This window comes from Silvanigrella aquatica (assembly GCF_001907975.1).
GTDB classification, from domain to species: domain Bacteria; phylum Bdellovibrionota_B; class Oligoflexia; order Silvanigrellales; family Silvanigrellaceae; genus Silvanigrella; species Silvanigrella aquatica.
Window position 1 is genome coordinate 1 of the sequence record NZ_CP017835.1, and the last position, 42,228, is coordinate 42,228.

At 29.5% G+C, this 42,228-nt stretch carries 46 protein-coding genes and 1 pseudogene; 20 read left to right on the forward strand and 27 right to left on the reverse strand.

Translation table 11 applies throughout. The annotated features are described in order from the left end of the window. The 7 genes from AXG55_RS14325 to AXG55_RS14355 all read right to left on the reverse strand — a co-directional run. Positions 1–2,105: leucine-rich repeat domain-containing protein (locus tag AXG55_RS14325; protein ID WP_148698875.1), on the reverse strand; the 2,105-nt coding region annotated here is incomplete at its 3' end. Between the two features lie 42 nt (positions 2,106–2,147). After that, complete coding sequence (locus AXG55_RS14330) at positions 2,148–4,280, reverse strand: type IV secretion system DNA-binding domain-containing protein (protein WP_148698876.1); 2,133 nt, start codon at positions 4,278–4,280, stop codon at positions 2,148–2,150. Between the two features lie 425 nt (positions 4,281–4,705). Continuing rightward, positions 4,706–7,222 (reverse strand): VirB4 family type IV secretion/conjugal transfer ATPase, encoded by a 2,517-nt coding sequence (locus AXG55_RS14335; RefSeq protein ID WP_148698877.1) that lies wholly within the window; start codon positions 7,220–7,222, stop codon positions 4,706–4,708. Between the two features lie 48 nt (positions 7,223–7,270). After that, complete coding sequence (locus AXG55_RS14340; RefSeq protein ID WP_148698878.1) at positions 7,271–7,582, reverse strand: VirB3 family type IV secretion system protein; 312 nt, start codon at positions 7,580–7,582, stop codon at positions 7,271–7,273. 14 nt (positions 7,583–7,596) lie between these two features. Continuing rightward, positions 7,597–7,908 carry a TrbC/VirB2 family protein gene (locus AXG55_RS14345; RefSeq protein WP_148698879.1) on the reverse strand — a complete coding sequence of 104 codons (312 nt, stop codon included), beginning with the start codon at positions 7,906–7,908 and terminating at the stop codon, positions 7,597–7,599. An 18-nt stretch (positions 7,909–7,926) separates the two neighbouring features. Continuing rightward, the gene (gene trbB / locus AXG55_RS14350; RefSeq protein ID WP_148698880.1) at positions 7,927–8,865 is read right to left on the reverse strand and encodes a P-type conjugative transfer ATPase TrbB; all 939 of its coding nucleotides are present in this window, start codon (positions 8,863–8,865) and stop codon (positions 7,927–7,929) included. Between the two features lie 24 nt (positions 8,866–8,889). After that, a complete protein-coding gene (locus tag AXG55_RS14355) occupies positions 8,890–9,390 on the reverse strand; it encodes a hypothetical protein (RefSeq protein WP_148698881.1) in 501 nt (166 codons plus the stop codon). A gap of 75 nt (positions 9,391–9,465) precedes the next feature. Between AXG55_RS14355 and AXG55_RS14360 the strand changes: the two genes are divergently transcribed. After that, positions 9,466–9,939, forward strand: coding sequence for a lytic transglycosylase domain-containing protein (locus tag AXG55_RS14360; RefSeq protein ID WP_233231448.1), 474 nt, complete (start codon positions 9,466–9,468; stop codon positions 9,937–9,939). An 8-nt stretch (positions 9,940–9,947) separates the two neighbouring features. On the opposite strand, the gene AXG55_RS14365 is transcribed toward AXG55_RS14360, so the two are convergent. From AXG55_RS14365 to AXG55_RS14400, 8 genes are read right to left on the reverse strand one after another with little or no spacing between them, the layout of a single operon-like run. Continuing rightward, the gene (locus tag AXG55_RS14365; protein WP_233231449.1) at positions 9,948–11,045 is read right to left on the reverse strand and encodes a TraB/TrbI/VirB10 family type IV secretion system protein; all 1,098 of its coding nucleotides are present in this window, start codon (positions 11,043–11,045) and stop codon (positions 9,948–9,950) included. Between the two features lie 10 nt (positions 11,046–11,055). After that, positions 11,056–12,072: a TrbG/VirB9 family P-type conjugative transfer protein gene (locus tag AXG55_RS14370; protein WP_148698884.1), complete on the reverse strand. Its 1,017-nt coding sequence runs from the start codon at positions 12,070–12,072 to the stop codon at positions 11,056–11,058. A 16-nt stretch (positions 12,073–12,088) separates the two neighbouring features. Continuing rightward, the gene (locus AXG55_RS14375; RefSeq protein ID WP_148698885.1) at positions 12,089–12,763 is read right to left on the reverse strand and encodes a VirB8/TrbF family protein; all 675 of its coding nucleotides are present in this window, start codon (positions 12,761–12,763) and stop codon (positions 12,089–12,091) included. A 23-nt stretch (positions 12,764–12,786) separates the two neighbouring features. Continuing rightward, positions 12,787–14,220, reverse strand: coding sequence for a P-type conjugative transfer protein TrbL (gene trbL, locus AXG55_RS14380; RefSeq protein ID WP_233231450.1), 1,434 nt, complete (start codon positions 14,218–14,220; stop codon positions 12,787–12,789). A gap of 2 nt (positions 14,221–14,222) precedes the next feature. Next, the gene (gene traF, locus AXG55_RS14385) at positions 14,223–14,756 is read right to left on the reverse strand and encodes a conjugative transfer signal peptidase TraF (RefSeq protein ID WP_148698887.1); all 534 of its coding nucleotides are present in this window, start codon (positions 14,754–14,756) and stop codon (positions 14,223–14,225) included. A gap of 7 nt (positions 14,757–14,763) precedes the next feature. Next, on the reverse strand, positions 14,764–15,900 hold the full coding sequence (locus AXG55_RS14390) for an RCC1 domain-containing protein (RefSeq protein ID WP_148698888.1): 1,137 nt from the start codon (positions 15,898–15,900) through the stop codon (positions 14,764–14,766). A gap of 3 nt (positions 15,901–15,903) precedes the next feature. After that, a complete protein-coding gene (locus AXG55_RS14395) occupies positions 15,904–16,104 on the reverse strand; it encodes a hypothetical protein (RefSeq protein WP_148698889.1) in 201 nt (66 codons plus the stop codon). A 21-nt stretch (positions 16,105–16,125) separates the two neighbouring features. Then, positions 16,126–16,797 carry a hypothetical protein gene (locus tag AXG55_RS14400; RefSeq protein ID WP_148698890.1) on the reverse strand — a complete coding sequence of 224 codons (672 nt, stop codon included), beginning with the start codon at positions 16,795–16,797 and terminating at the stop codon, positions 16,126–16,128. Between the two features lie 425 nt (positions 16,798–17,222). On the opposite strand from AXG55_RS14400, the gene AXG55_RS14405 reads away from it, so the two are divergent. Further along, positions 17,223–17,855: a helix-turn-helix domain-containing protein gene (locus AXG55_RS14405; protein ID WP_148698891.1), complete on the forward strand. Its 633-nt coding sequence runs from the start codon at positions 17,223–17,225 to the stop codon at positions 17,853–17,855. Beyond that, positions 17,842–18,279: an acyl-CoA thioesterase gene (locus tag AXG55_RS14410; RefSeq protein WP_148698892.1), complete on the forward strand. Its 438-nt coding sequence runs from the start codon at positions 17,842–17,844 to the stop codon at positions 18,277–18,279. Before AXG55_RS14405 ends, AXG55_RS14410 begins: the two co-directional genes overlap by 14 nt. Here AXG55_RS14410 and AXG55_RS14415 read toward each other — a convergent pair. After that, complete coding sequence (locus AXG55_RS14415; RefSeq protein ID WP_148698893.1) at positions 18,272–18,853, reverse strand: hypothetical protein; 582 nt, start codon at positions 18,851–18,853, stop codon at positions 18,272–18,274. The two genes, AXG55_RS14410 and AXG55_RS14415, sit on opposite strands and share 8 nt — an antisense overlap. A 12-nt stretch (positions 18,854–18,865) precedes the next feature. Continuing rightward, positions 18,866–19,630, reverse strand: a complete 765-nt coding sequence (locus AXG55_RS14420) for an SDR family oxidoreductase (protein WP_148698894.1) — start codon at positions 19,628–19,630, stop codon at positions 18,866–18,868. 323 nt (positions 19,631–19,953) lie between these two features. On the opposite strand from AXG55_RS14420, the gene AXG55_RS14425 reads away from it, so the two are divergent. The 3 genes from AXG55_RS14425 to repC are packed head-to-tail and all read left to right on the forward strand — an operon-like array spanning position 19,954 to position 23,098. Next, positions 19,954–20,148: an AbrB/MazE/SpoVT family DNA-binding domain-containing protein gene (locus AXG55_RS14425; protein WP_148698895.1), complete on the forward strand. Its 195-nt coding sequence runs from the start codon at positions 19,954–19,956 to the stop codon at positions 20,146–20,148. A 12-nt stretch (positions 20,149–20,160) separates the two neighbouring features. Next, the gene (locus AXG55_RS14430; RefSeq protein WP_233231451.1) at positions 20,161–22,206 is read left to right on the forward strand and encodes an AAA family ATPase; all 2,046 of its coding nucleotides are present in this window, start codon (positions 20,161–20,163) and stop codon (positions 22,204–22,206) included. Beyond that, entirely contained in the window at positions 22,196–23,098 is a 903-nt protein-coding gene (gene repC, locus AXG55_RS14435; protein WP_148698897.1) for a replication protein C, IncQ-type, read from the forward strand. The genes AXG55_RS14430 and repC overlap by 11 nt, the downstream gene beginning before the upstream one ends. Positions 23,099–23,691: 593 nt before the next feature. On the opposite strand, the gene AXG55_RS14440 is transcribed toward repC, so the two are convergent. Together AXG55_RS14440 and AXG55_RS14445 are read right to left on the reverse strand one after the other, a co-directional pair. Continuing rightward, entirely contained in the window at positions 23,692–25,539 is a 1,848-nt protein-coding gene (locus tag AXG55_RS14440) for a DNA topoisomerase 3 (RefSeq protein ID WP_148698898.1), read from the reverse strand. A gap of 30 nt (positions 25,540–25,569) precedes the next feature. Beyond that, on the reverse strand, positions 25,570–25,854 hold the full coding sequence (locus tag AXG55_RS14445; protein WP_148698899.1) for a hypothetical protein: 285 nt from the start codon (positions 25,852–25,854) through the stop codon (positions 25,570–25,572). An 87-nt stretch (positions 25,855–25,941) separates the two neighbouring features. Between AXG55_RS14445 and AXG55_RS14450 the strand changes: the two genes are divergently transcribed. The 11 genes from AXG55_RS14450 to AXG55_RS14500 all read left to right on the forward strand — a co-directional run bounded on the left by AXG55_RS14450 (position 25,942) and on the right by AXG55_RS14500 (position 33,681). Further along, positions 25,942–26,136, forward strand: a complete 195-nt coding sequence (locus AXG55_RS14450) for a hypothetical protein (RefSeq protein WP_148698900.1) — start codon at positions 25,942–25,944, stop codon at positions 26,134–26,136. 135 nt (positions 26,137–26,271) lie between these two features. Continuing rightward, positions 26,272–26,682: a hypothetical protein gene (locus AXG55_RS14455; RefSeq protein WP_148698901.1), complete on the forward strand. Its 411-nt coding sequence runs from the start codon at positions 26,272–26,274 to the stop codon at positions 26,680–26,682. Between the two features lie 28 nt (positions 26,683–26,710). Next, positions 26,711–28,054, forward strand: a complete 1,344-nt coding sequence (gene mobF, locus AXG55_RS14460; protein WP_148698902.1) for a MobF family relaxase — start codon at positions 26,711–26,713, stop codon at positions 28,052–28,054. Between the two features lie 71 nt (positions 28,055–28,125). Then, positions 28,126–30,081 carry an AAA family ATPase gene (locus AXG55_RS14465; RefSeq protein ID WP_148698903.1) on the forward strand — a complete coding sequence of 652 codons (1,956 nt, stop codon included), beginning with the start codon at positions 28,126–28,128 and terminating at the stop codon, positions 30,079–30,081. A gap of 189 nt (positions 30,082–30,270) precedes the next feature. Then, positions 30,271–31,284, forward strand: coding sequence for an acetate and sugar kinases/Hsc70/actin family protein (locus AXG55_RS14470; protein ID WP_148698904.1), 1,014 nt, complete (start codon positions 30,271–30,273; stop codon positions 31,282–31,284). A gap of 12 nt (positions 31,285–31,296) precedes the next feature. After that, positions 31,297–31,596: a hypothetical protein gene (locus tag AXG55_RS14475; protein WP_148698905.1), complete on the forward strand. Its 300-nt coding sequence runs from the start codon at positions 31,297–31,299 to the stop codon at positions 31,594–31,596. Between the two features lie 47 nt (positions 31,597–31,643). Next, complete coding sequence (locus AXG55_RS14480; RefSeq protein ID WP_148698906.1) at positions 31,644–31,883, forward strand: hypothetical protein; 240 nt, start codon at positions 31,644–31,646, stop codon at positions 31,881–31,883. A 442-nt stretch (positions 31,884–32,325) separates the two neighbouring features. Continuing rightward, on the forward strand, positions 32,326–32,616 hold the full coding sequence (locus AXG55_RS14485) for a hypothetical protein (RefSeq protein ID WP_148698907.1): 291 nt from the start codon (positions 32,326–32,328) through the stop codon (positions 32,614–32,616). Positions 32,617–32,645: 29 nt separating this feature from the next. Then, positions 32,646–32,993, forward strand: a complete 348-nt coding sequence (locus tag AXG55_RS14490; protein ID WP_148698908.1) for a hypothetical protein — start codon at positions 32,646–32,648, stop codon at positions 32,991–32,993. Positions 32,994–33,068: 75 nt separating this feature from the next. Further along, positions 33,069–33,413, forward strand: a complete 345-nt coding sequence (locus AXG55_RS14495) for a hypothetical protein (protein WP_148698909.1) — start codon at positions 33,069–33,071, stop codon at positions 33,411–33,413. 10 nt (positions 33,414–33,423) lie between these two features. After that, positions 33,424–33,681, forward strand: a complete 258-nt coding sequence (locus tag AXG55_RS14500) for a hypothetical protein (protein WP_148698910.1) — start codon at positions 33,424–33,426, stop codon at positions 33,679–33,681. A 135-nt stretch (positions 33,682–33,816) separates the two neighbouring features. Here AXG55_RS14500 and AXG55_RS14505 read toward each other — a convergent pair whose 3' ends face one another. The 4 genes from AXG55_RS14505 to AXG55_RS14520 form a co-directional block, all read right to left on the reverse strand. Continuing rightward, the gene (locus AXG55_RS14505) at positions 33,817–34,425 is read right to left on the reverse strand and encodes a hypothetical protein (protein WP_148698911.1); all 609 of its coding nucleotides are present in this window, start codon (positions 34,423–34,425) and stop codon (positions 33,817–33,819) included. A gap of 21 nt (positions 34,426–34,446) precedes the next feature. Beyond that, on the reverse strand, positions 34,447–35,595 hold the full coding sequence (locus AXG55_RS14510; protein ID WP_148698912.1) for a hypothetical protein: 1,149 nt from the start codon (positions 35,593–35,595) through the stop codon (positions 34,447–34,449). Then, entirely contained in the window at positions 35,592–36,113 is a 522-nt protein-coding gene (locus AXG55_RS14515; RefSeq protein WP_148698913.1) for a DUF4365 domain-containing protein, read from the reverse strand. The genes AXG55_RS14510 and AXG55_RS14515 overlap by 4 nt, the downstream gene beginning before the upstream one ends. Positions 36,114–36,205: 92 nt before the next feature. Further along, a complete protein-coding gene (locus AXG55_RS14520) occupies positions 36,206–36,799 on the reverse strand; it encodes a hypothetical protein (protein ID WP_148698914.1) in 594 nt (197 codons plus the stop codon). A 351-nt stretch (positions 36,800–37,150) separates the two neighbouring features. Here AXG55_RS14520 and AXG55_RS14525 point away from each other — a divergent pair, with 351 nt between their 5' ends. Genes AXG55_RS14525 through AXG55_RS14535 form a run of 3 tightly spaced genes read left to right on the forward strand, consistent with a single transcriptional unit; the run spans position 37,151 to position 39,759 of the window. Next, entirely contained in the window at positions 37,151–38,173 is a 1,023-nt protein-coding gene (locus AXG55_RS14525) for a tyrosine-type recombinase/integrase (protein ID WP_148698915.1), read from the forward strand. Positions 38,174–38,176: 3 nt separating this feature from the next. Further along, the gene (locus tag AXG55_RS14530; protein ID WP_148698916.1) at positions 38,177–38,980 is read left to right on the forward strand and encodes a hypothetical protein; all 804 of its coding nucleotides are present in this window, start codon (positions 38,177–38,179) and stop codon (positions 38,978–38,980) included. Further along, entirely contained in the window at positions 38,980–39,759 is a 780-nt protein-coding gene (locus AXG55_RS14535; protein WP_148698917.1) for a hypothetical protein, read from the forward strand. The genes AXG55_RS14530 and AXG55_RS14535 overlap by 1 nt, the downstream gene beginning before the upstream one ends. 258 nt (positions 39,760–40,017) lie before the next feature. On the opposite strand, the gene AXG55_RS14540 is transcribed toward AXG55_RS14535, so the two are convergent. The 4 genes and pseudogenes from AXG55_RS14540 to AXG55_RS14915 form a co-directional block, all read right to left on the reverse strand. After that, positions 40,018–40,500, reverse strand: coding sequence for a hypothetical protein (locus tag AXG55_RS14540; RefSeq protein ID WP_148698918.1), 483 nt, complete (start codon positions 40,498–40,500; stop codon positions 40,018–40,020). Between the two features lie 24 nt (positions 40,501–40,524). After that, a complete protein-coding gene (locus AXG55_RS14545) occupies positions 40,525–41,436 on the reverse strand; it encodes a hypothetical protein (RefSeq protein WP_148698919.1) in 912 nt (303 codons plus the stop codon). Positions 41,437–41,459: 23 nt separating this feature from the next. Next, complete coding sequence (locus tag AXG55_RS14550) at positions 41,460–41,885, reverse strand: hypothetical protein (RefSeq protein ID WP_148698920.1); 426 nt, start codon at positions 41,883–41,885, stop codon at positions 41,460–41,462. A 57-nt stretch (positions 41,886–41,942) separates the two neighbouring features. Beyond that, positions 41,943–42,228: pseudogene (locus AXG55_RS14915) on the reverse strand (hypothetical protein); the annotation flags it as partial.

The following is a 42,228-nucleotide window of genomic DNA, read 5'->3' on the forward strand; positions in this document are numbered from 1 at the left end:
CCTCCTTCTCCTCCACTTCCTGATGCACCACCAAAGCACGAAAGCGAGCTATCAGAAGATGTATTTGAATTAGCTAACGAGAATATTTGTCCGCCAAATATAGTTGCGCTTCCCAGTCCACCATCAGACCCATTTTTTCCATGTTGCCAAGCATCAACATGATCGGCATTTGTGGGAACACAGCTCCAACTGTCTCCATTTTGGTAGCAAAATTGGCCAGCTCTTCCTGATTGCCCCCCTCCAGCACCAGAACCATTTACATTTCCTGAAGTGCCTCCATTGCCGCCCCAAGAACTACCGCCCCAGCTTCCACCCCATTTTGCACCAGCAGCGCCCCCTCCGCCTCCGCCAGCTCCGCCATTTGCTCCTGAGCAGCCTGTTACTTTAATACTCCAAACATTTGCAGGGACTTTCCATTGGTAATTTGATGGAACATTATAAATAAGACTTTTGCTGATACCATCAGCTAATTTATTACAGTCACTTCCTCTTTCCGAAGTACCTAAGTAATAAGAACATTGCTCTTTACTTAATGAAATTCCATTGCCCCGTTCATCAACTAAAATTAAAGTTTTCAAATTTCTTAAATAAGAATATGTAAGGTTACTCAAATCTTTTACTGGCGTGTTTGAAATATCTAGGTATTGTAGATTTTTCATGTTTGAAAAATATAAACTGCTAGTTAATCCTTTTTGGGATACATTTGTATCATTGCAGCCATTCCCATGTAGGTCTAAATACGATAAATTAGTTAACTTAGACAGGTTTGGTATATCATCGATGATATTTATTTTTTCACACCCTCCAATAACATTGCGGTTATAATTATTTCTTATAGTCAATTTTGTTAGTATATTTTGATTTGATATGGAATCAAAATACTTATTTAATATCGAATCTTTTATATTTGTATTTGATAAATCTAAAGAAGTGATTGAAGTTAAGTTGATAAGATTTTGGATATCATTTTCATCAACCATAGATAAATCATTGTTTGATAGATCAATGTTATTTATTTGAAGCAGATTCCCCATATCTTTTAAACTCGTAATTCCGATGTTCGAAGCTTTTAAGGATTTTAAATTTTTTAGATTCGCAATTTCAGATATATTTTTGATATTTTTATTATTAGAAATATCCAATTCTTCAATATTAGGAAAGTTTTTTGATATAGCTTTCAGGTCATTAATATTTAAATTACTTAATGTAATTGATTTTAAATTTTTTAGATTACTTAATACGTTTAGATCTTTATTACTAATTTTAGTTCCGGTTAAATTTAATCTTTCTAAATTTGGCATGAATAGTAGTGCCCTAAGATCATTTAAATCAGTGTATGATAAATCAAGGCTTTTGATATTCTTAGCACCAGTTAAAGCATTTAAATTAAAAATTTTATCTGTAATAATTTTTGGATCTATTTTTAAATTTGCGCTTTGCTCTGGTTTATTTAACCATTTTGCCATTAAATTCAGATCTTTTAATGAAGTAAATTTAGAAATAAAAGAATATATAGGGTCATTATTTGCTGCATAATATGCCATTGTTGGATTTAAAGTTATTGTGACTGTTTTACTGTCTTTTAGTATTTTTCCGTTAGAAAATCCTATGGCATTAATATTTATGTCGCATGATTTAAGATTATTTACATATGATGAATCAATTTTTATAAGAGAAGTTGAATTATCATAAGTAAATATTTTGTCGCAATCTGTGTCTCCTTTTGAATCAATAGAAATATTCAATGAATCCCCAGTATTCAAATCTTTTTTCTGAATATTTATAGGTATTCCTTGATATTCAATGAGATCATTATCTGAATCAAGCGCCGCTTCAAGACCACCGTTCCCTACGGCACGGTATAAATTTTTTGAGGTGTTTTCAGTTAATACCAAATTTGATTTTGAACTTGCGTTTGAAATGCTATTTCTTTTGTAAAGAAGATCATTTGGGACAACAGCAGAAACTCCAAGACTTGGGCTTATAGCTACATTTGTATCTTCTGAATTTGAAGAATCTTTCTTTTTACCTTGACCAGAACACCCACAAACCAATAATAAAATAGGTAAAGCGATAAGTGTCAAATTATTTTTACTTAAATACATAAATAACTCCATTAATATAATTAAATTTATAAATTCTTTTGACTAAAAATTTAAACTACCAAGATCTAAATTTATAGTTCCATCCGCTTCTGTGTCTTTTTTGTCTTCATTTTTTTTATTTATATTTTCATTATCTTTATTTATTTCTTCAGAATTCGCTAAAATTAAGACATTTTCATTTTGAATATTATTATTAATCTTGCTAATATCTGTTAACAAAGTTTCTAAATTTTGGTCTATTTTAGGTTGGTTAATTTCATTATTTATCGAATTAGAACCAAGTCCAATAGATAATTCCTTAGATGGCCGTTTCATCCATTCTGGTTCCACACATTTTTGATAAGGACGCTTAATTGGAATAATAGGAAATCTAAGCTTAAATATGACTGGCATTTCAGAGATTTTAAGGAAAAATATTGCCCCGTTTTTTAAAGTTGCCGGTGGAATTGATGAAAGCTCTCCTGTGGAAATTGCATCTTCAACAACTTGTTCTTCAGATAATGACAAAGAATATTTTCCAGTAGTGCCCATCGAACGTGTTCTAGTTATTTTTTTATATCTATTTTTCCCAAACATCCTCACAAAATACTCAGCGTACTCTGGTGTTTCAGCTCTACCGACCATTTTAGATGAAAAAGCATTAAGAATTACTTCTGTACCACCATCTTTTTCGTATTTTTTACGAATAACTCCAACTTCTTGGATGCCAACAAACATACAAACACCCATTCCCCTCAATAATTTTGCACCATTAGCTAATGATTTTACTCTAGGAATTGCTCCAAGCTCATCTAAAAATAGTCCTAATCTTCTTTCCCTTGATTCCGGTAAATTCAATGTTTCATTTACAAATAAATCAATTACAATTCCTGAAAAAAATCCTGAAATTTCAGGGTAAAGTTGCTTAAATGGTACGATCAAAAATAATGTTTTTTCTTCATCACCTTTCGCCCATTTTTTAATCGAAAATCCATTTACTGTTTGAGGCCAAGCACGTGCTAAAATATCGAAATTTTGTAGACTGGCTCTGATATTTTGGAATATTCCCGAACTTGTTTCTCCAACTAAGAGTTTCCCTGTTTTTGGGTCATAGCCACAATCACGGAGAGTTTGTAATCCCCCTGGATGGTATTCTTCCAAAATTCGTAAAATATTTTCGCTGCCAACTGTTTCTAGAACTTCATTCATGTTCCAATCGTATGCTTTAGTTTTTTGAAGAAATTTTATTGCTCCAAGAGCAATATCTCGTGCTGCAAGAGCAAAAAAATCACCACTTCCGCCTGTAAGAGGTATTAATTGACTTATAAACTCAATCGCTTCTAATTCTGTTGCTACATCTTCAGCAACATTCCATGAAGGAGACCTTGCATCAAATGGGGACAAAATTGTAACGCCTTCTTTTTCTCCTAAAAGTTCACAAAAATCCCCTTTGTTATCTAAAATTAGGGATCGATATTTTAATTCAAAAAACTGTAAAATTATTGGTGTTAGAAATGCAGTTTTTCCTGCTCCCATTCCACCAATAATTAATAAATTTAAAACTTCGATATGTTTGGGCAGACGAAAATTTTTAAAAAATTTATATCCAGTTGAGTTCCTAACAAGTAGTTCTGTTACAAGTCTATTTTCAGCGCTTTTGATATCTCTAATTACTTCATTTCCTTCTTCTAGCTCTCTTATAGTTCCAACTTTATTTTGCTTTGATAAATACTCAAGACCCTGCAAAATTGGAGCTAAACCAAAGGTCAAAAATGATACGGATAATTTTGACGTTAAATCATATTTTTCATATTTATTTTCTATTATTTTTGCATATTTAAAAAATTTATTGACATATCCAAACATAAATAATGATGAAATAAAAAACAAAAATATCATTATTATTTTGTAATTTGTTAAATAATGTTCTCTTAAATAAATGAAAGCCATATTATGATATGATGAAAAATTATCAAAACTTGGGAAATGATAGTTTTTCATCAAAAAATTAGACATTGAAGACATTGTTATTACAGTTGGAATTCCAATATATGCAATTAAAAAAAGAAATATTATTAAAATATTTTTTTTCTTATAGTTGTTCAATTTATAAGATGAAACTTTATAAGTTGAAAATACTAGAAAGAAAAAACATAAAATATAAATAGTAAAGAAAATATTTATCAATATATTCATAATATACTCACTTAAAGTAAATGTTTATTCAATAAATCAATGCAACTATTTTTGTAATCTGAGCTTTTCTGAAGATGCAGCAACAGAAATAGATGAATCCAAAATTTTATACTTATTTATATTATTAAAAACAGTGTTTTTAATTAACTTGAAATAAAACATAAAACAAAAAAAACATATAAAAACACCAAAATTATAATTAAAACTATAAAAATACTTACTAAAATCAATAAGTATAACTTCACTTATTTTAAATTTTTGTATTATATATATAAGAGATAAAGTAAAACTAAAAATAAATATTAGCATATAAAAAAATATTTCCATTATTTCAAGTATTGGAGAAATAAAATCTTCTAAAAAATAACAAGCCAATCTGTTAAATTTAATTATTTTACTATTCATTCACATTTACCTCGTTTTGTTTAATATGTTTTATTTACCATCTGATATTGAATTATTTCAAAATAATCAACCCAATCTTGAGTTACATTTTTAAATTTCAACCATTCTGAAATCCATTCGTTTTTATACTTCTTTATAAATTCACGAGCATTATTTATGTCTTCTTTATCTGCTACTCCGACAAATGATAATGTTAAAGAATCAAATAATATCTCAAACAATTTATTTCCTGATTCAGAACTTAAGTAATAATGTCTTTTTGGTTGTGCATTAGCTATAATATCAATTTGCTTTTCATTTAATCCAAATGATTGATAAATTTCATAGGTCATTGGATTTTTCTTAGATGCTAAATGGTTTGGTAAATATATTTTTGTTTTGCAGGACTCAAGAATTACGGAAACTATTTCTGATTTATAAATTTCACTAACACTCTGTGTTGCAAATATTACTGCACAATTTTGTCTCCTTAATTCTCTGAGCCATTTTTCAATTTTTTTAGAAAAAACTTCATGCTTAAAGTAAGTCCATGCCTCATCTAATATTAATAACGTTGGGGAACCGTCCAAACTTTTTTCAATTTTTCTGAACATATAAGTCAATGCAGGAATTAATATTTGTTCGCCTTTATCCATGAGATCATTCATCTCAAAAACACAGAAACGAGATTCAGTAATAAAATCTTCGCTTCCATCAAACATATGACCATATCTATTAACATCAACATATGGTTCTAATGCTTGTTTAACCGCATAATTTTGTACTTGACTAACAAATTTACTAAGTTTTCTTTCAGATGATTTAGTTGTTTCTTTAGACATTAATGTCAATACATCTGAAATAGATGTTTGTTCTTCTATTGAAACCGGTCTATTATGTTGTAAAGAAACAATTCCAGAAATCCATTCTTCAGCCCAACTTCTCCCATTAATATCGTCAATATCGGCTAAAGGACAAAAAGATATATTTTTACCTAAAATAATATCTTTTTCATTGTCTTTATTTGCCGAAAGTTCAAAAAATGACCCTCCTACTGCATTACAAAGTACGTATTGAGAACATAATTTATCAAAAACAAATACCTTTGAATTTTTATAACGAAACTGTTGGGCTGCAATAAAAGCGAGGAGTGCAGTTTTTCCTGAACCAGTAGAACCGATCATCAATGTGTGTCCAACATCTTTTACGTGTAAAGAACAGCGAAATGGCGTTCTTCCATATGACGCAGCGTAAAACATTGGGGGAGCTGGCTGACCTGTACTTTTATTATTATATTTGGGATTAGGATGTTCTGCTTCACCACTCCAAGCAGCAGTAAGTGGCATAATATGAGAAAGATTATGTGTCGAAATTAAAGGCTTCCTAACATTTGCATAAGCTACCGCTGGTATAGAACCTAGGTAAGCCTCAACGGCATTTACACTTTCTATAGAACAAGGAAACCTTAAATTTTCCAATATTCGGATTATTTCTTTAGAATTATTTTCAATATTTTCTTCATCTTGATCCATCAATACTATTGATGATGAATAAAACCCGAATGATATTTCATTTTTCTGATTTTCATTAACAGCTCGATCCGCATCATTCGCCATTGAAATTGCATCAGATGAAAGATAAGTTGTTGAAGAGCTTGATCCCAATTTGTCGTTCATAATTGCTTTAAACGATGTTTTCGATTCATCCCAATCTTTTCTTTTATCTTCAATAAATTTTCTTGAAGTTGCTTGATCTAAAAATATAAATCTGCTTGAGAATCTAAACTCAAAAGACATATTATTTAAAGCATCTAGAATTCCTGTATGTAGATAGCTAGGAAAAGATTTAATTGTGATAACTTTAATTCTCTTATCACCAATTTTTGGCTTAAATCCACCAATAAAATCTTTTGATGCTAATATATAATCAATATACATAGGAATGATTGGCATCGAAACTTTATGCCGTAATCCTGTTATGCAAAAATGAAGATAAGTTAACGTTTCTTCATCGTTTAACTTCCTTGTATAAATTACAGAATCAAAAATATTAAAGAATCTATTTATTGAATCTTCAAATTTTATCAGTTCTTTTTCCATTCCACTTGGATTATGTTTATTGCGTTTATCATCGGCTTCAAAAATAAAATACATTTTTTTGGTTAAAATAGACGGTGGTGTATAGGTCAATGTTAAAAAATATTTATTTTCAAAACACAAACCATTAGATTCAAATGTCTGTCTCCTTGATGTGTCAATTAATCTTGTTACTGGATCAGGGAAATAGCATTCATTTTCGCTTGGATAATAAGTGACCTGAGTTCTAATCGTATCAATATGTGACATCCATCCATCACCTAATTTCATTAGAGCTGCATTTACCATATTGCTAATTTGTCCAAGCTCGTAATCAGTGGAACTTGAAAGATCTCTTCCTCGAATTTCATATGTTGTCGAAAATCCACCGCTTTTTAAAAAAATAATTCCATTATTTACAAAACCAATATAAGGTAAATAAGAATCAAAACCTCGCTCTTTTTTAAAAAATTTAGACCACATTTATACTTTACCTCGCATTTCAATCTCTCCAATTAATAATAAATCTTTTTAAAATTTAAATTTTTCTTTCAAAATATTTACTTTAGTTGTGGCGGAAACATAACCATCTGATAAAAAGTGACGAAAATATACTGAAAATATTTTTTCATCTTTTGCAAATGCTTTTTGCAAAAGAATATGCGTCAAAGTTCCAAAAATGAGAGTTATCAAAGAAAAATAAAAATTTACACTTGCAAAAAGATATACAGCAATTAAAACCCAAAATAATAAATTTCTTACAAACCATTGTGAAGGCATGCTAGATAAAACCGATGGTCTTATTAATGATTGATGTACATAACTAAAGTGCATATCTTCCATAATATTTTCCCTTTTTAAAATTGAGCGCCTAAAACAGTGCTTACAATTCCTTTAGCTCCAAGAATAATTGCTCCACCTATTACTGTTCCTATTAATCTTCTAAAACCAGCTTCTTTATTATCTGATATTAAAAAAGCATATCCTGCCCATAAGAAACCAATTAAAATTAATGACCCTCCAACGTAGAATAAAGACTGCTGAATTTTGTCAATTGCCGATTCCCAAGGTAAACCTGCTCCTGATGCACCACTCGATGAAAATGCTTTTGAAGACAAAAGAAACACTTGTGTAGAAAAATAAATGCGAACAACTTTTTTTAATAACATTTAAAATCTCCTTAATTTTTAATTAATCTCTTTGAAAAAATACTCACCATTCAAACAAGATACTTCTAATATTTCTTTAATTTTCCTCCCTTCATTAGTTTTTTGTATATTTACTATTATATTTATGGCTTCAGCAACCATATCAGGAACAGGAATAAATTGATGAGCCATCAAAATTTGTTCTATTTTTTTGATACCAGCCTTTGCATTATTTGCATGAACAGTTGCAATACCACCGCAATGTCCAGTATTCCAAGCCATAAGTAATGTAAAAGCTTCTATTGAACGTACTTCACCAACACAAATTCTATCTGGTCTAAATCGCATAATTGATTTTAATAAATCTTGCATAAATATTTTTTTTGTTGAACGAGCTATAAGTTTATTTTTAATATCACATTGTAATTCTCTCGTATCTTCAATAATTGCCATTCTACAATTTGCATCAATTTCTGATATTTTTTTTAGTATTGCATTGGCGAATGTAGTTTTACCAGAACTCGTAGCACCAACTATTAAAATATTTTTTCTATTTTTAATAATTTCATCAATGATTTTTGATTGATTTAAAGTCATTATTCCTAAATCTACATATTCTTCTAAAGAGAATATTTTTACTGCTTTTTTACGAATTGAAAAACAAGGGGCTACAACTACAGGTGGTATCATTGCTTCAAATCGTGAGCCTTCAACTGGTATTTCACCTCCTACAATAGGATTATCTGCATTAATAATTGTATCTAATGATGATGCCATTGTATTAATAATCATACTTGCTTTTTCATATCGAATTTTTCCGACCATTTCCATATTCTCTCCATGTCTTTCGACCCATACATTTCCATCTGGATTCAACATAATTTCAACAACAGATGGATTTTCTAAATGCTGAAGTAAATCATTTCCTAAATCGAATTTTAATCTTTCCCAATTATCTTCATGTTTTTTATTAACCATAGTAGCCTCAATTATATAATTTAATCACATTATATTTACTGAAAATCCAATACTAAAATTATAATATATTGGATCATAAGCAGCTCTCCAGAATTTATTAGAGCCATATCCTGCTTCACTATCTAAATTAAAATTTAAATAATATGTTAGTGGCAACGAATACCCAAAATTAAATCCTCCACCAACTCCAAAATCATTAAAATATTGAATATGTCCTGCTAAACCAAAATAAAAACCTTCTAAATGTTGATTAAACCAATATAATGTTCTTAAGTCCGCCCATTGATAACCATTTGCCCATGTGTGACCAATGCCAAAAGAAAAACCAACATTATTCATGATGTCAGCTTTTATATTTCCGCCCCAAAATGGAGTAAAATTTCCTGTATCCATATCATTCATAGGAAAAAAAACAGCCGATGTACTAAGTGACATTTCAGAATAAGCGAAAGTTTTTTCTGAAAATATAATTAAATTAGAACTTAATGCAGATATAATTAAATATTTTTTTAAATTTTTATTCATATTTATCCTCGTTTTGTTTTTGATTTTATAGAAAAGATGTTATATATAAATATAATCAAGAAAGGATATTTGATTATGATAGATCTTATTTCTCTAGTTAAAGAATGTTCTACAAATATAGCTCCAGAAACTATGCTTACAATTATTCGTACTGAAAGCTCTGGAAACCATTTGACAGTAAATGACAATACAACAAAAACTTCATACAAACCTAAAACAAAAGAAGAAGCCGTTAATTTATCATATGTTCTAATTAAAAATGGACATAATCTTGATTTTGGATTAACACAAATTAATTTAATAAATGCTAAAAAATTTAAATTAACTCTAAATAAAATTTTCGACCCATGTGAAAATATAAGACATGGAGCAAAAATTTTTACACAAGCATTTATAAATGCTTCAAAAGTTACTAATAATGAACAATATGCTTTATTAAAGGCTTTTTCAACATACAATACAGGAAACCCACATAAAGGATTTAAAAATGGATACGTAGATAAAATCATAGAAAACGCCTCAAAAATTAATGTAACAAACATTGAATAAATTTAATCTCACTTTTTAATCGGCTCTAAAATTATGTCTTTACTAACCATAATATTGAATTCATATCCTGGTCTGATAACTATTGTAGGTTGAATATTCATGTTTTTTTGTACAACTTGCCCACTTATAGTAGCAATTTGTGTGCCCATTTGACCTGCAATTGTTTGACCAACTTGCTGTTGAGTAGAAGGGTAAGTACCATTGTTTTGATTATTAGGTTGAGATAATTGCGCTCCAGCACCAATAATTGACATCAAAATTGCACCCGACATTAAACTTGCAAAATGATTGTCTATTTGGTCTTCAAATCCCGAATATCCTTCTTTGTCTGTGCCATTCATGCCTTTTAGGGAAATACTGGAACCGTCAGTAAAAATTAATCTATCCCATTGCATTAACAATCTCTTTTGGCCATAAGCAACTTTTGATTCGTATTTTCCAAATATTTTTGTTCCTTTAGGTACTAATAGAAAATTACCGGAAACTGAGTCATAAACATTTTGCCGAACTATTGCTGTTGCGTAACCAGGAAGCTCGCTATTAAGACCAGTTTGTAAAGTAGCTGGAATAACTGAACCTGAGATAATTTCAAAAGGCGATTTAGCAGACTTTTTTTTACTTCCTAGATAAATTTCACTATCTTCAAGATTTTGTATAGATTTTTCAGCATTTAATTGCTGATTAATTTTATCAATTTCTGTATCAGACTCCCTAGCCTTTTTTTCACTTTGTTTATCAATCGTTGAAATTTCTTGATCGCCAATATTTTTTTGAACTGTAACTTGACTATCTGTTACTTCACTATTTTGATTTGAAACTTGAGTTGTTGGATACTTTGGTTCTTGGTTTTGACCAATGTAATTTGGCATATTATCCCATTGTGTAGGGGTATTTGATACAGGAGTATTCATTGCATCAGAATTAATATCCTTTTTTTTCTGCTCACTTTCCTCTAATTGTTTTGTTGCAAAATAATTAGATCCTGCTGCAATACCAAGGAAACCAATTCCACCAGCAACAATAAATGCTATTGTTATTTTTCCTCTATTTGTAACTACATTTGGTTTATGAAATATTTTATTTTTATCGTCTTGTGTATTATTCATGTATTTATCCTTATTTTTCATTGCTAAAAATGCGAGAAATAATTCCAACAGTTCCGACTTTAGTAAAAATTACTTTTTTTTGATTTAAACCAACTCCCTGAATCAATTGTCCTTTATTTAATGAAACATCAACAACAATCCAATTATTTAAAATTCTATAATTGACTTGCGCTTGTGTACCATCATTATCCAAAGAATAAACAGTTGGCATATCAGGGGAGTGGAAAAATTTTTCAGGTAATTTAATAAATGTTTTTTTACCGTCAGTTCTAATTTCTTCAGGTGTCCATGAAGTAGAATCACCTCTTATTTTATAATTTGATAATGATTTTTCAGGTATATCACTAAATACTGTTACTAATTTATTTTCTTCTTGAGGATAATTAAAAGCAATTTTTGAAAAATATTTTTTCTTTACACTTTTTAACTGAATATTATATTGACGCTTATCAGTAAAAATTATCATGTTAGATTTTAATTTATTTTCTTTTGGTTTTAATAAAATATGAGCACTTGTATCAGAAGTTGTAGAATTATTAACCTTTACAATCCAACGTTCAGAATCGCCAATCTGAATATTTGAAATGACTTCTCCTTTTTCTAATTCTATGTCACATATCTGTAAAACAGAACAAATTATAGAGGCTTCTCCAACGCCAAAAGAATAATAAACAGTACCATTTTTAATATAAGGTTTTGACTTTTCTATTTTTCTATATCTATCAAGATCATTTAAGTACATATCCTCAATATTATCTTCATTACTAGAATTATTTTTTCTATTTTTAATTTTTTTAACATTTATTGCAGGAACGATTACTGCTTTATCTTTATTAATTCCTTTTTGTATTTCTTTAGCCTCATTTTCTTTTTTATCTAACTCCTTTTTTTGGTCTTCTAATATTTTTTTCATGTAAGGAGCAATTTGTTCTGGAATATCTGTACTAACATTTTTTTGTTCTTGAGCTATTGATAATCTAGGAATGCAAAATATTACTATAATTAATATTGTATTTTTGTTTTTCACAATTCACCTCTTTTACTTAATAAACTTGAGACCAAGAAATTGATTTTATTAATAAACCTGTAGGATTTTTTAGATAATCAGGTTCAGTATTTATTGTGTTTTTTCCAATATTTAATATTGCAGTCCACTTTACAGATCCTATTTGCATACCATTTTTACTTGCAATTTCAGTCCAATTTATTTGCCATGAATCAGAACCAGTTAAAGGCAAAACTGAATCAATTTGAACTGAAATACTCATAATTTGAGCTGTCTTATCTGGAGGTGTTTTTATCCAATAATCTTGGACAGTATTAAAAGCATTTTGTGAGCAATAAACACGAACCCTTTCCATCATTATTTTTTTTAATTTTCCATCAGTCGTTATTGTTCTAATGTCTGTTATGAATTGAGATAATTGATAAATAACAATAGCATTATCAATTTTTGTATTTGCATCAACACGTTCTATTTGAATAGGTTGGCCTTGGTTTGTTACTTTAACGATGTATGGAATAAATTTTGGTTTAAAAGCTATTATTACAAGACTAATAATACATATAATATTTGCTAATACAGAAAATATAGACGTTATTTGCCATATTTTCTTATCTCTAATTAATGATCCATATCTTTCATTCCATTCAAATTTTGCTTGAACATACGGCATATAAGGGTTTTCATTATCATTTTTTTTATCAATACCAAGCATAAGTTTACCTCTAAAAATATTAATTAACTCTTATTTTTCGCATTAAAAAATCCTGTTTTTCCATTTGAAGAATTTGATGTGGAAGATTTAAAAAATCCATTGTCTGATTTTGGAGGTGCCGCTGGAGTTGGTGGAGGCGGAGGCGGTGGTGCTTTTGCAGTAAAAGGAGATGATTTTATATTCTCTTCGTGCATTTTCATTGCTTTATCTGCAATATTATTAGCTGACTTATCCATCGCATCACTGATATTTTCTGCTGCTGTTGAAACAGTGTGCATAGCGGCTTTAGCTGCTGCTCTAGGAGCATTAGGTTGAAGATTTGTAGACTTGTCAGAGGCCATATTTGCTTTAAAAGCATTACCAAATGATCTTCCAGCAGCATGAGCATGCCCAGCACCTTTTGCAGCAGCGCTACCAATCATTTTCCCAGCAGAAGAAGCAAATCCCGCTAACCCTCCGCCTAAAACCTTTCCCCCAAGACCTCCACCACCACCAGCTCCTCCTCCAACAGCAAGCTTTGTCATTCCAGCAGCTAAACCAGCAATAGCGGCTGCTGAATCTGAACCACTTGAAGCGCTCATCCCACTTATAAAACCATTCGCAATTTGTGGAATTCTTTTGACTATGGTTGAATATGTTAAAAATGTTGCGCTTATAATTAAAAGTGAATATAAATTTCCACATATATTATTTGATTTATTAATTAAATTTAATATTTCATCGCTAATATTTATACCAACTGAAATTACTAAATATGAAAAGAATAATTTTACACCAATATTAAATGAATATTTTAAATATCCAAAAGCATATTGTTTAGTGAATTGCGAGCCAGCAAATGCAAGAAAAAAACATCCCCCAAACATTAAAAGATACGCTTCAAGTTTTGTTATAAGCAATTCCCAAGCTATTGATAAAAAACAATACATTAAAACTATAATTGTGAAGGCAAGCATTAATGAAGTAAATGGAGACATGAAGGTTGCTTTATCTGAATCGCTTATTATTGCCGAAATGATAGAAAGCCCAGAATCTACAATTCCAGTTGGACTAAGACGATTTAAATTTGCAATTTTTGCTCCAGCAATTTCAAATGAAGCTAATATTCCTGTGTTCGGGTCTGTTAAATAAGGTAACCATTGCATCAAACTTACAAATCCACCTAAAAAAATAACTTTATATATAAAGCCATTTAATATTTGTTTGATATCATCCTTTTTTAGGACACAGTTAATTCCAAAAATAATTACATCAATTATGGCTAAGTATAAAAATAATGTCATTGCCATATTTTCCGCTTTTGCCTGCCATGTTCTTGCGATATTAAAAAAAGTATCATGTATACCATCAAATACTCTAAAAAAATCATTTGCGGTTGCTTGTGTAGAACTTTGAGCAAGAATATATTTAAAAGAACATAAGGCAATAACTATTACTAAATATTTTATAATTCTCATGATCAAAATCCCCATATAAATACTGCTTTTTTATTAATATTATTTAATTTTATAATGCCAATATACCTTGAATCTAATGAATATTTAACACCATCTGAAAACAAAAAAACTTCATCATCTAACAAGAATTTACTAAATCCATTTTTTAGATGATAAAGATTTCTTCCTTCTTTATCATAATCATATAAATTTGAGTCTTTAATTATATTATTATTAACTATCAATTTATTTAATCTTATTTCGATTTTGTCTCCATGAATTCCTATAACTTTTTTAATAAATTCAGAATATTTCCCATAGCATTTTCCATTTTTAATTTTTGATAAATATCCTCTTGAGTAATAAATATCATAAAATTTTTCATCTGGACAAAAAGATACTATATCTCCCTTTTTAATTATAAATGAATAATCATACATAAGATAAATACCTCTAGGCATACTTTCAGTTACATTAATTCCAATTCTAATGCCAAGTTTAAAACCAATAAAATAAAGTGTGATAATAGCAATAATTACTAAAATTAAATTTTTCATATTTAATTTACTTTATATTGTAGATAGTGGGCTTATTATTTACTTTTGAAAAATCATCTAATTGTTTTCCCCAACAATAATTATTATTATTTAAATCAATCCCACATATATAAGTTGAGTCTGTGACAGATATTGAACTGAATTTAATATCATCAATTTTGACAGGTTTATTTGAAATTAATGAACTTTCATTTCCTGTATTATTTCCCCAGCAGTACCCAGAATTATCAAGACTAATGCCGCATGATATAAATAACCCAACCGCTATCGATTTAAATTTTTGAACAGTTTGAACTTGTACTGGGGCATTTGAAAAATTACCCGATGAACCAGCATCACCAAGTTGTCCGTAATCATTTGCTCCCCAACAATAAACAGATCCATCTGAAATTAGTGCGCATGAATGAGTTGCAACTTCAACATCAATGGCGTTTGAAATTCCTTGAATTTTTAAAGGTTGCCCACTTGTTCCAGAACTCCAGCAATAAACAGAACCTGTTTTTGAAACTCCACAGGTTTGCCAATTCATAAATGGGTTAGAACTAGATCCTGTTTTAGAAGCAGATACTGTAATGAAATCTTCGCTAACTCCTGTTATTTGTCTTGGCGTATTATTATTATTTTTATTTCCAAATCCAACCCCAGTACCCCAACAATAAATTTTGTTGTCATTTGATAAAGCACATGTATATAATGTACCTGAAGAAATCTTTTTAAATTTTAATGAATTTGAATTAGATACAAGCACGGGTACATTTGAATCGTTTTCACTACTTCCAGAACCACCAAATGAATTTCCTAATTGTCCTTGATCATTAGAACCCCAACAATATGTTCCGTTATCTGCAATTCCACAAGTATGATCCATCCCAGCGTTAACTGAATTAAAATTTAAATTTCCAGATATATTAGTCCAGTTATTTTGTATATTTTTAGTACCATTTCCAAGATTTCCAAAGTCGTTTAAACCTATACATTTTGCTTGTCCAGAAGAAATTAATGCACAAGCATAACCATAACCAACACTGATTTGTTTTGCATTTGAGTTTGAATCTGCGCTTTGTTTGCTACCTGCTGAATCGGTTGATTTACCGCAACTAATAATTCCTATTACTGATAATGAAATTAGACTTTTTCTTAACATATATTACTCCTTATTATTCTCATTTTTATCTTTACTACCAACCCATGTTTTATACTCTTTGTTACTTTTTTTTCTCCAACCATCTCCTATGAAATTATTAATTTCTTCAACTTCTTTATCTTTAGTCAGGTTTGAATTTGTTTCTTTAGTGCATGAAATTAAAGATAAAGTAACAAACGCTAGAAGTAAAAATATTTTTTTCATCTTGTCTCCTAAAAATAATTTCTATTTAGAACCAACCCATGTTTTATAAGTAGAATCTTGTTGTTTATTGTATTTAGTGCCAACAAATCTGTTTATTACAGTCAACTCATCATTTTCTTTTTGAATTTGATTTGCCCTATATGAATTTGCTGCTCGCATTTCAGAAGCCATAAGAGTGTTCATTTGTGATAACGTTTCTAAGGTTGATTTTGCAATTTGACTTGCTGAGCTTAGAGAAGCAGAATTTAAATTCTGTTCCTCTTGATTTGAAATTGCTTGATTTGCGACTTGAATTTGAGATGATAACAAACTTAGTAATGCAGAACTTCTACCCATATATTCTTGTGATAAATTAACTCTATCTGAATCTCCTTTATAGTTAAATCCTGGAAAATATTTATTAAAATCATTGAGAGAGTTGTTTACATTTCTAGAAATTTCTCTCGAGCTATCAATTTGAGTAATAAGCTCTTGTAAATGCTTTCTATATGTCATCCAATTCATTTTTTTCCATGCGTCAACATCATTTGATAAATTTTGAACAAGTTGAAGCTGTGTAGTTATTTGTTGATAAATAGCTAAAAGCTGAGTAATCGATCCAATATCTATTACTGGCATTCCACTGGATTGAACTGGAAAATGAAAAAATACAGATATAGAAAGCGTTGCTATTACTAATTGTTTGTTGATCATTTTCTATCCTTAAATATCTAACACTGCAAAAAAGTATCACTTCATATCAATTTATATCATAAAAGTGGTATATGTCAATTTATATCATTTTTTTGACCTAACGAGATATTCGAGGTATGTTTTTTTGTTATTCTAATTTTGTAACCATATGATTTTACGTTGTTTAATGATTTTCTTTAGGGGGTGTTACTAAAATCAAAAGTATATGCGCATTATTTAAGCATATATTTTTATATCAATTAATTGACCTTTTTTTTATTTTATAACAATGTTTATTGATTTTTCTATTTTATAACCTCATTATATTATAGATTAATTTAATAATATTTTATTAATTACAAGTGATATATCAAAAACTTCTTATTGCACAATTTGATTATGTTATGTTTATTAGGGTTTTGATATATCAATTTTTAGGATTGCTTATGACATCTTCAATCGGTGACAGAATTACATATTTAAGAAAACAAGCGAGATTAACAAGGATTTTTATTCGAGAAAAATACAGTATTTCGGAAAATACACTTCGTAAATGGGAAGAAAATAAATTAAAAGTCCCCGAAGATAAGATAGATCTTATCTTCTATGTATTCAATAATGAAGGTGTTCAGGTAACAAAAGAGTGGATAAAATCAGGAAAAGGCGACAAACCTTTGTTTTCAATTAATTATGAAAAAATTAAACTATCTTCAATTAAAAATGATGATGTTTTAGCTTTAGAAGAAATGCAATTACTTATTTCAACTGACAAAGAAAATCTAGTTCATATGCTTTTAGAGAATGATACTATGTTTCCTTATTACCAACCAATTTCATGGATAATTGGCAGAAAAAATAATGATTTTTCATCATGTATTGGGAAAGATTGTATAATAAAAGTAAAAAATAACAATAGTTTTACTTTTAGACGTGTAGGTTACTCAGAAAAAAAGGATTGTTTTAATCTTTACATACTAAATACATATGATATAAAGTTTTCTGACCCCGTTTATTATGATGTTGAAGTTGAATTTATTGCACCTATTTCATGGATAAGAAAAATATATGAGCAAAAATAAAATTGAAATTGGAACTCAAAAAAGTCTGTTCCTTTATGAAACTAAAGTAAGAGTTGGAGATCTAAATTATGCAAATCATCTAGGTCATGATAATTTAATTAAAATCATTCATGATGTAAGAATGTCTTTCTTAGAAAAATACAATCTTGGTGAAATAAACTTAGAAATGAATATTGGTTTAATTATTGCAAATTTAAACATTAACTATTTGGGGCAATCTTATTTAAACGATTTATTAAAAATAAATGTTTTTCCAGGTGAAATATTTAACAGTTCATTTGAAATACTTTATAAAATTGAAAACCAAAAAGAACTCATATCAATATGCTCAACGACTATGGTTTGCTGTGATATAAATAAAAAAAGACCTGTTAGGATTCCAGAAATATTTTTAAAAGTATTAAAGTACGAAAACTTCATTTGATTTCATTTTTCTCTGATACAATTGATAAATCTTCTATACAATTTAATACTTGCCAAAGTGCATTTTGCATTATTTGATTTTGTTTAACAGCAAAATTAAGCTCGGAAAAATGGCGATGATTTGAAGCAAATGTAAGACAAGTACTGAAATCTTTATGATTGTTTAGGAACATCACCCCATTTTTTAATTCATATTTCTTACGCCTTAACAAAATTTCATTGTAGAATTTTGATGTATAATCAAAAGATGAATAAAGTAATGTTTTTTGAATTCCTACGTTATCTTTCCTGCATCTGCAAGCAAAACGATAAACTTCTCTCCAAATTTTATCTTCTTTTAAAAAATATTGAGATAAAAAATCATCGCTATTTAAAAATTTAAACCATCCTGTATCACAAGCAAATGTTTTTGTTATAGGACTATCATGTAGTTTAAAAGCTACCGAAAAATATTGAATTCCGCTCATATTTAATGATTTAAAATCAACCGATTTTGACATTTCACTTTGTAAGTCAACATTACTTATTAGCTTAATTTTTGAATATATTTTTGATACTTCTTTTTCACTATTCATAAACTAAATTTTTTACCTCATTACCATTCCGCCATCCACGGAAAATGTTTGCCCTGTAATATACTTTGCAGCATCTGAAACTAAAAATAGTATACAATTTGCAATTTCAATTGGGTTTCCCTGATATTTTAAAGGTATTTTTGAAAGAACTATTTTTGTTACCTCTTCACTTACTTGAGCTGTCATATCTGTTTTTATAAAGCCTGGAGCAATGCAATTTACTCTTAAATTCTTACTTGCATATTCCAAAGCAATACTTTTTGTTAACCCTAAAATAGCGGCTTTTGAAGTAGCGTACACTGAATTTCCCATATCACCTGTAATACCTAACACTGAGGATAAATTTACAATAGAAGACGAATTTGATCTTAACAATAGTGGTAAACAATATTTAATGCAATTAAAATGTCCTTTAACATTGCTATCCATGACCTCATCATATTCATCTTCTTTAAATCTTAGTGCTAGCGCTGCTTTTGCTATTCCTGCATTATTTACTAAAATATCAAGTTTTTTAAATTCTTTTGAAATATTTTCTATTGATGATTTTACATCTACACTATTTGACACATCAAATTTCATTACTTCACATTTACCATTGAATTTTTCAATTTCATATTTTAATTCAGTCGCAGATTTTTCATCTTTATTATAATTTATAAAAACATACGAACCATATCTTGCTAAGTTTAGAGCTATCTCTCTTCCAATTCCTCTTGAAGCACCAGTTACTAAGGAAACTTTACCATCTAAAAAATTTTCTTTAAATACTGTCATTTTATAACCTCAAGAAATGTATTTGCTTATGCCAAAATGAAACATGATTACTTTTATAACAATAAAGTTTTTGCTGTTTTCAATCTTATAGTCAAGTATTTCTAAATATATTTATTCTTATTACAATGTAAGAATATTAAATATATTTGATTTATACATATTTAATGTTTTTTATTAAAAATATTTTAAATTTGATATTATAAATTATTCTTTTCATTTATTTCATGATGTTAAAAAATTTACATGACCAAACTTGACTTTCAAATCCGCTCAAAATACAGTAGTACTGATATTCAGTAATTCAGTATTTTAGGAGAAAAAAAATGGAACACGTAAAACAAATTAACGACAGGGGTGTTTTAACTATTCCTTCCAATATTCGGAAGCATTTAGATCTCAAGGCTGGTGATTACGTTGCATTTAAAGTAAATGAGAATGGTGTTGTTCAAATATCAAAAGTTCAATTGGAAATTAAGCAGGTAATTAATACAAATGTACAGACATTAATAAATAAATGAGGTATGGTTGTTATGTTAATTAGCGAAAGTACAATTAAAAAAATTAAAGATACGGTTGATTGTAGAAGTCTTGTTAAATCACTAGGAATTAACTTAAATAATAGTTCAAATATTTCATGTTCTGAAATTAATCCAAATCACGAAGATAAAAACCCATCGATGGCTGTTTATCACGATCATGTACTTTGTTTTTCTTGTGGGTTTAATGCTGACGCAATTAAAATTATTCAAAATTTAAAATCAAAATCATTTACTGAATCTGTTGAATATATTTGTCATAATTATAACATAAAAGTTGAATTTGAAAATATTAAAAAACATACATATGATAATAAAAATTCTGATATTTTAGAAAAGATATGGAATATTTCAAAAGATGTTGAAGTTACAAATTCATTTATGAATTGGATGAAAAAAAGGAACATTGATATAAGATCTGCGTATCAATCAGGATGTAGAGATATTTATCCAATTAGAAGTAAAATATGTGAATTAATAAAATCTTGCCCAGAAAATGATTTAAAAAATTCTGGACTAATGAATGATAAAAATGAGCTATGGAAACCATTTACCGAAATAATTAGAGGGAACAAAGCATATTATGGGTTTATTATACCTATTTTCAATTCTGAAAATAAAATTGTAAATATGAGATATAGATTATATGAAAATATAATTATAAAAAAAACGAATAAAGAAGGAAAAATAGTAGAAAAAACTATAAAAGTATATGCACAACCTAGAGCAAATAATCATATAATTGGGTTCAATCAATTAAATTCCACAAAAAAATCATTATATATTTGTGAAGGAGAACCTGATTATTTATCATTAAAAACATATTTTAATAGAAATAATATTGAAGATTCAGATGTTTTAGGTTTTTGTGTGTTGACAAAAGATTGGAAAGACGAATTTAATAATGAGATAAGAAAATACGATAATATTAAGATTTGCTTACACGACAATCATAAAGCAATAGCTATTTCAAATATAATTCAAAAATCATTAATTTCTTATTGTGAAAAAAAGGAAGAAAAAGAACATTGGAAAAACAATTTTTATGAATGTTTTTTCCCAGAAAATAATGATATTAATGATCACTTAGTTAAAAACGCACTTAATAACGAGACTTTTAATTTTATATTAAAAAAATTTGATACTTCACAAGAAAATGTAATTGATACTTCTAATAAAAGTTCAAATTTTAACTTTTTGCCTCTAAATATTTTGGAGATTTGTTCAAACAAACCACCACAACTAGAATTTATTTTTCCAGGTTTACTAAGAGGAATTGTTGGAAGTGTTGTGGCCTCTGGAGGCACTGGAAAAACGATGTGGGCATTACAAACCTGCTCTAGTATTGCTTGCGGAAATGATATGTTAAAGTATGGACAACTTAATACAGGAAAATCAGTTTTACTTTCAGGAGAAGATCCTGAACAAATAACAGCTCTAAGATTACATTCTATGTGCAAATATCTCTCAGAGAAAGAAATTCATGAACTAAATAAAAACATGTTTATTTATTCTATATCTGGTAAAAATCCTAATATTATGGATAAAAATTGGTTTGAATGGATAAAAAATGTAACAATAAATTCAAAATTAGTTATTATAGACACACTCAGAGTTTTTCATAATTTAGAAGAAAATGATAGCGGTAAAATGTCTGAACTTATTAAAATAATGGGTTCCATTGCATCTGAAAACAATACGAGCATTTTATTTTTACATCACACAAATAAAAATAGTGCAAACAACTCAAATGGTGGAGACCAACAAGCTAGTCGAGGCAGTTCTGTTTTAACGGATAATATTAAACTTCAAATCAATCTTGTAACAATGACAAGCCCCGAAGCAAAAGATTTAGGTATAGATGAGCAAGACAGAAAATTATATGTTAAATATGTTTACTCAAAGATGAATTATGGTTCACCTATTGCTGATAGATGGTTAAAAAGAGAAGATGGTGGAATATTAAAACCAACTGATTTAACTAAAAAAGAATCAAATAATCTCTCTCAAATTTTTGGAGGACGTAAAGGTGGTATCTAAAAATTCTGATTTAAGTTCTAAATATAATTTAAAATTTGCACTTCATGATCCTGCTCATTGTTTAGCTCCAGGATTGTTTAGGAGTATTAAAAAAGGTGATCGCAAAAAATTAAAGTTAGATATCACATACGAATTTGGAGATAAAAATAAAATTGAGTTTAGTGGCCCCGAACCGCTTGGTGCGGATGATTTAAGGGTGCTTCAAGGATTAATCGCAATGGCAGGAATAAATCATCACGATCAATTTGTTACTTCAGAAACATCTTCTGAACATGGAAAAGAAGTTAGAAAACAAATGGATTTAAAATGGGACGCCACAAATGACGATGTCGTAGTAGCCAAAGGAAGTTATCGTGAGCTTGCTAAAGAAATAGGTTATGCTGATTGTGAAAACACAAAAACAATCAGAAATTGTGTTGAACGGCTTTGGAAAGTATCAATTATTTATGAATTCAACAAAAAAAGAATTGGATGCCGTTTACTTTCTAGTTATGCGAGTGATAACGAAAAGGGAAAATTATTTGTTGCATTAAATCCAATCATTACAAGTGTAATATTTGGATTTAAACCACAGCATACTAGAATTGATATGCAAGAAGTTAGGCTTTTATCAAGTGATGCAGCTAGACTATTACATCAGCGCCTCTGTGCTTGGATTAACCCTGGAACTTCACGAAATGTTAGCCTCGAATCTTTAATAGGGTACGTTTATTTTGAGGATACAGATAATAGATATACAAAAAGAACAAGAAAAATTGATATAAAAAAAGCATTAAATGAATTTGAATTATTGAAATGGCAAATAGAAGAATATAGGAAAGAGCACTATAAAATTTCTAGACCTGAAAGCGTAATTGAAAACATCTCAAAGAAATCTCCATCAAAATCATAATATTATAAAATCCATCCCCTGTATAACACCATCACTTTTCACTTCATCTAATCATCAATTTCAGCCAAAAATTTAATGGAAGCATATAATTTTTCTGTAAATTCAATTTAATGCAGTTATACCCCCCTGTATAACACCATCACTTCCCCTGTATAACACCATCACCCCCCCTGTATAACACCATCACTTCCCCTGTATAACACCATCACTTCCCCTGTATAACACCATCAGCCTAAAAACCGTCTTAAACGTTTTTTTACTTTATTATCATACATATCTAAATTGATGTTACCATAATTTTGTTGCTCTTCTATAACCTTCCTAGAATCTCCTAAGAGATTCTAGGAAGGTTTAAAAAAAGTAAAATTAGAAGTAGTTTTTAAACTACTTCTAATTTTACTTTTTGCATAAAAGAAGCTGTTGATTGCTATAAATTATAGCAATCAACAGCTTCGCTTAAAATGGCATTTGCTTATGTATAAACACGTTTAGAAAATTTTAGTTAGAAATGGGTACGTTGTCTGTTTTTAATTTAACCAAGGTCTTTAAAATTGTATTTTAATAAAGAATTGAAGTGTTCAGGATATAAAAAATTAAATTGCTTTTTTGATGTTCGATACAATATCCATAGTTAATGAATTCAAATTCTTCAAAAAAGAAGAAGCAAGTGCAGGTTCTCGTTCGATAGATTGTAAATTTTTTTCCCACTCAGCCGTCATTACTGGATTGCATAAAAATGACTGATTAAACTTTTGAAGCATCGAAAATAAATCAAATGCCTTTTGAGTTGGTATTATATTTTTTTTCTCTCGTTTTACGTATTCTTTAGATTCTAAATTTTTAATAATTGCTGCACGTGTTGCCGGAGTTCCTAAACCACAACTTTTTAAAATTTCTTTTTCATTTTTATCATCTGTTTTTGAGCTAGGATTTTGCATTGCAGCAAGTAAAGTAGCATCATTGTAGCGAGAAGGAGGTTTTGTTTTGTCTTCTTTTATATTCAATTTATTTATTTTAACTATATCACCAATTTTTACATTCGGTAGTTTTTGCTTTTCTTCTTCTTTTTCATCTTTTTTTTCTTCGTCATTTACTTCGATTAGAATTTCTTTCCATCCTAATGATTTAATTATTGTTCCACGAGAAACAAAAAGATATTTTTCATTACAAGTAGAAGCAATTATTGAAGATGTAAATTGATAATTTGGTGCAAATGCGGAAAGAAATCTTTTTACTACTAAATCGTAAACTTTTTTTTCAATTTCAGAAAGATTTTTTGGATTTGTTGACGTAGGTAAAAGTGCATGATGGTCTCCGACTTTAGAAGAATCAAATATACGTTTATTTTCATTTTTGTAAGTTTGCGTAACTTGATCTATAAATTTTTGATCATACGAACTTTTTAATGCTTCTAAAATTCCTGGAATCATTTGCCTATTGTCATCTGTTAAATGTTTAAATTCGGTTCTCGGATAAGAAAGGCATTTATGCTTTTCATATAGTGCTTGAGCAACTTCTAAAGTTTGCTCTGCGCTCAGTGAAAAACGCTTATTGCACTCTTTTTGTAGTTCTGTCAGATCTAGAAGAAAAGGTGGTGGTTCACTTTTTTCTTTCGATTCAACTTTTACAATTTTTGCATTTTTACCTTCACACTCTGAAAAAATATTTTTTGCTTCTAAGCTTGAAAATATTTGGGAACTAAATTTGCCATCTTTTTGATACTCATAGTTACCATAAAATGACTCATTTTCTTCAGTTTTAAAATTTGCTTTTATATTATAAAATGGTTGCGATTTAAATTTTTTAATTTCAATTTCTCTAGCTAATAGAAAGTACAGAGTTGGTGTTTGTACACGTCCGACAGAAAATACTCCTTTGTTACCATTTTTTTGAGCAGCTAACGTGATAGCTCTAGTTGAGTTAAGCCCTATTGTCCAATCAGCAGTAGATCGAGCACGTGCAGCTAGTCTTAAGCCATTATAGTTCTCAATAGGTTTTAATTGTGTGAATTCACGTTTGATAGCATCCGCTGTGAGGGCGGCAGAAGTCCACAAACGGTATGCAGGAATCTTTGAAGCAGAAAGCCGATAAATATAATCAAATATTAGTTCTCCCTCACGTCCAGCGTCACAGGCGTTGACGACACGATTTATATCTTTAGAATTCAAAAGTTTTTTTAAAATATTGAATTGTTTTTGAGTTTCTTTAGAAGAAACTTTTAGTTCATATTTTTCAGGAAGAATTGGCAATGATTCAAAACTCCAATTTTTCCACTCAACACAATATTCGTGTGGTTCTTTTAATGTCACTAAATGTCCAGCAGCCCACGACACCACATAGCTATCAGATTCTAAGCCACCATCAATTTTTTTTGTTGCTCCAAGGGCTTCTGCTATATCACGACCAGCAGCAGGCTTTTCAGCAATAACCAGAGTTCGCATATATACCTCAAATATATTAATTTTATATGATTATTCAGTTAATTCTTGATGTTTATCTTTTAACTTTTTGTTATTCTCTTTTTCACTTACTGTGGCTCCTTTTCTAGTTGAACTAGAAGAGAAAAATTTTAAGAATTCTTTATCTTTTGAAAACTTTTCAAGCATGCTATCAATAATGACATCTTCTGAAATAGATTTTTTATGAAGTTCTGACATATATTGTGAATAATTTTTTAATATTTCAATAGATGATTTTTTTAACTTAAGCGCAATTTTTTGTTTTTCTTCAGGTAAGTTGATTTTTAATTTAGCCATATATTGTACCCTTCCTTTTTTAATTGAGATAATAAACCATTTTTTATTCTACAGTAAAAAAGTACGCTGACAAGAGGAGAAGAAAGAGTGGGAACTCCGTTCGCTTCACTCACTCCGCCATCACTTCGTGATGTTGGCACTCAAACGCAAACGGTTTGGGCGCAAAAATGGCTATGGCTTTGCCATGCCTTTTTTGGCTCCCCACCAGTTTGCTTTTCGTCACACACTACGCCATGCCGTCGGCAAAGTTATGTAATAAAAATAAAAATATGCTTTAAATAAAAGGAAAAAATGTTAAAAAGTTATGTAATAAGTACATAATAGTTACGTAACTGTTACTTATTTGACTTCAAAATCCAATTATATTATCATAATAACGTATGTACATATTATGTAATATAATTTTGAGGTGATAATATGGCAAAAAGAGTTACAATTTCAGTAAAAGATAGTGACTACGAAAAGCTAAAACAGTCGGCAGAATCTAAAGGAAAAAAAGTAATTGATCTTATAAACAAAAAGGTAAAAGGGAAGTCAAATATTGGAAAAATTTTAAAGAGTAATGAAGAAATAATTCTTGAAAATTCTAATTTAAAAAAGTCTATTAATGATTTACAAAATCAAATTAATTACTTGCAAAAAACAATTTTTGAAGTTGGAAAATTGAATACAGAATATCTTGCTTTTACTAAGACTATACTAACTGAAATTATTAAGAATACTATGAAAGATAGAACAAAAGAAAAAGTAGAAGAAGCTATCAATAATTACTTACAAATAGCACAAACTGAATCAACAAATGAAATGAAAAAAATCTTGGTTATGTAATACAAAAATTCAACAGGAGTTTAGATTTATGTTGTCAATATATAGATTACAAAATGTATCACAAGCATTAACTTATTATAAAGAAGACAATTATTATTCTAAAGAAAATCAAGAAGAATACTCTGAATGGTATGGAATTGCAGCCGAAGATTTAGGTTTGAATGGTAAAGTTAAATTGAAAGATTTTAACTACATTTTAAATGGTTGTAATAGAGACGGAAAATCACTTGTAAATAAAAAAATAAAAGAACAAAAGTTATCTTATGAAACATATTATAATGTAAAAAATGAATATAATAAGTTAATAAATAGTTTAAATATTGAAGATAAATATAAAGATGAAATATCTATTATTATAAATAAAATAACAGATTCAAACGATAAAATTCCAGTAAAAACAATAGATAATTATGAAAAAAGAATATCATCTTTAATTAATAATTCAAATGTAATATCAATTGATAAAAAAGATAAATTTAAAGGTGAATTTAAAAAAATTAATCATAACTTTAAAAAAATAGCTGATAGAAGACCAGCTTATGATCTGACATTTTCAGCGCCAAAATCTGTTTCAATAGCCGCTTTAGTTGGAGACGATAAAAGATTAATAGATGCTCACAGAAATGCTGTAAAATATGCTTTAAGTGTTGTCGAAAAAGAGTATTCACAGACTAGAATTGTTGAAAATAATAATAGGAATATTTTAGTTACAAATAATATAGTAGCAGCTACTTTTGAACATGATATTAGCAGGAAAATAGATCCTCAATTACATACACATTGTGTTCTAATGAACCTTACAAAAAGTAATGGGGAATGGCGTTCAATTAATCAAGATGGATTTTATTATAGCTCGAAAAAATTAGGGGCAATATATCAAAATGAACTTGCAAAATGTATTAAAAAATTGGGCTATGAAATAAAACTAAATCCTAACGGTACTTTTGATATAAAAGGTTATACAAATGACCACCTTCTTCATTTTTCAAAACGATCATTACAGATGAAAGAAATGGGTTCTAAAAACCAAAGAGACGCAAGAAAATATGTATTGATAGAAAGAGATAAAAAAGTTGATGGAATACCTAAAAAATCAACCTATAATGAATGGAAAAATGAGGCTAAAATTTTAAATATTACTCATCCTATTTCTTCAAATGTAAATACTTTTAATGAGCAAAATAGTATTAATAAGATTGACATTTTAGAAAGTATAATTTCAAATTCTGTTAAGGAATTAACCGAAAATGATATTAGTTTAAAAAAAGATAAATTGCATGAAAAAATACTCACAAAATCGTTAGGAATATTTGATTATAATGAAGAAACAAAAGTAAGAACAGAAGAGTATTTAAAAAAAAAGCTCATTTAGTAGGTCAGAAAAATAAAGAAGAATACGTCACAAATGAATCTCTAAAAATTGAAACTGATACAATAAATATTATGCAAAGAGGCAAAAATATATTTGAGAGTATTGTTGAAATTGAAGAAGCAAAAAAGATTATCAATTCAATTCATAATGATTCAATTAAAGCTGGATATGATGGTTTAAATTCAGGCCAAAAAGAAGCGATAGAAGTCTATTTAACGTCACATGATAGGATCATTGCATGGCAGGGAGTAGCAGGCGCAGGCAAAACATTTTCTCTAGCTTCTGCAACAGAAATTGCTAAAAAAAATGGGTATATTGTTAAGGGTTTTGCTCCTCAAGCTGAAGCAGCTAAAGTTCTAGCTGAAGAGGCAAAGTTGAGTGAAGCACATACAGTTAAATCATTATTAGTCGATACTTCTATTGCTGGAAGAGCTGCTGGAAAGGAAATTTGGATTATCGATGAAGCTGGTACGCTTAGTGCAAAAGATGCTCATGATTTATTAAAAAAAGCTGAATTTGAAAATGCAAAAGTATTGCTAGTTGGCGATACGAAACAATTGTCTTCTGTCGGTGCTGGCAACCCCTTCAAACAGTTGCAAGAACATGGAATAAAATTTGCTGAATTATGTGAAGGAATGAGACAAAAAGATCGAACTTTGAAAGAATCAGTAGATCTTATTGCAAAAGGGAATACAAAACTGGGATTAGAAATATTAGAAAAAAATGGAAAGGTAAATGAGATAGCCGACACAGAAAAAATCATAGCAAACATGGCAAATGATTATTTAAAGCTCAGTAAAAAGGATTTAGAAGCATCACTTTTTATTTCGTCAACTAATTATGAGAAAGACCAAATCACAAATATAGTTAGAAGCGAATTAAAAAGAAAAGAAGTTTTAAAAGATTCAGTTGAAATTAAAACTCTAGAATCATTTGGATATAATGAATATACTTTAAGAAATTCAAATATTTATTCAAAAAATGATATTTTAATTTTAAATAAGAATGAAAACGGGTTATTAAAAAATGTTGAATACAAAGTTTTAGATGTTAATCATAAAAGTAATACTATTATAATTTGCTCTGATGATTTTAAAAAAGAAATTGATGTTTCAAAAATTAAAGGTAATTTATATCAAGAAAAAATTATTGAAGTATCAATAGGTGATAGGATTAAGTGGACAAAAAATCATTCAGTTAAAAAAAGTAGCACTAAAGATTCTAAGGCAAAAAGTGAAAGAAGGTTGAATGGACAATATTTAAATGTTATTGCAATTGATAAGGAAAATAACAGAGCAACTTTAGAGTATAATAATGGAAAAAAAGAATCTATTGATTTAATGAAAAGTAATTTTATAGATTATAATTATGTTTCTACCGTTTTTTCTAGTCAAGGAAAAACATGCGATAAAGTTTACGCATCAATAACAAATGTTGATAGAGAAAATTTTTATGTAGCAGTTTCACGTGCTAAATATGATTGCAAAATATACACAAATGATAAAAATATTCTTTATAAAAATGTAGAAAAAATTGGTGCGAATAAGACTGCATATGATAAAATTGTAGAAGAGAATAAAATACAAATAAATTTAAATAATGACAAATTAAAGAAAGATCATATTGTAAAAAAATTTTCTGAAAATGACTTAGAATCTATCAAAATCAGTAGAAAGATAAAGGAAAAAAGTTATGAAATTTCATATAAGATTGGATTAGATCCTATAAATAATGAACTAGGAATATTTTCAAAATATGGTAATAATAATCAAGAAATAATTGCTAATAGTATAAAATATGAAATTAATAAAGAATTTGGAATTAGTAGATCAACAGGATTACATACATTACCAGTAAATACATTAAAAGAAATATACTCATTAAAGATTCAAAACATTGCGAAAGAATGCCAATCTCAATATTTTCATAAGCTAAATCCAAATCATAAAAACCGCCCAATCGATACAATGCACAATGAAGATTTGGCTCGAAAACAAAATATTTCGAAACCCAAAATAAGAAGATAAACCCATAAAAGACCTATTATGAACTATAAAAGACCATAATAGAATACAATAGAGAGTCAAAAAAGTTCTATTTAGACCTCTTGACAATACTTATAAGTTTCTTTATAGTTCTATTTAGAACGTTTTACGCTCTAAATAGAACTATAAACGTTCTTATCCAGTTTTTATCATTCTTTATGGAGGTTCTTTATGGATTTTTTTCAATTTCCATCAATTTCTAAAGCAATACCTGAATTCTACAGTAACCGTTCAGATATGCTTCAGTTTGATTTGGAGCATGGGCGTTATGCTGTCGGAGATCTCTGTGTTGTGGAAAGACTTGAAGGTGTTCGTACAATAAATGCAGGGCCAGCAGATGCGAATTGGAGAGCTGTCTTTAACTCCAGTGTTTTGAAATCAGGATTTAACGAATGTTGTGTCGTTATGGGTGCTCCAAAAAGTAAATTACTTGAATTTAAAACTAAATTTAATGTCCCCTTTGTAGTTAAAGGAAAAGATGTGAAAGGAGAAAATAAAGAAATTACAATTAAAGATATTCGAATCATTCCAGAAGCGACAGGTCATTCTTTAGCATTTCAAAGTGCGCTTCAAGAGGAAGTTTTAGTAGTCTCTATTGGATTTGGAACAATTGAAGCAGGTGCAGCTAATGATCAGGGTATCATTTCTTCAACTCTTGTTTCATTTGATCTAGGAACCCAGGTTGTAGCGCAGGATGTAATGAGCCAAATATTAACTAACGGAGCTGTGGTTCCCGTAGGGAAGGGTCGTTTACATTATTTTGATGATGTTGTTAGGGATGTTCATGATGGGAAAAAACGTGATTTTCCACTTCGTAGTTCACAGGGAATTTTAAAATCAGATACAGTTCATGAAATGGTATTTAATGCTTTAGAAACATATGCAGAAACTATACAAGTTACTCTAAGAGCATATTTAAATAAATACCGTGATAGAAAATTTAAATTAATTTTGACTGGTGGAGGTATGCTTTATCTTCCAGTACGTAAAAAATTAGAAGAATTAGCTACAAACGATAATTATTCTTTGATTGAAATATCTGAAGAAAGCAGAGTTAAATCAGCTGCTGTTGGGTATAGAATTGTAGGCGAAAAATTATTTCCAGAGGACAATTTAATCGCATTAGATTTGGGGAATCACACCACAATTGGCTTTTATAAAGAGGCACAAATTAAGTTGAATTAATGGGAGTTTATTGTGGCAAAAAAAGTAGAAAAAAATGAAGTAAGTAAACTAAGGAAGTACGCCGATTTTTTTCCTGAAAAAAATTCAATTGATAAAGAATTATTAGAAATATTCTTTCCTGAAAATGGATTTCAACATGATTCTTTAGGCTTAATGACGTTAAATACTAATGATACAATTAAGTCCGCATTAATTTATTTTAAGAAAAATGTAATAGATGTTGAAAAACAAGCTAAAAAATTAGAACAAAATAAAGTAAAAGTTGCAGAAAAAGAAGTTAAAGAAAAAAATAGTAAAATTAATCTTGAATAAGAGTTATCAAAGATTGGATATTATTTCCAATCTTAATAAGGAGTAATATGAGAAAAATTGAGCTAGATATTTTCCAATGGACTGCAATAATAACAGAAACAAATGGAAGATATAAAAAGTATTTTATTGAATATAAAGATGGGTTTTATTTTTTATATGTACAAAGAAAAAAAGGAAAAAAATCAAGATGGAGTCAACCTCAAGTGATAGAAAAATCAAAAAATATTTTAAAAATTGATTTTGATGAGAAGTCAGAGGCAGGGCTTAGAAGTGTTATTGTCGCTTAACAGAAGCACTTAAAGCCCGTTGTTATATTTATCTATTATCAATTACAAAGTCAAAGTTTATATTGCTTTATTTATTTTTTTATACCTCATACAGTGGTTCGAGTTTATTTTTTGTCGGTTGTTAAGGGGTGGGGGTATAAGATTATTTTTTCCCTTTGATTTTATTTTTTTGTTCTTCGCCTTACGGTGATTTTGCTCCGTATGAGCATCAATGGGGCAAAGCCCCATACCCCAAGTTTTAAAAATAATATTTATTATTATTGATATACTTAATAAAAAAATATTTTAAATATATTTGTGTCAATTTTTATTCTCTTAATTAAAAAGTTAGATGAAAAAGTTAATAAAAAATATTTTGTTTCATTTGACAGATAGGGCATTTTGTCCTATGATTAAATCATACCCGACAATAATGTCTGGGTTTTTGCGGAGGTATTTTCCCGTGTTTTTATTTGAATTTTGTGTTGTAAAAGTCAATTTTCCTGAAGCAGATTTTTGGCTTATTCGTTTAGGTTCCCAAAACAAAGTTGGTATGCCTGTAAAAAAATTCTATAAAGAACATATAGGAATTAAAGTAACGAGAATAGATATTTTAATTCCTGAATATCTTTTTTATGTTTTTCTTGATTTGTTCAATAGAAAATATTTCAAAAACTTTTGTGCTCAGGGTACTTTAAATCTTGTATATATTAAAGTAAGCCAAGTTGAACGTTTAAAATTCGAGACAAGTTAACGCTTGTCTTTTTATTAAGGGGTTTTCAAATGAAAATTGTAAGAATTCCGAGTATTCAAGATCAAAAATCTTTCTTGAAAAGACAGAGTTTAAGTACATCTGATGAGTATGAAATAGAAATTCCAAATTCCTGGAAAGTATTTGAAAGAGGTTATATTTCGCCATCGCCCGAAGAAATAAGAACGACTTTTAAAGGTTTTTCAAGTACTCAGCTTGCAAAAATGTTGGGACTTTCCGATGGTAGAGTGATTCGTAGATGGAAATCTGGTGAATCTGAAATTCCTTACTCTGCTTGGCGGCTATTTCTAATAATTACTGAGAGAGTTGTAGATTTAAATGAGGATCGTTCTCTCTTTGAAGAGAAGAATAAAGAATAATAGGGGTTTAAAATGGGAAATTTTCCTTATAAGAATTGGCTTTTGCATCCTCCTTGTTCATGGATGTTGTTACATTTGAAAATGGAAAATGAAATTAAATTAATTAATATAGATAAAAGGAAAAAAGAGTATAAAGAGAAAGTGAAAGAGATAAAAGAAAATTATGATTTATTAATAATTAAAGCTCAAGAAGATTATGAAAAAGAGTGGAATTTTTTATTATCTGAGGGACTCGCTTGGGTTGATGACTCAAAATCTCCGTATAAGGTTTATTTTGAGAAGAAAAATGAAAAAAAAGTTCTTGATATTTTAAATTTTGAATACAGTTTTTCTTCAAAAGGTATTGAAGATACACTTTTATTTAGTAGTATAAAGAAACAATATGGTCTACCACACTACAATCGAATGATCAGATTTTAAAGGAGTTATAATGTCGAATAAATTTTTATTTGATTTATCAGTAGATTTTTTTAATTTTTGTGAAGTTATTTTGTCGTCTCGTATACATAACTGGCAGAATCTAGACTTTTCTCATAAATCTGCTCATTTATTTTGGGTAGGTGTTGCAGTTATATTTTATATTATTATTTATAATTTACTTTTGTTTGTTGCTATTAAAAGCTTTCCTGTAATAAAGAATGCTTGTATGAAGTCCTACCGTGAGGCCAAGAGCAAAAAAAGTAATTGAAATGTTTTGATAGTTCTTAATATCAAAAATGTAACATAAAAATAATGCAATAAATGAAGTAAAAGCAGAAAATAAAAGTGTAAAAAATAAGGAAAATAAAATAAAATTTAACTTCATTCTTATTATTCACCTTTGTTAATTTAAACAATGTCCATTTTGAATTTTATTTAGCATTAAATTAAATTCATCAAAACTAACTTTGACCGCAGTTTCATCTTTTTTAGGCCAAACTTTCATGACATATGTGATGATATTTTTTGGGGAATAGATCTCTTCTTTTCCGATAATCCAAGTCGGCACATCAATTTCTTTGATTTTTGGGTACATTAATCTGTAATAATCTTCCAATTGGGCTTGGTTCTCAGCATCATCGGCAAATATAAGATGTGCAACAGTTTTATTGCATTTTAAACATGGTAAGATTTTTGATGGAATCAACTGCTTTTGGGGTTTCATATTGTGTTTAAATTGGCTTGCATCCAAATTCACATCTTTTACTTTGGTTGCTTTTTCAACTTCTGTAATCATCGCTTTTGTGATTGGCTCTAAGATTTCTTGTCGTTTTTTTGTCAATGGGTCTAAGGGATCTCCGATAACTTCACTTGAAAAATGAGACATTCCATTCATGTCACTTATAACAAGCCTTCCAAGATCCCCCATTACCTGATGTCTTAAAATGAAGGCAACAGTTGTACCAATCTGCTCTTTCCTACATGTGATATCGCTTGGTAATTTTAAACTCATACGTACCTTTTTGATGTTAATTTAGCTATTTTCTATTAAATCGCTATAGCCTGTTAATAGCCAAGTACGCCCTGATTTTTCAAGGGTTCCTTTAATTTTGACTTGTTTTTTATCACGGTGCCAATCACACGCTTTTAAATAATCAGTTTTATTTAAGGTAACACTGATTTTTTTCGGTAGGTCATCACCATTCGTTTTAATGACAACTGTATTTTCAATTTCTTCATCATCATCAGATGTGTCATCACGAGATAAACTACAAATATTTCCTATAACAGATACTTTTCTTGATGATATTGAGCCACGAAGTACGTTACCGATTGATCTTAAGGTATCAAAAGTCCTTTCTTCAATCAGGACAGGTTTGATAGGTAAATCTTTAGATGGCAGTGATTTATCCCAATGCGCACTGATTTCAACACTCAGATCTATTCCTTCTTGTTTAAGGCTTGCTAGTGCATCGGCAAGGTTTGCATTTAAGCTTGTCTTGAAATCATTTTCTAGATCTAGGGAATCCCCGTTGATTGCAATAGCCCGTGCTTTTTGGGCACTCCTGATGATCCTTGTGATAAGCCTTCTTTGGATAGGATCAACATTTTCTGTTTCTTGTTCCGATTCTTGTTTTATTGATATTTGACTGCCATGGAAGATGTGTATGGGTTGCAAATCAAGAGGCATATCTACTGAAATCACAAAGCTTCCTACTTCTGTTTGCCCAAATCTTGATTTTTCAATGATTTTTTTTGCATCTTTCAATGCCCTATTAAACATAGACTTTGCAGTAAGTTCAGAACATGCCGAGTAAACAAGGGTATCTCTGATGCTTTCAATGGCGTTCAATGTGTATTCAAGGGGAAGACTCCCAACATCAGCCCCTGCTCCAATGAACCTAAATTTCAAGGTATCCACTGATGGGGTTGCAATGTTTTTTACAACAGAATTGATATCCCTCTCCTCAACTTGGGACAGGGTGCTTATTACATTAAAAAGGGATTGACTATAATCTTTTGAATGTGTGTTCCTTGGGACAAGGACAACAAGATCCGTATTTAAAAATTGGTATTTAAAATTTTCTTGGACATTAAAATCAACTTGTGTCCAACCAGATCTCGAAAGGTAGGATTGGACAAAGTCAGGCTTAATTGAAGATATGTTTTGCAGAAGAGTCATAACGTAACTCCTTCCTTAATTTTTTGAAAGAAACTTTTAAGTGCTTCTGAGGTGAATTTTTGGGAATTCGGTATTTTAATCCTCTTTGTTTCCTTATTTTTTACTATTTCTTTACCCCGTAATGAAATCCAATATGCACAGTGCCTGATTTCAAGCTTGGATGCGTCTTGTAAAATCCATTCCGTTTCTTCAGATGGTACTTGGAGCAGGACAAGGATTCTAGGTGTATTTACATCTGTGGATATAAGGTCATTGTAATTTTTAGTTTCTAAATCATATATGATTTCATTTTCCTTTAGCTCGACATCGTGCGAACATTTTAACTGGATATCGAGAGCAACCCCACTTTCAACATACCTTGTTGTTCCATCAGGTTTAGGTATCGTAATGACTTCTTTTAGCGTGAGATCGATTCCATAATCGTTTTCAGGTCTCGAAATATTTACACCAGCCTTTGCAGCGATTGCCCTAACATACGCATTGCTAAGATTGGCTTTATTGTTTTGTATAGTTGCCATTTGAATCTTTCAATCGTTTTATGCAGTAAAAAAATTACCACGCATTTTTGATATACTTCAAAACCTGTTTGAAACAAAGAAAAGTCTTTTCTTTAAGCCATTTTTTCGAGGAGATAATCTAAATCTTTTTCATTCTTAAAATTGATCCTGATTTCACCTGATTCTCTTGATTTTGAGTATTGGACGATGACATGGAAGCCGCACGCTTCTTTAAATTGCTGTTGGTAATAGAGAAGTTCCTCGAAATCCAATTTTAAATTTTCATTTGTCATCTTTTCTACATTTAACTGTTTTTCAATTTTTTTAAGATTTTCTTTTCTATTTCTTTGTGATAAAAGAGACCCACCAGCTCTTGCTTTAGGGTAATTGACTGCTTTCCTGGGTTTGTGCTTAGCACCATTTTGAATGAGTTTATCAATTTCAGCCTTTAAATATTGGAAATTATTCTTTGAATAATATTTTTGGCGTGATGCAAAAGTGCTGAATAGAACTCTTGCCGTAAAGATGTCAGGATAGAGAAGACAAAGATCTATGAGATTCTTTGGCCATGTCAGAAGCCAAAGGTGCTTATTAAGGTAATACTTGTCCATAACAAGTTCTTTTACTAAAAGAGCTTTTGTTTTGCCCCTTGTGAGCTGCTCATGGAGATAGTTTGCAATGCCAAATGGTGATTTTGGGTTTTCCATTTCCCCTCCCTTTCTAATTCCCACAGGGGAGCCTATCAAAACCCCCTAGTTTTCGCAACCAGTGGTGAAAGATAATCCTAAACCATCTTAAAACCCTTGCTAATTCAATTTTATTCCCATTTATAAAAATATGAAATAACGGGCTCCTATGGTTTTTTGGCGAAAATTCTGTTTTAGATGACCCATAAGATTACTTATGGGACATTTGCATACATGCGTAATACAGTTAAAATATGATATACAAATATATTACATCGATATACTTGAACTATTTTTAAAATATGATGTAATCCTACTTGTAATATATTTTTACCCCTTTGGGAATTTGGGGCTTTGCAGGGAGCAACAGACATGTATAAGGAATTAATTTGCTATAATGATGTGCATTCTTGGATTGTCGTTGAGGGGTCTCTTACCATCAACTTTGAAAAAACACCCCCGAAAATCGCCCAGGAACGAGCCGATTTTTTGCGCACTTTTACGGCAAAAAATACGAAGGAGGCCTATAATCGGGCACTTGACGGATTTTTCAGGTTTTGGGAAAGCCAAGGGCTTGAAGTTTGGTGTGCCGCTGACTTCAGGCGGGCGCATTTAGACGAATGGAAACAGAAGCTCACCGACAAACACACCCCATCCTCGGCAGGCTCTAAGCTTGCGCCCTTGTTGTCCTTTTTTCGGTTTGCTTATGATAGCAACTGGACTACTCAAGATATCGGAAAGGGGATCAGCCTTCCAAGGGTGAAAAAAGGGAAGGCAAAGACAGAGGCACTCACAGAAGACGAACTGAAAAGAATTCTCACATCGCTTCAAATGGAATTTGATGCGGCAACGGAACCAAATATTGAAACAGCGCATAGAAGAACTTGGCTCCGCTACTGTGTATTTATGACCTTATGCAGCGTTGGCATGCGTGTCTCGGAACTTGTTAACCTGAAAATCGAGGATCTGGATTTGACGGGAGAATTTCCAAGGCTCAATTTAAAGTTGAAGGGTGGCGAGTTGCACGCCCCTTTGATCCCCGATGACCTTGCCGCACTTTTAAAAAAATATGTTGTTATTTTAAGAAGAGGGGCTAACTCGAAGGAGCCTCTTTTTACTTTAAATCCCCTCTGTTGGGAACCACTCGAAAGGAAATACATAGGACGATTGATTGATGCCATTGCCAAAGAGAATAACGTAACAAAGAAAATCTCTCCACACTCTTGTCGTGCCACGGTCGCTTCACTGCTTCATAAGAATGGGGTTCCGATTGGAGAAATTCAGGATCTATTAGGCCATCGTTCCATTCTGACAACCATGATGTACATAAAGAAAATCGATGAAGAAAAACAGAGCGCCGCAAGGAAAAACCCACTTTTTAATTTAACGAGGTAACAGATGGTTCGCTGTTATATGTGCGACAAGGATGTCGAAAAATACAAAAGTAATAGCCATATCATATCAGAAGAACTATTTAAAAATGTAAAAGAACATGGAAAGATGATTTCTATTGATAATGCTGCTGGAATAAATAAATACTCAACCAAGGAAATCGAAGATGATTTTATCTGTCCTGAATGTGAAAATAAAACAAGGCATGATGATGGATTTGCTAAAGATTTTTTTATTGATAAAAAATATTTGAAATCAAGTGAAGTAAAATTAATAATTGATGGTCAGCAAATAGATTTAAAAAAAATTCCTTCGTTTAAAGAAGTTGAAAAAATTGACCACACTTGTTTTCCTAAATTTAAATTGTTTGTTTTAAGCCTTCTATTGCGTCATTATTGCTATTTAAAAGTTCATGAAAGAAGAATCATTCTTCCAGATGAGCATTTAAATGAAATCAGAAAATTATATCATAATAAAGATTCAACTGATTTGATAAAAAAATATCCAATAGTAATTTGGAAATACGACAATTTTAATAATTCCGTATATTACCCAATAGGAACTAGAATTGAAGGTATAAATGCAATTGATATGCTCATTTTAGGATATCGAATTCATATGTATATAGATAAACGACATCATTTTAACAATGGATATAAAGCATTAGAGATTTCAAATACTAATTTTAATTGCTTTGTATTTCAAGGTAAAAGTCAATTAATTCATGACTTAATGAGTAATGTATCATCTAATAAAACAAGTGGAAAACTGCAAAATATTTCAGTACAAGCTAAAAAAAGGAAAAAATAATGCAAGAAGCAGAAAAAGAAGTGCAAGAAGGAATAGGAAATTGGCAAGTCCGTTGTTCAAATAAAGACTTAAGATTTTTTAAAGAAGTCACTTCAAAATTTAATATGACAGCCCCACAGGTTGTGAAATTAGCGTTTGAAAACCTGCTTTTAAACCAAGACAAAGAAAGCGAGTCAAATAAAGTTTTAACAGAAGTTGATACCATCATGACAAGGCTACACAACACAATCCGTTCACAAATTTTGTTGAATTTTGAGAAAGAAGAACAGTTAAAAAAACAAGCACTCGAAATGGAAACAGAGCAAATTGCGCTTGAAAATGAAAGAAATTTACTTGAGTCAAATTTAAAGTCAGAATATGAAGAAAAGATGAAAAAAGTTGAGTTTGAGTTCCATGAAAAACTTGGAATCCAAGTTGGAGAATTTGAAGAGAGAGTATCCTTAAAAGATGGAGAACTTTTATCTTTGAGGGAATTATATGAAGAATTTGAAGCGAAATATGGAAGACTTGAAAAAGAACATTCGACGCTTCAACAACAGTACAAAAATAATTTAAGATTGATCGAAATTACAGATGACAGGCTTTTAGAAACAAAGATTAAAGTTAAAGAGCTTGAAGATAAGCTTCAAAAGCAAGATGTCCTATTTGAAAAAGTAAGGTCACTTGAAATTGAAAATGCAGTGTTGAAAACAAAAAATGAAACTTTGAATCAACAATTATTAAAATTTGAGGATATAGCTGTTAAAAATCACGAACAAAAGGATTTAGGAGTAAACTAAGTTATCGGTTATGGTGTTCTATTATTTTTTGTTTTAAATGATATTAAATAAAGTAATCATATAGATTTTGCATAAATAAATCATTTTTTACATATACTTGAAAATCATCTTGAGAAAGTTCATTTAAATTAAGTTTGAATGATGATATTTTATAGTATTCAAATATGTTTTGGCTTAAAGTAGATTTATAATACAACCTTCATAGCACTATTATTAATAGTCATTTGATTAAACCCTTTCTTATATAAAAACTATTACTTACCATGGAGTTTCAGAAGAAAATTTTATTCCATTACAATTATAATATATCTTAAATTCTTTATTATTATGAAATCTTTTCCTTAAATGATAATTACAACTATTACATATATAAATACATTTATAAGTATCACTGCTTTCATTCATTCCTGAACCTGTTAGTTGCATTTCCGTAAGTGACATAACAAAATGATCATTATCATGTTTATTCCCACACAAATTGCAAACTGCCCTATACGTCTCATTATTAACGAGACTTTCTTTATTTAATGTTATTTCTTTATCTAATATTGAAAATGAAATTTTTTCTAAACTTGAACCGCAATCGTAGCACAAATAACAAATAGTATCTATATAATTAACCATCTGAACAGATGCACTTCCAGAGCAATAAGAAAAATCAAACATTTTTGAATCTGATTTTATTTCTTTCTGACATACAGAACAATTGTCCCAATTATATTTTGATTTATTTAAAGACATAATCTTCCCCTTTTTATGAGCAATTCAATTATTTTTACTTGAGAATATTTTAAACTTACAACCTATCATATCTAAAATTAACGGATTATATGGATTATCTAAATAAGATTTTTCTTCTTCTGTAAGAACATTATTTTCAATTCTGTTATCTAAAATTTCAATATATTCACTTGGAATCCTATACTCTAATTTATACTCATCAACTAAAAAAGAAGCTCTCTCAAGAACATTAAAAATATCAATTAGTTTTTTATTTATAATATTATCTTTTGTTAAGATTTCTTGTAAATTCTCAAATTCTTCGACCAAAAAATATTTTTTATCTAATAATTTTAACTTAATAGTTAGAATATCTCTTGCATATTTATCTCTGAAATATTCATATTCTTTAAATATATTTTTGCACAAGTCACAATTTATTAATTTTTTTAAAAATATTTCCCTTAGCCTTGGATTTGACCTCTTAATATTTCCAAAAACAAAACCATCAGCAACATCTTTTTTTACCCCTATACCAAAATAGTCAGCCTTGTATTCAAGTAAAACATCATCCAATACTAATTTTTTAGAGTCGTAATTAAGCTTGTCAAAGTCACGGTTGATATATTCTAAATCATAATTTAATTTTAAAAAATTTTGTATGTTATAGTGTGAATGTTGAACAATTTTATTTACACAATCTTCGTCTAAATTTCCGTAAATTATTTTATTATTCAGCAATTCAATTGCACTTAAAATTTCAAATGAAGAAATAATGTTAAGGGGAATAGAATACTCAATATGATCGATCAGATCAATAATCTTATTTTTATATACATTCTTAACATTATTAATAGTTAAATTTTGTTTTAATTCATTAGAAATATCTTTCTCAGTTCCAGAAAAGACAAAAGGCATTCCAGTTCCATCCATTGATAAAAAAGCGCTATGATTCATAGTTGATACCTCATTAATTAAAATTAACTATAGCAAAATATAGGATTTTCATATTTTTTAAGTGCAAAATCAGTCCAGTATATAAACCAATCAAGAATTTCATTACAAAATTTTGGATAAGATTTTTTTAATGAATCAAGTTTTTTTTCCTTAAAGATTGCTAAATGATGTTTTGTTAATAAAGCTACGTTTGCTTCTTGGAATAACGAATATTCAAAAATTCCATATTCTCCAGCATCATTTTCTATTTCTTCTTTACTAAAATATTTTTTCAATCCTGTAATTTCAATAAACTCAACCATTGTTCTATTGCTTAAATCGATTTTATTTTTGCCTTCAATCGGCGCATTCTTATCATTCAATTCTTCAACTTCAAAATGTAAATAAGAACAATTATCAGGGTCTTCAGGTCTGATAATTAGTTTTCCAATTCCTAAACTTACGCTCATTTTTCTCTCTTCATTAATATAATTTTAATAATCTTATGAAATAATTATTAAAACATTTTACTCCTCCCATTCAATTTTCAAAAATCCATTTGCTCCAGAAGCTCCAGAACCGCCACCTAATCCTTCAGGGCGTGTATTGCCATAATTTCCATTTTGACGCGAACCTCCAGCTCCCCCAGCTCCTCCTGCCCCGCCAGTTCCCACACTTAAATTTACGATTTGATTTGGAGTTACCTTAATTGTGTAGGTTTCGATTCTTGAGTTCCAACCATTGATGTTAGCTCTTCCGCCAGAACCGCCAGCTCCACCAAAGTCAGTTGGATTATTATTCCAAACGTTTGTT

Excerpts from the sequence above, each read along its gene's own strand:
- trbL (WP_233231450.1), bottom strand. The coding sequence starts at position 14,220 with ATGAGAATTATAAAATATTTAGTAATAGTTATTGCCTTATGTTCTTTT.
- AXG55_RS14545 (WP_148698919.1), bottom strand. The coding sequence starts at position 41,436 with ATGAATCATAGCGCTTTTTTATCAATGGATGGAACTGGAATGCCTTTT.
- AXG55_RS14425 (WP_148698895.1), top strand. The coding sequence starts at position 19,954 with ATGGAACACGTAAAACAAATTAACGACAGGGGTGTTTTAACTATTCCT.
- AXG55_RS14490 (WP_148698908.1), top strand. The coding sequence starts at position 32,646 with ATGAAAATTGTAAGAATTCCGAGTATTCAAGATCAAAAATCTTTCTTG.
- AXG55_RS14365 (WP_233231449.1), bottom strand. The coding sequence starts at position 11,045 with ATGAATAATACACAAGACGATAAAAATAAAATATTTCATAAACCAAAT.
- AXG55_RS14445 (WP_148698899.1), bottom strand. The coding sequence starts at position 25,854 with ATGGCTAAATTAAAAATCAACTTACCTGAAGAAAAACAAAAAATTGCG.
- AXG55_RS14520 (WP_148698914.1), bottom strand. The coding sequence starts at position 36,799 with ATGGAAAACCCAAAATCACCATTTGGCATTGCAAACTATCTCCATGAG.
- AXG55_RS14330 (WP_148698876.1), bottom strand. The coding sequence starts at position 4,280 with ATGAATATATTGATAAATATTTTCTTTACTATTTATATTTTATGTTTT.
- AXG55_RS14410 (WP_148698892.1), top strand. The coding sequence starts at position 17,842 with ATGAGCAAAAATAAAATTGAAATTGGAACTCAAAAAAGTCTGTTCCTT.
- AXG55_RS14340 (WP_148698878.1), bottom strand. The coding sequence starts at position 7,582 with ATGGAAGATATGCACTTTAGTTATGTACATCAATCATTAATAAGACCA.
- AXG55_RS14480 (WP_148698906.1), top strand. The coding sequence starts at position 31,644 with ATGAGAAAAATTGAGCTAGATATTTTCCAATGGACTGCAATAATAACA.
- AXG55_RS14535 (WP_148698917.1), top strand. The coding sequence starts at position 38,980 with ATGCAAGAAGCAGAAAAAGAAGTGCAAGAAGGAATAGGAAATTGGCAA.
- AXG55_RS14505 (WP_148698911.1), bottom strand. The coding sequence starts at position 34,425 with ATGAGTTTAAAATTACCAAGCGATATCACATGTAGGAAAGAGCAGATT.
- AXG55_RS14390 (WP_148698888.1), bottom strand. The coding sequence starts at position 15,900 with ATGTTAAGAAAAAGTCTAATTTCATTATCAGTAATAGGAATTATTAGT.
- trbB (WP_148698880.1), bottom strand. The coding sequence starts at position 8,865 with ATGGTTAATAAAAAACATGAAGATAATTGGGAAAGATTAAAATTCGAT.
- AXG55_RS14355 (WP_148698881.1), bottom strand. The coding sequence starts at position 9,390 with ATGAATAAAAATTTAAAAAAATATTTAATTATATCTGCATTAAGTTCT.
- AXG55_RS14345 (WP_148698879.1), bottom strand. The coding sequence starts at position 7,908 with ATGTTATTAAAAAAAGTTGTTCGCATTTATTTTTCTACACAAGTGTTT.
- AXG55_RS14440 (WP_148698898.1), bottom strand. The coding sequence starts at position 25,539 with ATGCGAACTCTGGTTATTGCTGAAAAGCCTGCTGCTGGTCGTGATATA.
- AXG55_RS14455 (WP_148698901.1), top strand. The coding sequence starts at position 26,272 with ATGGCAAAAAGAGTTACAATTTCAGTAAAAGATAGTGACTACGAAAAG.
- AXG55_RS14335 (WP_148698877.1), bottom strand. The coding sequence starts at position 7,222 with ATGTGGTCTAAATTTTTTAAAAAAGAGCGAGGTTTTGATTCTTATTTA.
- AXG55_RS14395 (WP_148698889.1), bottom strand. The coding sequence starts at position 16,104 with ATGAAAAAAATATTTTTACTTCTAGCGTTTGTTACTTTATCTTTAATT.
- mobF (WP_148698902.1), top strand. The coding sequence starts at position 26,711 with ATGTTGTCAATATATAGATTACAAAATGTATCACAAGCATTAACTTAT.
- AXG55_RS14500 (WP_148698910.1), top strand. The coding sequence starts at position 33,424 with ATGTCGAATAAATTTTTATTTGATTTATCAGTAGATTTTTTTAATTTT.
- AXG55_RS14375 (WP_148698885.1), bottom strand. The coding sequence starts at position 12,763 with ATGCTTGGTATTGATAAAAAAAATGATAATGAAAACCCTTATATGCCG.
- AXG55_RS14430 (WP_233231451.1), top strand. The coding sequence starts at position 20,161 with ATGTTAATTAGCGAAAGTACAATTAAAAAAATTAAAGATACGGTTGAT.
- AXG55_RS14470 (WP_148698904.1), top strand. The coding sequence starts at position 30,271 with ATGGATTTTTTTCAATTTCCATCAATTTCTAAAGCAATACCTGAATTC.
- AXG55_RS14525 (WP_148698915.1), top strand. The coding sequence starts at position 37,151 with ATGTATAAGGAATTAATTTGCTATAATGATGTGCATTCTTGGATTGTC.
- AXG55_RS14540 (WP_148698918.1), bottom strand. The coding sequence starts at position 40,500 with ATGTCTTTAAATAAATCAAAATATAATTGGGACAATTGTTCTGTATGT.
- AXG55_RS14515 (WP_148698913.1), bottom strand. The coding sequence starts at position 36,113 with ATGGCAACTATACAAAACAATAAAGCCAATCTTAGCAATGCGTATGTT.
- AXG55_RS14415 (WP_148698893.1), bottom strand. The coding sequence starts at position 18,853 with ATGAATAGTGAAAAAGAAGTATCAAAAATATATTCAAAAATTAAGCTA.
- AXG55_RS14550 (WP_148698920.1), bottom strand. The coding sequence starts at position 41,885 with ATGAGCGTAAGTTTAGGAATTGGAAAACTAATTATCAGACCTGAAGAC.
- AXG55_RS14530 (WP_148698916.1), top strand. The coding sequence starts at position 38,177 with ATGGTTCGCTGTTATATGTGCGACAAGGATGTCGAAAAATACAAAAGT.
- AXG55_RS14420 (WP_148698894.1), bottom strand. The coding sequence starts at position 19,630 with ATGACAGTATTTAAAGAAAATTTTTTAGATGGTAAAGTTTCCTTAGTA.
- AXG55_RS14360 (WP_233231448.1), top strand. The coding sequence starts at position 9,466 with ATGATAGATCTTATTTCTCTAGTTAAAGAATGTTCTACAAATATAGCT.
- AXG55_RS14510 (WP_148698912.1), bottom strand. The coding sequence starts at position 35,595 with ATGACTCTTCTGCAAAACATATCTTCAATTAAGCCTGACTTTGTCCAA.
- AXG55_RS14405 (WP_148698891.1), top strand. The coding sequence starts at position 17,223 with ATGACATCTTCAATCGGTGACAGAATTACATATTTAAGAAAACAAGCG.
- AXG55_RS14465 (WP_148698903.1), top strand. The coding sequence starts at position 28,126 with ATGCAAAGAGGCAAAAATATATTTGAGAGTATTGTTGAAATTGAAGAA.
- traF (WP_148698887.1), bottom strand. The coding sequence starts at position 14,756 with ATGAAAAATTTAATTTTAGTAATTATTGCTATTATCACACTTTATTTT.
- AXG55_RS14400 (WP_148698890.1), bottom strand. The coding sequence starts at position 16,797 with ATGATCAACAAACAATTAGTAATAGCAACGCTTTCTATATCTGTATTT.